We start from the raw sequence: 57,671 nt of genomic DNA on the forward strand, positions 1-57,671 counted from the left end.
ACCAGCGCATCGCTCGCAGCACTTATGGCATCGCCGGAAATCTATAAGGAATGGTCGCCGGTCATCCTGTCGCGCAAATACGATTTTTCGCAGAAACCCGCTTTTGCCAAGCAGGGCATTACGCTTGGCATGGGCATGACTGAAAAGCAGGGCGGAACCGATGTGCGCGCCAATACGACCCGCGCGACACACAATGACGATGGCACCTATGCCATAACCGGTCACAAGTGGTTCATGTCCGCACCAATGTCGGATGCTTTTCTGACGCTCGCGCAGGCGGAAGAAGGCCTTTCCTGTTTTCTGCTCCCGCGCCTCACTTCAGAGGGAAGCGGGAACGGGTTCTTTTTCCAGCGCCTGAAAGACAAGCTTGGCAACAAGTCCAACGCTTCGTCGGAGGTTGAATTCGATGGTGCCATCGGTCATCTGATCGGTAATCCCGGTGAAGGCGTCAAAACGATCATGGATATGGTCACGCTGACACGGCTCGATTGCGCTGTCGCGTCGGCCGGACTGATGCGTTCAGGCCTCGCCGAAGCCGTGCACCATAGCCGTTATCGTCAGGTATTCGGCAAGGCTCTTGTCGAGCAGCCATTGATGCAGCGCGTTCTTGCCGACATGGCGCTCGATGTTGCCGGTGCGACTGCACTTTCCATGCGGCTGGCACGCGCTTTCGATATGGCTGCCAGTGATCGTGCCGAGGCGGCTTTTGCCCGTTGCATGACGCCGGTGGTGAAATACTGGGTTTGCAAGATCGCACCTGCATTACTCTATGAAGCAATGGAGTGCCTCGGCGGCAACGGTTACATCGAAGAAGGCAATCTCGCACGCGCCTATCGCGAAGCGCCGGTCAATGCGATCTGGGAGGGTTCCGGCAATGTCATGGCACTGGACGTGGCACGTGTACTGTCGCGCGCACCGGGGCTTTTCGATGAAGTGCTGGAGTGGATCGGCGGGCAGCTTGGTCCGCGTGGGCAAGGGACACTTGATGTGCTGCGTGCTGCATTGCAGCTGACCGAAACCGATCCGGGTGTCGCACGCCTTCTAACCGAGCAACTGGCCTATGCTGCTGCAGCAGCAGAATTGCGTCAGATTGGGGCCGACGATGTGGCTGATGCGTTCATCGAGACCCGTCTTGGCGGCCAGTGGCGTTCGACCTATGGCATGCTGGATGCGCGCCACAATGCGGAACGGATTCTGGATCAGCTTTATCCGGCGTCGTAATCGTCGGATGCCGACCGCCTGATACTGTGCAGGCGGTCGAGTGCGCCTTGAAGAATGAAGGATGCCGCAGCCGAATCGATCCGTTCGGCCCGCTTGCCGCGTGAGACGTCCATACCGATCAGTGCCCGTTCGGCAGCGACGGTCGATAGGCGTTCATCCCAGAAAACGAAGGGCAGGTCGGTCAACGGCTGCATGGTGCGCACAAATGCCCGTGTGGCCTGAACGCGGGGACCGGATGTTCCGTCCATATTCATAGGCAAACCGATGACGATAACGCCGACCTTGTCGGCGTCGAGTGCCTTCAAAAGCACCTGTGCGTCGATGGAAAACTTCACCCGTTTGATAACGGGGCGCGGATGCGCGAAGGAAAGACCGAGATCAGACACCGCAAGGCCGATGGTCTTGGTTCCCAGATCCAGTCCGGCAATGGTCTGCCCGGACTGAAGCAGCGCCGGAATTTCCTCGATTTCAACGACAGCCATTGGTCCTCATCGGATTTTGAAGTGGTTTCATATTGCCTTCAACTTTATCGGCGTCATATCTGTTCGCAAACCGGAAATCGAGCCGGAAACAGAGATTGAGGAGAGACTTTATGAAACTAACATGGCTTGGCCACGCCGCTTTCCGCATTGAAACGGCAAAGGCTGTTATTCTCATCGATCCGTTTCTGAACGGAAATCCCGGTGCAAAGGGCATCGACTTCAAGGAGGCGACCAAGGGCGTAACCCATATAGCGCTGACCCATGGTCATGGCGACCATGTGGGCGATACGGTTGCCATCGCCAGGGAGCATGGCGCGATTGTGATTGCCAATGCCGATCTTGCAACCTGGCTTGGCAGCCAGGGCGTGGAAAAGCTCGATCCTGGCAATACGGGTGGCACGGTGGCGCATGACGGGTTTACCGTTACTTTCGTCAATGCACTCCACTCTTCGGCAATGCTGACGCAAAACGGTGTCTCGCAGGCGCTGGGGAATCCTAATGGTCTGGTATTCCATTTCGAAGATGCACCGACGCTCTATCATATGGGCGACACGGACATCTTCTCGGATATGGGGCTTATCAACGAGCTCCATCAGCCAGAAATCGGCATCGTTCCCATTGGCGACCGCTTCACGATGGGTGGCGCGGTCGCGGCTCTCGCCTGCCAGCGCTATTTCAACTTCAAAACCGTGCTGCCATGCCATTACGCCTCATTTCCGATCATCGACCAGACGGCGGATAAGTTCTTGGCCGGAATGGCAGATCATCGGGAAACGAAGGTTATTGCCGATCCAGCTGGCACCGTTCATTCGTTCTGACTTTGGATTTGAAGCGCAAGAAATGTTGCGCTTCAACAATCGCGCCGTTATAGCCGGTAGGAAAACTTTTCAGGGTGGCGGTTCGCCGCCCAATCTAGCATTTGCGGAGAACAGGATGTCCGTCGATATTTCTACCGTCAAGCGCGTCGCGCATCTGGCGCGCATTGCCGTCAATGACGACGATGCCGAACGCATGACTGGCGAACTCAATGCTATTCTGGGCTTTGTCGAGCAACTGAACGAAGTCAATGTCGATGGTATCGAGCCTATGACTTCTGTTACGCCGATGGACATGCGCATGCGCCAGGACAAGGTAACGGATGGCGGTATTGCTGCTGCGGTGGTGGCCAACGCACCGGTTACGGAAGACAATTTCTTCGTCGTACCAAAGGTCGTGGAGTAGGTTATGGCCATACGGGTTTCAGTCGAGACCCCCTTGCAGGATGATGTGCGCGCACTGGTCGAGGGCCTGAATGCGCATCTTCTGCCGCTGTCACCGCTGGAATTCCAGTTCAAGATGACAGTTGAGCAGATGGCGGGGCCAGATACGACGGTTTTTGTGGCGCGCGATGAAGACGGCAAGGCAGTCGGCTGCGGTGCCTTGAAGATGCACGAAGATGGCGTCGGTGAGGTGAAGCGTATGTTCACACTTCCGGAAGTGCGCGGAAAGCGCGTTGGTTCGGTTCTGGTGGATGCGATTGTCGATCAGGCGAGGGCCAAGGGCATTTCCCGCCTTGTACTCGAAACGGGCACGGGCCCCGGTTTTGCAGGTGCATGGCGGCTTTATGAGAATTCAGGTTTTACGCGCTGCGGTGTGGTTCTGGACTATCCGGATTCCGAATACAGCGCCTTTTTTGAAAAGCGTCTCGTTGAGGCGCACTGACAGGATTTGACGATGAGCGAACTGACCGCACTGACCATTGCCGAGGCGCGCGACAAGCTGAAGGCCAAAGCCATCACCGCGACCGAACTCACCGACGCCTATCTTTCCGCTATCGATTCCGCGAATGAAACCATCAACGCCTATGTGAAAGTAACTCACGATCAGGCGCGTTCGATGGCCAAAGCTTCGGATGAGCGTATTGCCAAGGGTGAAGCGGGCGCACTGGAAGGCATTCCGCTCGGCGTGAAGGACCTGTTTGCCACCAAGGGCGTGCATACGCAGGCCTGCTCTCACATTCTCGACGGTTTCAAGCCGGAATATGAGTCAACCGTAACAGCCAATCTGTGGGCTGATGGTGCGGTTATGCTCGGCAAGCTCAACATGGATGAGTTTGCAATGGGTTCGTCCAACGAAACCTCCTATTACGGTTCGGTCAAAAATCCATGGCGCGCCAACGGCTCCAACGCCGATCTGGTGCCGGGCGGTTCGTCGGGCGGTTCGGCTGCCGCTGTCGCCGCACAGCTTTGCGCTGGCGCTACCGCAACCGATACAGGCGGCTCGATCCGCCAGCCCGCAGCCTTCACCGGCACAGTTGGCATCAAGCCGACCTATGGCCGCGTTTCACGCTGGGGCACGGTTGCCTTCGCTTCGTCGCTCGATCAGGCTGGTCCGATCGCTCGCGACGTGCGTGACGCCGCTATTCTGTTGAAATCCATGGCTTCGCTTGATCTCAAGGATACGACATCGGTCGATCTGCCTATTCCGGATTATGAGGCTGCTATCGGCAAGTCACTCAAGGGCATGAAGATTGGTATTCCGAAGGAATATCGCGTTGACGGCATGCCGGACGAGATTGAGGAACTTTGGCAGAAGGGTATCCAGTATCTGAAGGATGCCGGTGCTGAGATCATCGATATTTCGCTGCCACACACGAAATATGCGCTGCCCGCTTATTACATCGTGGCACCGGCGGAAGCCTCTTCGAACCTCGCCCGTTATGACGGCGTGCGTTACGGTTTGCGTGTACCCGGCAAGGACATTGCCGATATGTACGAACAGACCCGCGCGGCTGGCTTCGGCAAGGAAGTAAAGCGCCGCATCATGATCGGCACCTATGTTCTGTCGGCTGGCTATTACGACGCCTATTATCTGCGTGCGCAGAAGGTGCGTACGTTGATCAAGAAGGATTTTGAAGATGTATTCGCCAAGGGCGTGCATGCGATCCTGACGCCAGCGACGCCATCGGCTGCCTTTGGTCTTGCCGATGAGGATCTCGCCAATGATCCGGTCAAGATGTATCTCAATGACATCTTCACGGTAACAGTCAACATGGCCGGTCTGCCGGGCATTGCCGTGCCGGCCGGTATCAATGACAAAGGCTTGCCGCTTGGCCTTCAGCTGATCGGACGTCCGTTCGAAGAAGAGACTTTGTTCCAGGCAGCGCATGCCATTGAGCAGGCTGCCGGACGGTTTACTCCGGCAAAGTGGTGGTAAAAACCGAACTTCTTATTCGCCGGGGTTTCCCCGGCGAATTTGTTTCTATGGCTGCATTAGCGGTCAGGGCCTGGCGGATAGCCGCGCGCGATATTGAACTGACCACTGAGCGGCAGAAACTGCTGGAAGCCAGGTTTCAACGCGATCTCCAAGAAATTGCGGACGGTGTTCTGGCTGCCGAAAAGGCAGGAATACTAGCAGGCTGGGGTGCCAGGGTGCCCCAAAGCAATTACATTTCCGATTTATGGGTCGATCCACCGCATCACGGGCAGGGGATTGGCAGACAGATTCTTGATGCCCTGATGGCGCAAATTCTGCTTGATGGTTTTGATGAAGCACTGATCGGCACCCATGCGGATAATCTTCCCGCGATCAATCTTTACAAAAAGGCTGGTTTCCGGATCGACCGGCAAGGAGATGAGTGGTCGGAAAGTTTCGAAAGAACCGTCGAGAAAGTCAGGATGCGCGCTGATCTTTGAAGGCCAGCTTACCGCAACCGTTGCCGAATGGTCTATCGCGCCTATTCTTCCTTGGAGTGGATAACATCAAGAGGAGGGCAAGCGATGTGGATCATGTTGACGGAAGTGAACGGCGAAAAGCTCGCCGTGAATTTTAATCACGTTCTCTCTTATAACGCTTATGGAACCGGCACACGTATTGTTACGCTGAGTACGGATCAGACGTTCTTCGTCAAAGAGTCGATTGAGGAGATTGAAGCCAAGCTAGGCATTGATGTGAAAGCCTGAAGCTTCTTTTTCTCAACGGCTTAAATAGTTTTATTGAAAAAGAAAATGAACGGCACCGTACTTGCGCATTGCCGTTCATCCTGTCTGCACTCTCGGGCACGTTTCGGGTCCGCTGAAATGCTCTATTTTTTACGCGCATCTCGTTCCGAAAACCAGTTCCCACTTTTCGGGACGCGCTCTAGATATCCAACTCTTCCACAAAAGCCGCACGGTCCTGAATGAAACGGAAACGGGCCTCTGGCTTGGTGCCCATCAGTTCATCCACGGTGTTGCGGGTTTCATCGACATAATCTTCGTCCACCTGAACACGCAGAAGCGTGCGCTTCTTTGGGTCCATGGTGGTTTCCTTGAGCTGTTCGGCACGCATTTCGCCAAGGCCTTTGAAGCGACCGATTTCCACTTTACCACGCCCGGTAAACATGGTGCGTAGAAGCTCATCCTTATGCGCTTCATCACGCGCATAAGCGACCTTTCCACCCTGGCTTAGGCGGAAAAGCGGAGGCACAGCCAGATAGAGATGACCATTGCGGATCAGGTCCGGCATTTCCTGATAAAAGAAGGTGATGAGCAGCGATGCGATATGTGCACCATCGACGTCAGCGTCGGTCATGACGATGACGCGATCATAGCGCAAGTCGTCTTCCCGATAATTTTTGCGCGTACCACTGCCGAGTGCCTGCACAAGATCACTTATCTGCTGGTTTGCCGTCAGTTTTTCGCGCCCGGCGCTGGCAACATTCAAAATCTTGCCGCGCAATGGCAGGATAGCCTGATTGGCGCGATTGCGCGCCTGCTTGGCTGAACCACCTGCCGAGTCACCCTCGACGATGAACAGTTCTGCACCGGCTGCGGCATTCTGCGTGCAATCGGCAAGTTTGCCGGGCAGGCGCAGCTTGCGCGTTGCGCTTTTGCGAACTGTTTCTTTTTCCTGACGGCGACGCAAGCGCTCGTCGGCGCGGTCGATCACCCATTCCAGCAGGCGAGATGCTTCCTGCGGAGAGGCCGTGAGCCAATGATCGAATGGATCACGGATCGCATTCTCCACGATGCGCTGTGCCTCGACCGTGGCAAGCTTGTCCTTGGTCTGACCGACAAATTCCGGCTCGCGAATGAAAACCGACAGCATCCCTGCAGCCGATACCATCACGTCATCGGTGGTTATGATCGAAGCGCGCTTGTTGTTGGTCAGTTCCGCATAGGCTTTCAGCCCTCGCGTCAAGGCAATACGCAAACCTGCTTCATGTGTGCCACCATCGCCGGTCGGGATAGTGTTACAATAGGAGTGGACGAAACCGTCCCCACCAAACCACGAAACGGCCCATTCGACGGCGCCGTGGCCACCTTGTTTCTCGGTCTTGCCCGCGAAAATCTCGCGCGTGACCTGATGTTCCTTGCCAAGCGAAGCCTCAAGATAGTCCTTCAGGCCACCAGGGAAGTGGAACACGGCCTTTTCAGGTGTTTCCTTCTTTGGGTCGAGCAGGGAAGGATCGCAGTTCCAGCGGATTTCAACCCCGCCAAACAGATAAGCTTTCGACCGCGCCATGCGATAAAGACGATGCGGATCGAACTGGGCTGTCTTGCCGAAAATATCAGGGTCTGGATGGAACCGGACGCGAGTACCGCGACGATTATGCACTTCGCCGAGCTCTTCCAGCCCGCCTTGCGGAATACCCCGCGAGAAACGCTGGCGATAAAGACGGCGATTGCGCGCGACTTCCACTTCCAGCATGTCAGAAAGGGCATTCACCACAGAAACACCGACGCCGTGCAGACCGCCTGACGTCTCATAGGCCTTGCCGTCGAACTTGCCGCCCGCGTGCAGTTTGGTCATGATGACTTCGAGCGTGGACTTCCCGGGAACCTGGGGATGTTCATCCACAGGAATGCCGCGTCCGTTGTCCGACACCGTGACAAACCCGTCGGCATCGAAGCTCACTTCGATGAAATTGGCATGTCCCGCGACAGCTTCATCCATTGAGTTGTCGATGACTTCGGCAAAGAGATGATGGAGCGCCTTTTCGTCCGTGCCGCCAATATACATGCCGGGACGCAGGCGCACCGGCTCCAGCCCTTCCAGAACGCGGATGGATGATGCGTTATAGTCGTCGCCTGCCGATGAAGCAGGCGGCGCCTTGGCCGTTACCGGCTTTGGAACAGAGAGCGAGGGCGCTGCCACTGGCTGCGCAACAGGCTGTGGTGCCACAGGCTTTGCGCTAGGCTTTTCCCCCTGGCGCCCCTGTTCTTGTTCCCGTTCTCGGGCCCGGGCATTGTTGACCACTCTCGAGAAGAGATCGTTGCTATCGTCCATCTGTTCCGAAAAGCTCTCTATCTGAATTTCAGGAGGTCTTTGCCGAGCCTGCTCGCCATCGACCGGAAAATACTGTTCGCGAATCAACTGAATGATGCCATGCGCGCTCACGAAAGGCGACTAAAGTTCGCCTTACGTTCCGTTTCCGCACGGCTTTTTCAAAGGGTTTTGTTCAGAACGGAACTGATTTGCACCAGAAAGAAGGCGAAAGTCAAACAAGCAGGACATTTCCGATCAAATTGGATGGAAACGCTACCACAGTTCGCATAGAGCGATAGCGGGGAATATTCAGAATACCGAGAGTTTGAAATGCAAAACAGCGCGACAAGCGGCATGGAAGCGCACGTTAAGGGCATGGCGATCATGGTGCTCTCGGTGCTTTTGCTGCCGCTGATGGACGCCATCGGCAAATGGCTCGCCATGGTGGATAATATGCCTCCTGCCACTGTCACCTTCATGCGTTTTTTCATTCAATGCTGGCTGATGTTCTTTATCCTGCTCATCGTTGGTGGTTTCGCTGCGCTGCGAACACAGTATCTGGCCGGTAATCTCATCCGCGGAGCCTTGATGGGGTTTGGTGGGCTCTGCTTCTTCACGGCGGTCAAATATATGCCGCTGGCTGATGCTATGGCCGTCTTCTTCGCCGAGCCGCTTATTCTGACGCTCTTTTCGGCAATTTTCCTGAAAGAAAAAGTGGGCTGGAGAAGGTTCAGCGCGGTCGGCATCGGTCTCATCGGCACGATGATCGTGATCCAGCCGAGTTTCGAGATATTTGGTGCTGTCTCGCTTCTGCCGTTGGCGACAGCCGTAACCTTTGCCATCTACCTGATCTTGAACCGAAAATATGGTGCGAAGGAAAGCCCGCTGGTCATGCAGTTCTATGCGGGTGTGGGCGGGTGGGTACTCGCTGGCGTTGCCGTGATTTTCGGAACTGCGGCGGGGCTTGGTGATCTGAGTTTAGGTCTGCCGCAAGGCATTCAGCCTTGGCTGCTTTTGCTGCTTTTGGGGACGATCGGAACCGTCAGCCATTTGATGGTTGTGCAGGCGTTCAAGCTGGCACCGGCATCCATGCTGGCACCGTTCCAATATCTGGAAATCGTCAATGCGGTTCTGGTCGGCCTGATCGTGTTCGGCGATTTCCCGACACCGTCGAAATGGTGCGGCATCGCGATCATCGTCGGATCGGGCTTCTATGTTTTCATGCGCGAGCGCCGTGTGAAAGTCGACGCCGTGGCCTGAGGCAGAGCTAGAGCGGTTCCAGTTAAAACGGAATCGTGGGACCGCTCTATTTCTTTATTTTACGCATTACCCAACGCAAAACCGCTTCGCACTTTTGCTGGAAATGCTCTATTTCAGCTGACGGGCTCCGAAGACCGTCTCGAACGCTCTTCCCAAAGCGACGTCCATGTCGCCCATTGTTACCGGCAATCCAAGGTCTACAAGGCTGGTAACGCCATGTTCCGAGATTCCGCAAGGAACGATGCCGGAATAATGGCTGAGATCGGGTTCGACATTGATGGCTATGCCGTGAAAGCTCACCCAGCGACGGAGGCGGATGCCGATAGCAGCAATCTTGTCTTCACACATGCCGCCATTGGCAAGGCGCGGCTTTTCAGGCCGTGTAACCCATACGCCGACACGATCCTCACGACGCTCGCCTTTGACGTTGAACTCGGCAAGGCTCTCGATGATCCACTGCTCAAGAGCTGTCACGAAGGCGCGCACGTCCTCGCGGCGGCGTTTCAGGTCGAGCATCACATAGACAACGCGCTGGCCAGGTCCGTGATAGGTATATTCTCCGCCGCGCCCCGTGTTGAAGACAGGGAGACTGTTCGGGGTCAGGAGATCGTCTGCATTGGCGCTCGTCCCTGCCGTGTAAAGCGAGGGATGCTCGACCAGCCACACCAGTTCATTGGCAGTGCCGTCCCGGATGGCCTGGACACGTGCTTCCATGAAAGTGAGTGCTTCTTCATAATCCGTCAGCCCTTCGGCAACGACCCAATCGACCGGAGCCGCATCAGCGGCGACAGGCCGGAAATGTGCCTCCAGCGCATCGCGTTCACGCGGCTTTTGTGAAGCTGTCTCGAAAATGGGGAAGGCGGAATTATTCGTCATGATGGCACCATATGGCGGTTTTGCAGCGCGACCGCCAGATGGCAAAATGCCTCCCCGATCAATGAATCGCGAGCGGTACTTCCTTTTCACAGCGATTGCGTCCTGCCTGCTTGGCCCGATAAAGCGCGCGGTCAGCGGCATTGACGAGATGGCTATAATCGGGATGACCGTTGAATGCTGCAACCCCGATGGACAGCGTTACAGACTGGCGTGCGCCATCGGGAAGGTTCAACGGTTGTTGTGCTATCTGTCTGCGAAGCTCTTCGGCGATTGTAAAAGCTTTGTTCTCGTCGGCTTCTACGAGAGCGACGAGAAACTCTTCGCCACCATAGCGGAACACGAAGTCGCTCGGGCGGCAAAGCGACAGGATCGCTTCGGCCACCTGCTGAAGGACTGCATCGCCACTGCTGTGTCCGTATGTGTCGTTAATGTTCTTGAAATGATCGATATCGATCATCAAAACGCTCAGATCCATGGCCTTTTGCGAGGCCATGCGCACTTCACGGGTCAGGATCGAAGGCATGAAACGCCGGTTTAGAGCACGTGTCAGTGGGTCACGACCTGTTTCCATCGCGGCGGCCGCCTGAAATAATTCGGATAGCAGGAATTTCACTTCACCGATCTTGGTTTGAAACTGTGCCAACGAAGCCGCAAGGCCGGCGGGGTTGTCCTTGCGTGCGCTGTTGATGGCAGGCAGGAGAACATTGTCGATATGTTCTACATTCCGGCGGATGTTTTCCAACGTACCGGAGTTGGAGAACATCAGATCAGCCTTGTGTTGCAACCACAATCCGAAATCCGAGCTTGCGAGCGAGTGAAGCGGACTATCGGCATTGCCGTAGAGGTTGAAGAGAAGCGACTGGCTCCATTCCATAAGCGCTGCACGTTGCGATTCGCGTTCAAGCGGAAAATCGTGACTTAGCGTGAAAGCCCGGTAGGCTTCGTCGGTCTGGGCACTTTCGCGCGCGTCCTTGACGAAGGCTTGGCTCATGATTTCGATAGCGATGTCGATGGCATTGCTGACATGCACGATCAGGCGCGCCAGAACCTCTCTTGAGGCAACTTCCACTTTCAGTTGACGGACGATTTCGTTTTTCAGCAGGCGCGCGCCTTGCATGACGACGTGGATCGGCACATCGATGCGGGCGTGAACCTCGCCAACCTTGCGCTGTTCACGAATGAATGCCTCAACATCGTCGGCTGTTCTCTGGAACATTTTCAACAGCCAGTCGCTCAGTGAATTGTGCAAACGTTCCTGCACCATTTTCTGGGACAGGAATGTCGCTGCATCACGATTGTTCATAAGGCGATTATAAAAAACACCGACAAACTGCTCGCGGTGACGGCCAATCAGATCACGGAGAAAGAGAGCATGTTCTTCGGGCAGGCCGCTGACCAGCTCGACCCATTCGGTCTGGGTTGCGCCCAGTCCAGTTTTCGATCCCCATGTCATGTCGATTTCAGAGGTCGAATAGTCCATGTTCCTGCTCCTTGCGATGACCGCAAAGCTCCGCCCGCTACCGGTGCTGGACCGGTGCCGGATCGGCCTCGCGGATTGGAGATTCTGCGGCTTTCCCTTTGCTTGGAAAGGGCTGCGTGCGAATTCAACAGGCACCTAATATCCCGACTTTCTTAAAAAGTCTCTCCGCAAAATGGCGGGTTAGTAATTGGGTTTAATTGGCAGCGCTTTTTGTAGAGTGCGGTCGAGATTGATAGAGCGTCGTAAGATTAAGTGACTTTACCAAATGGTTGTTTGGCCTACCTATCTGCGGGCAAGATTCCAATTCTGGCCATCTCTGGAAAGGACTCCGGAATGAGATTTACGTTAATTTCTGCGGCTCTCGCGCTCTTTGCGGTTACCGCTGTCGCTGAAGCAGGCACACCGGTTGCTCCGGCTCCGATTCCGGCTGTAGCCGCCAATAGCACTGGTTCGGCCATTCAGGTCGACTATCGCTGCCGTCGCGGCATGGTTCGCACGCCGAGCGGTCGCTGTGTTACGGATCGCCGCTGGCGGGATGATCGTCGCGGATGGGATCGTCACTCACCACGTTATTATCGCGAACGGGATCGTGATCGCCGCTGGCGCCATGATCGTGATCGTCATCGCGACAGAATCTATATCGAGCCACGTCGTCGCGGCCCGCACAACTAACAAAGAAAAAGAGCAGCGATTTCGCTGCTCTTTTTATACCGGCTCGGCTTGTGTGTCGGAAAGACTGTCAAGTTGCGGAAATACATCCGCTGTCATAGGGGCCAGGACGTCAATCACCAGTCCATCTGGCGCGAAGTTGATGTCGCATTTGGCCCTGAGTTCGCCCGTGAGAACGGAATAGAGCAGCCGCTGGCCGAAGCCACGACGGGTAGGGCGTTCGACTGCAGGTCCTCCGTCTTCAACCCAGCGCATATGAAATTTTCGCTCGCCCTGCCTTTCGAGCACATCCCAGCTGAATTGGACCGTGCCGTTTTCATTGGAGAGCGCGCCGTATTTCACGGCATTGGTCGCGAGTTCGTACAAACCAAGCGAAAGCGAAACCGTTACACGGTCGCTTACCACGAGTTCTGGACCACTGGTTCGGATTCGATGACCGAACGTGCTGTTGAAAGGGGCGAGGGCAGTTTCGCAGATCTGGCTGATCGTTGTGCCCGTCCAGTCCTCCCGAAGCAGCATGTCTTGAGCCTGACTAAGCGCTCGCAGCCGCTCGCTGAATAGTTCGTTCGCGGTTTGCGGATCGGTGGCATTGCGCAAGGTCTGGTTGGCGATTGATTGCACCATTGCCATTGAGTTTTTGAAACGGTGCGAAATTTCACGGGTCACAAGTGCCTTGTCAGCCTCGGCTTTTTTGCGTTCGGTGACGTCGATGACGATACCCAGAAGCGCAGGTGATTTGCCGAGGAGAGCTTTGGCTCGTGTTTCCACCCAGCGCACCTGTCCCAGCCTGTTGGTAATGCGATATTCGACCCGGAAAGATTTGCCTGTAGCAAAAGATTCCTCCGAACGCTGGATAAGCGTTATCCGGTCTTCAAGCATCACCATGTCGATGATCTTGTCGTAGTTGACTGGTTCGTCCGGCGTCAGTCCGAAAATGCGACGATATTCGGCCGAGCAGCTAATCTCCCCGGTCGTGTAATCCCGCGTCCAGAAACCGACATTCGCCACTTCAACGATATACTGGAGTTGATCGCTGCTACGCTGCTTTTCAATTGAGAGCGTTTCGCGTTCTTTTTCGAGCTCAACCAGTTTGCCGAGTTCCAGCGTCACATCAAGCTGCGACGAAACGAAGTGATGAAGTTCGCCATTCTCGGTTTTGACCGGGGAGATATGAAGTCGATTCCAGAACGGCTCGCCAGATTTCTTATAATTGAGAATATCGATCTCAACGGACTGTTCGGCTTCCAATGCCGAATGGATGATCTCGACATGTTTCGGGTCTGTGCCAGGGCCTTGAAGAAAGCGGCAGTTCTTCCCGATGATTTCGTCGGCCTCGTAACCAGTGAGGTTCTGGAAGGCCTCGTTTGCAAAGATGATCGGATTGTCCGGCAGACGCGGATTTGTGATGAGCATTGGCATGGGCGTCAGTTCAACCGCTGCCGTGAAGGGATTCGCTTCCTGGGAGAAAGATGCTCCCAAAACTTTCACGGACGGCTGTACTCTTGTTGCCAATGCAAACCCCACTCGCTGAAAACGCTTACAAGCTGTCCTAATTCACGCAAGTTATCTCATTGTCGCTTAATTTGCGAACAAAAATAATGGAGTAGCTCGAACGAAAATATTGGATCTTTCGTTAAATCATTGATGGAATGGCCATGCATTGCGACGTGAAAATAAGGCATGCACATAATTTACCGACAATATTCAGCGTGCATTCATAAACGGAAAGCAATGATGGCATCATTGAAATGGAGAAGCACAGGATGAACACCTTCAAAAAGATGATGGTTGGCCTCGTCGGTGCAAGCTTTCTGATCGGCGCAATGGTTCCGGTCTCGGCTGCACCTGTCATGCCAACTGCGCCTGCGGCGAGTAATGAGAATGTTCAGCAGGTCCGCGATGACCGCTGGCGCCGCGGGCCAGGACATGGAAACTGGGGTGGACACCGACCTGGGTATCGTCCGGGCTGGCATGGTCGTCCTCATCGTCCGGGACCTGGCTATTGGAATGGACACCGCGGTTATCGGCACTACCGTCATGGCTATCGTCGCAGCAATGATGGGTGGTGGTATCCGCTCGCAGCTTTCGGCGCTGGCGCAATCATTGGTGGTGCAATTGCAGCTCCGCCGCCCCCACCGGTCTATCGCGCGCCTGCTTATGGTTACAGCAACTCGCATGTCCAGTGGTGTTATAATCGTTATCGGTCCTATCGGGCTTCCGACAACACTTTCCAGCCGTATAACGGTCCCCGTCAGCAGTGTTATTCGCCATACTGACAGTGGAAATTTGTTAAACTCAATGAAGCCGCCCTTCATGGGCGGCTTTGTTTTTGTGGACTAAGTCTATCAACTGTATCCGTGAGTAATTGTCATCCATATCAGTGCATTCTAAAAGGCGGCGGGATAAGATTCCGGGGTGCATTTGTTGAATCGCTTTCGGTCTCCCCATTTCATAACGAAGCGCTAAAGGAGACGGGATGCGCCAGATTTTACCCAAGGCTTTGGCCGGTATAGTTATACTCGGCATACTGAGCGTAGTACTTGGTTCCTGGTACACGATTGACGAAGGTGAGCGCGGCGTTGTTTTGCGCTATGGGGCGGTTTCCGGCGTTGCACAACCGGGGCTGGGCTTCAAAATTCCGGTGATCGATTCGATTGTGCGAATATCGGTGCAATCCAAGGCTGCGATCTATAACAGCATGGAAGCCTATAGCCGCGATCAGCAACCAGCTACGATGAACCTGTCGGTCAATTATCGCATTCCGCCAGACCGTGTGGAGGAAGTCTACGCGACCTACGGCGGTGAAGACGGCCTCTTGTCCCGCCTTGTCGAGCGACGCGTTTTTGAGGAAAGCAAGACTGTTTTCGGCAAATTCAATGCTGTGGAAGCCATTCAGGAGCGTAGCCGTCTCAATCAGGAAATTGCTGAGGCAATTCAGAGCAGTGTACGCGGTCCGGTTATTATCGACACGGTGCAGATCGAGAATATCGATTTTTCGGACTCCTATGAGCAGTCCATCGAACAGCGTATGTTGGCCGAAGTTGAAGTGCAGCGTCTCCGCCAGAATGCAGAGCGCGAAAAGGTACAGGCTGAAATCACAGTGACGCAGGCAAAGGCGCAGGCAGACGCACGCCGTGCCGAAGCCCAGGCTCAGGCCGATGCGGTTCGTCTGCAGGCGGAAGCCGACGCAGAAGCGATAAGGATAAAGGGTGAGGCAGAAGCAACTGCCATCAAGGCGCGTGGCGATGCGCTTCGTGACAATCCGGGTCTTGTCGCACTGACGCAAGCAGAACGATGGGACGGTCAGCTGCCAAGCACGATGCTACCGAATGGAGCAATACCCATGCTGAACCTGAGCAATTCCCAGACGCAGCAGAAATCACCTGACTATTGATATAGTTGCAGAGAGACCAGCTGGGTCGTGACTGTCACGTTTGACGCACATCCCGAAAAGCGTTTCATCCTTTTCGGGATGTGTTCTACCCCCCACGCTGGTCATAACCTTCGACGTTTTCTCCATCCATTTTCTGGCGCAGGTGCTGCTTTAGCTTCATGATCTTGTCTGCGTCCCATCCGGTCACGTCGGTGACTTCCAGCCACGCATTGACATAGTGTTCCGGAGCATAGACATGCCCGTGTCCTATCGGTGTGGCGGTCCCAAAAGCCATATCTAGTGCCAATTGCAGCATGGTCACGACAGGATACCACCGCAGCTCTGGTGAAACATCCGGTCCGCGCGGTGCCTGCATCCAGTCAGGTTGACGATAGAACGATAGACTGTCGAAGAATGTCACCGGATCGCTGGCATATTGCAGATACACCACCCGCAACGGCCCCCAGCGGGTTCCATTTCCCGGCGCTTCACCATTCTGATTCATGAAACGGGCAAAGGAGCCGTCTCGGAACACTGGTAGCCATTCTGGAGTTCCAGGGTTTCTTCGTCTGGTCATGGCTTTCCAGTCCCTGCTCGGGAAAGGTGGCCCGCTCCACAAGGCACCGTTGATTGGATCGTCAAGCATTTCGAAAAGCTCGGCTGAGACTTCAGAATTCATCGCCCCAAGGCTCAAGCCATAGAGATACAGACGTGGGCGCTGATCGTGCGGAAGTCTTTTCCAGTAATTATAGACGGTTATGAACAGAGCTCGAGACGCTTCTGCTCCGTATTCCGGTTGAAACAACAACGACAAGGGACTGGAAAGATAGGAATATTGCATGGCAACGCTGGCCACATCGCCATTGTGCAGAAACTCCAGTCCGTCCATGGCTGCTGGATCTACCCACCCTGTACCGGTTGGAGTGATGACGACCAGCACAGAACGTTCAAAACCGTTCTGACGCTTCAGTTCCTCAAGTGCCAGTTCGGCTCTTTGTTCAGGCGTATCGGCTACTTGCAGACCTGCATAGACCCGTATCGGGTCTATAGCCTTTTCGCCAGTCAAGGCAGCAATATCGGCAGCTCCGGGACCTGAGGAAACGAACTCACGTCCAGCTCGCCCAAGCTCGTTCCAATGCAAAAGCGAAGCGGCGCTGCCAGTCTCGTTCGGTGATGTCGGTTGTGGGCGGTCCGGTTCGATCAGAGCGTCAAACTCGCGAAACGAACGATCCAGAACCTTGAAAGTGGACTGGATGAGCAGGCCGTTGGCGATGGTCCAGATGAGCACAACAGTGATCGTAATGCCCAGGACATTGGCTAACCGGAGAGGCATAACGAGTTGTATTTTGGCGGAGACGAATTTCCCTAGTAGAATGAGAAAGCGAACCAGAATTAGCAGAACCAGAAATGTCAGCACAGCTAACGCGGAGACACTCATTGGATAGGCGCTGGGCACCGGCTCCATATCCATGACTGCACGAACTGAATTCTGCCAGCCCGCGGCAAAATAGAGTGCCACGACGGCCACGGCGAGACAAACCAAACCCACCACAAGATTGGCCCGACTGCGCAGCCGATTCCGGGGTTCAGGCAATTCCAGATAATGCCATAGCCAGCGCCACAATACGCCGATGCCATAACCGGCTCCGAAGGCGACACCTCCGAGAATTCCCTGCATGACGTAGGTTCGCGGGATAAGGCTGGGGGTGAGGGCTGCGGCGAAAAACAGTGTTCCGAGCGCGATACCCACGCCGGACAAGGAACGTCGGAAATGAGAAAATGCCTTGGTGGCCAGAGACATGAAGCACCACGCAGATTAAGTCATTGGAATGAAACTAGCTGTAGCAAGAGCGGGCGGCAAGGCCCGGCACGGAGAAGCAGGAGCTGAATAGTCCTGGTTAGGCGCCTCGCGATTCAGAATCGCCCTTCTGCTCAGGGTGTTAAGTATCCAAATGAGCATGAAAAGCGCCTGTTTACCGGCATATGGAAGAGGCGGTCTGGCATGGAGTATCCCAGACCTGTGATTTTTTTGAATTTATGTTGAAGAAACCTGATTTTATGGTGTTGACCAATCCGTAAGCCACCCTTATGTTCCGCCGCACTTCCGGGGGCGATTTGCTCCTACAGGGAGCGCGTAGCTCAGCCGGTAGAGCAACTGACTTTTAATCAGTAGGTCCAGGGTTCGAATCCCTGCGCGCTCACCACTTTCTCTTCAAATTAGTTCATTTCACCTTTGTCGTAGTGACTTTGCATTGCAAGAGTGCCATGAGCGATCATGACCTTGCGTAGAAGAATTGTTGGCGATCGGTCGGATACCGCCCTTTGGGTTGTATCGCTGACGCTTGTTATTCTTCTGCAAGGGCTGGTAACGGCATACGCGCAGGCTTCCATGGCGGCGTGGAGCGCTGGTCCCTCGTCCGTGATCTGTTCAGTCCACACGACGCAGGCAGATGCAAACGCTCCCCTGAAAGATCTCGCCAGACATTGCTGCTCGACCCTATGTCAGGCCGCATGTGCCATTGGGACAGGATTGCCAGAACAGCCGGTCACCGTGTCTTTCGATTCGATTGTTGCGAAAGACACGGTCGCTTTTCCTCTCGCGGTTCGCGCACCTCCTGATCAGTTTGTTACGGCTGCTCAAGCCAGAGGGCCTCCCGCTTTGCACGATCTTTGAAAACGACGCCGCCGCCCCGCGACGGCAATTTCATATCGTTTGGAGATATCGATGCAAAATCATGATTTTATCGCGGCAGCCAATGCTGGCTGCCCACGCACTGTGCTGTGCTTCTACTGTTTTTCAAGGAGGGTTCCATGACGGATACGCTTCTTGAAGGAAAAACTGGGGTACAAGCACGACCGAATACCGCTAGTTCTGCGAACTCCGGCTTCCAGGCCTTCATCACACGGCTTCATTTCTATGTCGGCCTGTTTGTTGGTCCCTTTATCTTGATCGCAGCTGTGACGGGCACGCTTTATGTGCTGACGCCCCAGCTTGAAAACTACATCTACCGCGACCAGTTGCGTACCGCATCGCTTGGAACCTTGCAGCCATTGGCGGATCAGGTGAAGGCGGCCGAAACCTTTATAGGCGAGGGCCCAAAACTTTTTGCTGTGAGGCCTTCAATTGCTCCCGGCTGGAATACACGGGTCATGTTCACCCAACCTGGATTGGGAGAATCTGAAAGCCGGGCAATCTTCATCGATCCCGTCACGCTGGCCGTAAAGGGCGACCTCGTTGCCTATGGCACAAGCGGGACCTTGCCGTTTCGCGCGGCGATCGACTACCTACACCGCAATCTGATGCTCGGGGATTTTGGGCGTTACTACAGTGAACTCGCTGCATCCTGGTTGTGGATCGCGTCTCTAGGCGGCACTCTGCTTTGGTGGTGGAATCGGAATATCCGGCGAAAACAAAAACAAACGAAAAATCTCCACCTGAAGACCCGTCGCTTTCACAGTCAGGTCGGTATCTGGATAGCTGTCGGTCTTTTGTTCCTTTCGGCAACCGGCATGACCTGGTCGCAATTGGCGGGGGAAAGGATTGATCAGTTCAGAGCGGCGGTTGGCTGGATTACGCCTTCAGTCTCGACAGTTCTGAATAAGGCGACAGAATCTAGCCAAGAGAGTGCGCATCAGGACCATGGCGGCATGCCGATGCCGTCCGGAACAGGGGATGCGCAGGATCATGTCGGACAGCTGGATAGTGTTTATCTGGCTGTACAACAGGCAGGACTCGATTCCCCGATGCTTGAAATCCGACTGCCCCGTTCATCGGATCAAGGCTGGCTGGTGCGTGAATATGACCGTTCCTGGCCGACACAAGTGGATACGATTGCTCTCGATCCCCAAAATATGGAGGTTATCAGCCGTGCTGACTTCGAGAGTTTTCCGCTTATCGCAAAATTGATCCGCTGGGGTATCGATCTCCATATGGGTGTCCTGTTCGGGGTCACTAATCAGATCGTGATGGCTGCGCTCGGCCTCTCGCTGATTGTGATGATTGTCTATGGCTATCGCATCTGGTGGCAGCGTCGCCCGCCTGCCGGATCAATGCCCAGAACGTTGATTGCAAGCTGGAGACGTCTCACTGCCGCGCAACAGATTGGGATCGCAATCGCTGCTGTATTTGTAGGTTGGACGCTGCCATTGGTCGGTATCAGTCTGATTGCATTCTTGCTGGTTGATTCCGTGCGCTGGTGGTTTGGCGGTCAAAAACCAGTCGTGCGCTAAATCAACAGGCTGGCGCCCGTCTTCCGGGCGCCAGCTCTGGCTTAATTATCAACTGGCCGGTCGTGGCGGCAATCCGGCACGGACGCGCATCTTTTCCAGAAGACTGGCGGCAATTGGCTCATAATTTTCATCGAAATGATGACCTCCGGCCAGTTTCATGACTTCCATCCCTTTGAGCTCGGCAGCTGTGCAGGCGGTATCATCTTCTTCTTCGCCATAGACGCAAACAACCCGATCAAGCGGGATTGTCGAGATAGCAGGAACGACATCTTTGTCGCCATCCATTCCGAGCCAGCCTTCAATCGAAACCTGGAAGGTCGTCGTCGTCTCGACACCGAGAAGCCCGATCATTTTCGTCCGGTCCTGTATGGAAGGGTCGAGATATTTCCAGGCAAAGGGGAATGTATCGGCGCCGAATGAGTAGCCCAGAACTGCAACCGGCAATTTGTTCGTCGGGTCGGCCTTCTTGATCATGGCCGTCGTGTCATTGGCTATTTCTTCCGGCGTTCGTTCCGACCAGAAATAGCGAAGCGAATCCACACCGATCACGTGAACGCCATGAGCCTGCAGCCATTCACCAATGGATTTGTCGAGATCTCGCCAGCCACCATCACCCGAATAGAAAACGGCAACCATATCGGCTTTGCCGCCTTTGGCGGGAAGATCGACGATAGGCAGGGCCTCGTTCTTGGCATCCTGATCCGCCATGGCGACGACATTGTCGACAGCCATTTTCATGCGAGCAGGAAATTCCGGAGCGGATTGAAGCACGGCAACATTTTCCTGGCGGGCTGTAACCGGATTGTTGACCGGCGATCCGCTGGGACCGACCACAAGGGCAGGGGCGGGAATTACCGCGTTGAAGCCATAGGTGAAGCCGCCATCGGGCGCCTTGGTCGCTTCGGCTTTCTCGGTGCAGGAAGGCAGACGGGTCTTGGCTGGGACCGGATCAAGCGATACGGCGCCTGCAATCGTCGCATCCGGAGAATCCGAGGCTGCGGCATATGCGATGGTAGCGCCTTGTCCAACGCCTGTCAGAACGGGATGAAAATAGACGCCCAAATCAAGTCCACGCAGAGCCTCCTTGGCGATGGCTTCGAAATCAGAGTCGAGATAGTTGCAATCGCCATCTTCCTTATCGAGTGCGGCGCGCCACGGGCCAAGCTCGACCGGCAGAACGATCATGTTCCGGGCAAGCATGGCGTCCATGAAGCTTTTCTCCCGGTCGCTCATACCTCCTTCGTCGCTTAGTAAAATCGCAAGGCCGACGGGGTCGTTCTTCGGCATGTAGACCGGAATATTGGACAGTCTTTCAGCACTGGCGTGGATGACCGGTTCATCGGAATCGGTGATTTTCGTCCAGAGTCGGGCGATCTTGCCTGTATGCATTGCGCCATACGCGCCCACCGCAGCCACCAACGCCAGTCCAAGAAAAATGAAGAGAACGCGTCTTTTCGTCATTTGCGGATGAACTCCAGAGGACTGCCATTGATGAGGGTTGTGGCATCGAGAAGCGCGCGCGGCGTTTCCAGGCCACCCGGGCAAACCATATAATGCGGGGTCCAGACCGGATCGAACTTTTCCTTGAAAGCTTTCAGTCCGTCAAAATGATAGAGATCGGCTCCACGCTTGTAGATGAAGGAGCCGAAACGATTCCAGCGGGACGCCAGCCTGCTACCGCTCAGGCCGGAAAGCGGGGCGGCACCAAGATTGAACCACTTGTAACCTTCTTCCTTGCTGGCCATCAGCAGTTTTGCAAACAGTGCGTCCATCAGAAGCTTGTGTACATTGGGCATGTAGCGCATGAGGTCGACGGTGATTTCATACTTGTCCGCGCCACGCCACATATTGGCGAAAGCCACAATTTCTCCGTCACTTTTCAGCACTGCGACGTCGAAGCGTTTCATGTATTCGTCATCGAAGTACCCCAGCGAGAAGCCTTTCTCGCTGCCCGACTTGAAATCGAGCCACGCATCGGAAATCTCGCGCAGGCGTGGAATGAGTGGCGGTACGTCGGCCGCCGGAATGATTTCAAACGTAAGGCCGTCCTTGTCGATCTTGCGGTCGGCATAGCGGAATGGCTGGCGACGCGGACCATCGAGCGAGAAATTGGTGAGGTCAACGCGGGCGACTTCGCCGAGCTTCAGGGCAATCAATCCCATATCCAGAAACAGGGGCAGGCTTTGCGGGCCGACACCGTAGAATACGGTTCGCAGGGCAAGCTCGTCGGCCAGTGCGTGAAATGACCATGCAAGCTCCTTAGCCGTCTGTTCCTGGCCTATGGGTTCTCCGAGCGCAATCAGGCTGCCACCTGATTGCGCATACATGATGAAGGCGCTCTTGTCTGGCGCAAGGAGGAATTGCTTGTCACCAAGCATTGCCAAAGCGGCATCCGTATGTGGCCATTGGGCGACGAGATCCGGCACGGCATCAGGTATGGAATAATCTACCTTGCGTTTGCGGTGACCAGCCCGGTTGATAATCGAGTAAAGGCCCACTGCAGCGACCACTGCGAAGACAAGGACAGTCGCACGCAAGAACCGGGGCGCATTGCCGTTCCATGCGAAATCCCACCAGAGGTCATTGGAATATTCCACGTGGCGATAGACGAAGAAGCCGAGCCATGTGGAGACAAGCACCGTCGTGCCGACGGTCGCGATCCAGTTCCAGCTTAAATCGAACGGTCCGGAAATCGGGCGGCGATAGAACGAATCCCGGAAGCCCCAAAGTGTGAATGCAGAAATGCAAAGGATGGTCGCCTCTTCCCAGTCAAGGCCTTTGGCGAGGGAAAAGACAGCGCCGCTGAGGAGGAGGATTAGTGCTGCGACCCACGCACGTGCAAGCCGCTTCGACAGACCGCGTGCAACGATCAGCAGCGCTACACCTACCAGACTGGCGGCAAGATGCGACATTTCCATGAAAGATTCAGGAACTATGTCGGAGAGCAATTTCACGCGGTAGCGAAGGTCTGGTGTCGCACCGGACACCAGAAGAATGATGCCGCCGAGAAAGATGATGCTGGCAGAAAGGCTCGGGATGAGTGGCTCGACCAGACGTTTGGCGAAGCGCGCCTGCTTGCCGAGCATATGGCGCCGCCGCATGATCTCCCATATGAGAATGCCTGCGGTCGCTACAACGAGCGGCATAACCGTATAGATAAGACGGTAGGCGAGAAGCCCCGCAATCGCATCCGGCTTCCCGCCTAGGCCGAGTCCAGCAATGATTGTCGCTTCAAATGCGCCTAGACCGCCCGGAGCATGACTGGCAATGCCCAGCACGATGGCGATGACATAGACCAGCGCGAAAACCGCAAAGCTTGGCACGGCGTCTGCAGGCATGAGCACATAGAGCGTAGCGGCAGCTGCGCCCACATCCACAAGCCCGGCAAAGATCTGGGTCAGAGCGCCTTTTGAGTTCGGCAGGCGCAGACTGAACGAACCCACCGTAAAACTACGCTGTCCATGCGACAGCCAGTAGATCAGCCAGCCGATGCCACCCAGAATGGCGATACCGGCGACGATATCGATTCGGGAATCGATGGCGGAAAGCCAGGGAACATCCTGCGGGTCGATGAGAAGCGCTGCACCGACCATGATGATCAGTGCGAACCAGATCGCGAACCATGATGTCCCGACAATCTTGCCGATATCGGCAAGGCTAACACCCTCCGCAGCATAGATGCGATAACGCAATGCGCCGCCGGTCAGCAGGGAAAACCCAAGCGCGTTGGAGATTGCGTAGCCGGCAGCACCTGCGACGGCAGCGATGCGGCGCGGTATCTGGTTGGGCGCAATCGTATCGACAGCCACCACATCGTAGAGTGCGACGGCTGCATAGCTCAGAACTGTGAAGAACACAGCTAAACCAAGTGTCGTCCACGAAATGTTGTGGAAGGCAGCGAGTGTTTCCGTGCGAGACGTATTCTGGAGCAGATTCTCCAGCACATAGATCGCCAGCAGCGCAATGGCGATGCCCGCTATCGGAAACAGAAAATGTTGGTATCGCTTGAGCCAGCCAGAATGTCTTGTCGACGTTGCAGGTGGTGTTGAAGGCACTTCATCATCAATAAGGCTCATAGGAACGTCGTCCGGTTGGAGCAATATATTATAAATCGCGCAATGATCTCGATTTAGGGCGAACTTGTGTTCGAGCGAGATGCCGCATTGAAAATATTCTAAGTAGAGCAGAATCTAGTCTATATAAGCCTGTGGTTTGGCCAGACCGCAAGCGATTTGATGAACTGAAAGAGGTATTGGTGCTCGATATTTCATATATGACCGCAGCCGGAGCCGGTGCACTGTCGTTCCTGTCGCCCTGTGTTCTCCCGCTCGTGCCGCCTTATCTGTGTTATATGGCGGGCGTGAGCGTAGAAGATTTTCGCGCAGATAAGGCGACAGCCGTTGCCGCCGCGCCTTCAGCGCGCCGCTCGTTGGCATTTGCGGCAATCTGTTTTGTTCTCGGTTTCACAACTGTTTTTGTGGCGCTCGGCGCTGGAGCTTCGTCCATCGGCGCCTTCCTGCGCGCGTGGCAGCAGGAGATCGCAATCGTTGCGGGCGTCGTCATCATATTGATGGGACTGAATTTTCTTGGCATCTTGCGTTTCTCGTTCCTGTCCCGCGAAGCTCGTTTTCAGGCACGCAACGCTCCGGCATCGCCGCTTGGAGCCTATGTCATGGGACTGGCATTCGCCTTCGGCTGGACGCCGTGCATCGGGCCAGTTCTTGGGCCGATTCTGACGCTTGCAGGCGGCAGCAGCACGGTTGGTGAGGGCGCGTTATTGCTGGCGACCTATTCGCTTGGCCTTGGCATTCCGTTTTTGATCGCCGCCCTTTTTTCCGGCGCATTCATGCGGTTTCTTTCACGTTTCCGCGTGCATCTCGGCAAGGTGGAGAAAGCAATGGGCGCGCTTCTGGTCGCTGCAGGTGTCCTGTTCCTGACCGGAGGCATGCAATCCTTCTCGTTCTGGCTGCTTGAGAATTTCCCCGCGCTGGGGCGGTTGGGTTAAAGGTTTGGCAGCAGCCCGTAAGTTTTCATAGACGCTTTGATGTTAAGAGCGAAAATCATCTCAATTTTCTGGACGATACCATGACAGACCGTACCTGCCTTTCCATCGTACTTGCTGCTGGCGAAGGCACACGCATGAAATCCAACTTGCCCAAAGTACTGCATCAGGTGGCAGGCTTGCCGCTGGTCTCTCACGTGGTCACGGCGGTTCAGGGGACCGGAAAGAGCGACATTGCGCTGGTGGTCGGGCGTGGCGCCGACGATGTGCGGGCGGCAGTGGAAAAGAACGCAGGCCCGGTGTCGGCCTTCGAACAGAAGGAGCGTCTCGGCACGGCGCATGCCGTCCTGGCAGCGCGCGAAGCGATCGAACGCGGCTATGACGATTTGCTCATCGTTTTTGGCGACACGCCACTGATCGAGGCGCAATCTCTGCAGAAAGCTCGCGAACGACTGGCCGAGAGTGCAGACGTTGTCGTTATCGGTTTTCGCCCAGACGATCCACATGGCTACGGTCGCCTCATCGAGAAGGACGACAAACTTGTCGCCATCATTGAGGAAAAGGAAGCAACCGAAGAGCAGAAACAGATCGGATTCTGCAACGGCGGACTGATGGCAGTTCGCGGTCAACACGCCCTGACGCTTTTGGATGCGGTGGGCAATGACAACGCCAAGGGCGAATATTACCTGACCGATATCGTCGCCATCGCCCATGGCAAGGGCATGAACGTGACGGCCATCGAAGTGCCGGTCGATAATGTCATCGGCATCAACAATCGTGTTGAACTGGCCGAAGCCGAAGCCATCTGGCAGCAGCGCAAACGTCGCGAGATGATGCTTGCAGGTGTAACGCTTATTGCACCTGAAACTGTTTTCTTTTCGCATGATACGCTGATCGAAGCCGACGTCATTGTTGAGCCGAACGTGTTTTTTGGTCCTCGCGTGCATGTCGCGACGGGAGCTCTGATCCATTCCTTCTCGCATATGGAAGGTGCTGACGTTGGGCCGAAGGCCGAAATCGGGCCGTTTGCGCGGCTGCGCCCGGGTGCAAATCTCGGTGAGAAAACCAAGGTCGGCAATTTTTGCGAAGTGAAAAATGCCACCGTGCACAAAGGCGCGAAGATCAATCACCTAACCTATATCGGCGATGCGACTGTGGGAGCCTCCAGCAATATCGGTGCTGGCACGATCACCTGCAATTACGACGGCTACAACAAATACAAGACGGTGATCGGCGAAAACGCGTTTATCGGGTCGAACAGCTCACTGGTCGCGCCGGTGGAAATCGGCGACAATGCTTATATTGCCTCAGGCAGCACGATTACCGACAATGTCCCTGCCGATGCGCTGGCTTTCGGTCGTGCCCGGCAGGAAACAAAAGAGGGGCGGGCGAAGATCCTGCGAGAGAAGTACGCTGCCATCAAAGCGGCTAAAACTGCGACCAAATAAGTCGTCCAATTGTTTAACCGAACGGCAATCCTCTGGGTTGCCGTTCTGCGTTAGAATCTTTAAACCGCAAAGCAACACGCTTGAACGTCGGATTTGGAGCAGCCTATGTGTGGAATTATCGGCATCATCGGAAATAACGAAGTCGCTCCGCTTCTTGTGGATGCACTGAAGCGGCTTGAATATCGCGGCTATGATTCTGCCGGTATTGCCACACTACAGAACGGCAAGCTCGACCGTCGCCGTGCCGAAGGCAAGCTGGTGAATTTGGAAAAGCGCCTGGCCGGAGAGCCGCTTCCCGGCGTTATTGGTATCGGCCATACCCGTTGGGCTACGCACGGCAAGCCAGTGGAGCGCAACGCCCATCCGCACATTACCGAGCGCCTCGCGGTCGTCCATAACGGGATCATCGAGAACTTCGCCGAGCTTCGCACCATGCTTGAGGCCGAAGGCTACAAGTTCCAGACGGAAACCGATACCGAAGCTGTTGCCCATCTGGTCACCCGTGAACTGGCAAAAGGCAAGTCTCCGGTTGAAGCTGTGCGCGACAGCCTGCCGATGCTGCATGGTGCCTTCGCACTCGCTTTCCTGTTTGAGGGTGACGAAGAACTCTTGATCGGAGCGCGCCAGGGGCCGCCACTCGCCGTTGGTTACGGTGAGGGCGAAATGTTCCTCGGTTCCGACGCTATCGCACTTTCGCCTTTCACGGATACCATCGCCTATCTCGAAGATGGCGACTGGGCCGTGCTGACGCGCAAGGGTGTGACCGTTTACGACGAAAACAACAACGAAGTTGAGCGTCCGATTCAGAAGACTCAGACGGCGAATATGCTCGTCTCCAAGGGCAATCATCGTCACTTCATGCAGAAAGAGATGTTCGAGCAGCCGGAAGTCATTTCCCATACGCTCGCCAATTATCTCGACTTCACGACGGGCAAGGTTCGTCAGGAAGCCATTGATATCGATTTCAGCAAGATCGATCGCCTGACGATTTCTGCCTGCGGTACGGCCTACTACGCGGCTTCGGTTGGCAAATACTGGTTCGAGCAGATCGCGCGACTGCCAGTCGACAGCGATATCGCTTCCGAATTCCGCTATCGCGAAATGCCTCTCTCGAAGGATTCGCTGGCGATGTTCGTGTCGCAGTCGGGCGAAACAGCTGATACGCTGGCGTCGCTACGCTACTGCAAGTCGCAAGGATTGAAGATCGCAGCTGTCGTGAATGTCACCGGCTCGACCATTGCGCGTGAATCTGATGCTGTTTTCCCGACGCTTGCGGGCCCAGAAATTGGCGTTGCTTCTACCAAGGCCTTTACCTGCCAGCTTTCGGCCATGGCATCGCTGGTAATTGCGGCTGCAAAATCGCGTGGCGCAATCGATGACAAGCGGGAACAGGAACTCGTACGCCAGCTTTCCGAGGCGCCGCGTTTCATCAACCAGGTTCTGAAGCTTGAAGACCAGATCGCTGCGGTCTGCCATGAACTGGCCAAGGTCAATCATGTGCTTTATCTCGGTCGTGGCACGTCTTTCCCACTGGCCATGGAAGGCGCGCTGAAGCTCAAGGAAATTTCTTATATCCACGCTGAAGGCTATGCCGCCGGCGAGTTGAAGCACGGCCCGATTGCGCTGATCGATGAAACCATGCCGGTTATCGTCATCGCGCCGTCTGATCGGCTCTATGAGAAGACCGTTTCCAACATGCAGGAAGTTGCAGCACGTGGCGGTCGCATCATTCTCATCACCGACAAGAAGGGTGCCGAGGCAGCAAGCATCGACACGATGGCAACCATCATTCTGCCGGATGTGCCGGAATTTATCACGCCGCTCGTCTATGCGCTGCCGATCCAGATGCTGGCTTATCATACAGCCGTTCTGATGGGGACGGATGTCGATCAGCCACGCAATCTCGCAAAGTCGGTAACTGTCGAGTAAAATCAGCTTATTATAGCAAAATCTTGATAAGTTAATAGAAATGGCGGCTGATGGCCGCCATTTTGCTATCCTGCTCTCAGGAGCCTGATCGCTTCGTCGCGCCCGAAAAGATATAGCAACACGCGCAGTGCTTGTCCGCGTTCGGCTTCCAGATCTGGATCGCTTGTCAGAATATAGCGCGCATCCTTGCGGGCTATTTCCAGAAGATCACCATGCGCTTCGATGGAGGCCAAGCGGAAGCCTGGGGTGCCGGATTGCCGCGTGCCGAGCAATTCGCCTTCGCCACGCAGTTTCAAATCTTCTTCCGCGATACGAAAACCGTCTTCGGTCTCGCGCATGACCTTCAGTCGGGCTTGTGCGATTTCGCCCAGCGGGCCTTTGTAAAGCAGCAAGCACGTTGACGGTTTGTCGCCGCGCCCCACGCGACCGCGCAACTGGTGCAGTTGCGACAGGCCGAAACGTTCGGCATGTTCGATAACAATGATCGTCGCATCGGGGACATCTACGCCGACTTCGATCACAGTGGTCGCGACCAGTACCCGCGTTTCGCTCTGCTTGAATGCCCGCATGGCTTCGTCTTTTTCAGCCCCGTTCATGCGGCCATGGATGAGACCGATGCGATCCCCAAAGACGGGTTTGAGGCTCTCGAAACGTTCCTCTGCCGAAGTCAGTTCAACGACTTCGGATTCCTCAACGAGCGGGCAAATCCAGTAGATTTTCTGTCCTTCTGCCACAGCTTTTCGGATGCGCTCGACAAGTTCACTCATACGCTCCATTGGCACGATGGCGGTCGTAATGGGCTGGCGTCCGGCAGGCTTCTCGGTCAGTTTCGACACGTCCATATCGCCAAAGGCGGTGAGGACGAGGGTGCGCGGAATAGGTGTAGCCGTCATGACCAGCATATCCGGTGCAGAACCCTTTGCGGTCAGCATCAGGCGTTGGTGCACGCCAAAACGATGCTGTTCATCGATGATGACCAGAACGAGGTCGTGATACTCGACCTTTTCCTGAAACAGCGCGTGTGTACCGATGACGATATCGATTTCACCAGTTTTCAATCCTTCGAGAACTGCATTCCTGTCACGGCCCTTTTCGCGACCGGTCAGAAGGGCGGCTTTCAGTCCCGCTTTCTCCGCAAGCGGCGCGATGGTTGCAAAATGCTGACGGGCGAGAACTTCCGTCGGCGCCATGAGTGCTGACTGTCCACCAGATTCTGCGGCGTGGGCCATGGAAAGCAATCCAACGACCGTCTTGCCGGAGCCGACATCGCCCTGCAAAAGCCGCAACATGCGCTCCGGCGACTTAAGATCTGTGATGATTTCGCGAGCAGCCTGATCCTGCCCCTTGGTCAAGCGATAGGGCAGGTGGCGCATGATTTCGGCGACGATGCGCCCTGTACCTTCCAGAGGACGACCGGAAAGCCGCCGTGTTTTCGCGCGAACAAGGGCGAGTGCCAATTGTCCGGCCAGAAACTCGTCATATGCAAGCCTGCGCCGCGAAATGCTTTCAAGCGCGATATCCGACGGGTCTTCAGGCAGGTGAAGCGTGTTCAGCGATTGCTGGAAACTGATGAAGCGCTCCCGCGCCAGCAACGGGCCGTCGATCCATTCCGGCAGCGGAGGCACGCGGGTCAGTGCTTCCTTGACGGCGCGCGCCAATGTCTTTGGCGACAGACCCGCGGTCAGCGGATAGACCGGTTCGACCATCGGCAGATTGGCTGCATCTTCCAGGCTCGCAATATAGTCCGGGTGGACCATGGAGGCGCGACCGTTGAACCATTCCACCTTGCCCGAGACGATGACAGTCTCACCTTCAGGCAGCATTTTTTGCAGCCAAGGCAATTGCGCATGGAAGAAGGTCAGCGCGATTTCGCCGGTGTCGTCATGAGCGAAGACGCGATGCGGAACATTGCCACGCCCGGGTGGTGCAGGCTGATGCTGGTCTACGATGACTTCCAGCGTCACGATTGCGCCTTCCTGAGCAAGCGCGATACCAGGCCGATTGCGTCGGTCGATCACGCTGTGCGGTGCCAGAAACAGGAGCTGACCGACCTTGGGCTCCGCGCCCGGTATGTCGGTGCCAAGCAGTTTGCCAAGCAGGGCGGCAACCTTCGGGCCAATGCCGGAAAGCGAACGAACGGAAGCAAAAAATGGATCGAGCATGGATGGGCGCATGGGCTTGAGCATTAACTGCTTCGTCCTGCGGTGCAAGGGCGGTGCGCAATCTTTCTGTGCTCTTTTTGTTCTTGTTGGATAAACGGGTTCCCGTTTGCGGCGCAGATGCTATATACCAGCAGCAATTTGAATGATTGGAGCTTACCGAGGATGACTGGCAGCACATTGGCGACGGAAAATCTGGATGTACGGCGCCGCAAGCTTCTGTTTCGGGCGTGGCATCGCGGTATGCGCGAGATGGATTTGATCCTCGGGCAATATGCGGATGAATATATTATCGGCTTCACCGATCCGCAGCTCGAGGAGTTCGAGCATATTCTTGAAGTGCTTGACCGCGATCTTCTGAAATGGGTGACGGGTGAAAGCCCGATCCCGATCGATTACGACACGCCTCTGTTCCGCGATATTGTCGCGTTTCGCGACCGCATAGAATTCTGAGTTCAAGGTTCCCATGCCCGTTTTCAGCAAACTAGGTCTCAAGTCCTCCAGCGCGCTCGGGGCAAATCGTCATATCGTGATCGACGGCGTTGCCGACGGTTACGAGGCGTTCTGTCTTATTCGTCTGGCGGAAGAGATCGGCGAACGCGGGCCGATTATGTATATCGTGCGCGACGGGCAGCGCATTGCCGATCTGGAGCAGGTCTTGAGTTTCGTGGCGCCGGATATGCCGGTTCTGCATCTGCCTGCATGGGATTGTTTGCCTTATGACCGCGTATCGCCCGGCGCAGACGCATCGGCACGTCGGCTCGCCGCACTCAGTGCGCTGTCCCAGCTTAAAAAGGCACCGCATCCTGCCATCATTCTCACCACAGCCAATGCCGTTCTGCAAAAGCTGCCGCCGGAAGCGGCGATAGCCGAACAGGTGATTTCGGCGCGTCCCGGCAACCAGCTGGATATGAACGATCTGGCATCCCGGCTGGAGCGCAACGGTTTCGAACGTGTTTCCACCGTGCGCGACATCGGCGAGTTTGCCGTTCGTGGTGGTATTCTCGATCTTTATGCACCCGGCGCGGAAGAGCCGTTGCGGCTTGATTTCTTCGGCGACACACTGGAATCGATCCGCGCTTTCGATCCGGCTTCGCAGCGTACCACGGGCACACGCAAGGAATTCGTGCTCCAGCCGATGAGCGAAATCACGCTTTCGCCGGACATGATCAGCCGTTTCCGCAAGAATTACGTCGCGATGTTCGGTGCGCCGCAGCGCGATGACGCGCTTTATCAGGCGATCAGTGAAGGTCGTCGCTTTGCGGGCATGGAACATTGGCTGCCGCTTTTCTACGACAAGCTTGATACCGTCTTCGACCATGCGGGCAATATGCCGGTGGTTTTCGATCATCTGGTGCATGAAGCGCTGACCGAGCGCCACACAATGGTTGTCGATCACTACGAAGCGCGGCTGAGACAGGCGGAGGGCAAGGAGCCGGGCAGTGATGCCGTGCCTTACAAGCCGGTCAAGCCGGAAGCGCTTTATTTAACCCCGTCAGAGGTCGAGAAGCACGCTGAGGCCGGAGGTATGCGCATCGACCTGACGCCATTCGGTGCGCCGGAGGTTACGGGGCGGACGATTATTCATGCCGATGTGCACAAGGGCCGCAGCTTTGCCGAGGAGCGCGCGGCCACCGACGTGAACCTGTTCGAAGCGGTGGTGAAGCATATTGCCGAACTGCGTGCAGCGGGCAAGAAAGTGCTGGTTGCTGCCTGGACTGAAGGTTCTCTCGACCGTCTTTTGCAGGTCCTGGATGAACATGGGCTGGAAAAGATCGAGTCGGTTGACCGGCTTTCTACCGTCAAGGCGCTGTCACGCGACAAGGTGACGGCGGCGGTGCTGGCCGTCGAGAGCGGATTCGACGCGGGCGATCTCGTCATCGTGGCTGAGCAGGATATTCTGGGCGACCGTCTTATCCGCCGTTCCAAGCGCCGCAAGCGCGATCAGGATTTCATCTCGGAAGTTGCCTCGCTAAACGCTGGCGATATCGTCGTCCATGTCGATCACGGTATCGGTCGCTTCATTGGCCTCAAGACCATTACCGCCGCTGGCGCTCCGCATGACTGTCTTGAAATCCATTATGCGGGTGATGACCGGCTGTTTCTGCCGGTTGAAAATATCGAACTGCTCTCGCGTTATGGTTCGGAGGGCTCCGATGCGGTTCTCGACAAGCTTGGCGGTGGCGCGTGGCAGATGCGCAAGGCCAAGCTCAAGAAACGCCTGCTTGAGATTGCCGGGCATCTGATCCAGATCGCTGCCGAACGGCAGATGCGCGGTGCGCCGGTGATGACGCCGCCAGATGGTCTCTATGCCGAATTTTCTGCTCGCTTCCCCTATGATGAAACCGACGACCAGCTGACGGCAATCGAGTCCGTGGCGGACGATCTGGCTGCTGGCAAGCCGATGGATCGCCTGATCTGTGGTGATGTCGGCTTCGGCAAGACGGAAGTAGCCCTGCGTGCTGCCTTCATTGCGGCGATGAGTGGCGTTCAAGTGGCGATAGTCGTGCCGACAACGCTCCTGTCGCGCCAGCATTTCAAGACCTTCTCGAAGCGCTTCCATGGCCTGCCGATCAATCTTGCCCATGCCTCGCGTCTTGTCGGCACGAAGGAGCTTGCTGCTGCCAAGAAAGGGCTGGAAGAAGGAACTGTCGATATTGTCGTCGGCACGCATGCGCTGCTCGGCAACTCGATCAAGTTCAAGAATCTCGGTCTGCTCATCATCGATGAAGAGCAGCATTTCGGCGTCAAGCACAAGGAGCGGCTGAAGGAACTGAAGTCGGACGTGCATGTGCTGACATTGTCCGCCACGCCGATCCCGCGCACTTTGCAGCTTGCGCTGACCGGTGTGCGAGAACTCTCGCTCATTACTACGCCTCCCGTCGATCGTATGGCGGTGCGCACCTTCGTCTCACCGTTCGATCCGCTCGTCATTCGCGAGACGCTTTTGCGCGAACGCTATCGTGGCGGCCAGAGTTTCTACGTCTGCCCGCGCATTTCCGATCTTGGCGAGATAGAGGAGTTCCTGAAAACGCACGTGCCCGAACTGAAAGTGGCCGTGGCCCACGGTCAGATGGCGCCGGGCGTACTCGATGACATCATGAACGCTTTCTATGACGGCCAGTATGATGTGCTTCTGTCCACGACCATTGTGGAATCCGGTCTCGATATTCCGACGGCTAACACGATGATCGTGCACCGTGCCGATATGTTCGGTCTGGCACAGCTCTACCAGCTGCGCGGTCGTGTTGGTCGCTCGAAGCAGCGCGCTTTCGCGCTGTTCACACTTCCGGCAGGTAAGATGCTGACGCAGATGGCGGAACGTCGCCTTAAGGTTCTGCAGTCGCTCGACACGCTGGGCGCAGGCTTCCAGCTTGCCAGCCACGATATGGATATTCGCGGGGCAGGCAATCTGCTCGGCGAGGAGCAATCGGGCCATATCAAGGAAGTTGGCTTCGAACTTTACCAGCAGATGCTGGAAGAGGCGGTGGCCACGCTCAAGGGTGTGGGCGAAGTCGAAGATAGCCAGTGGTCGCCACAGATTGCCATCGGCACGGCTGTGATGATCCCCGAAGCCTATGTGCCTGACTTGCAACTGCGTCTTGGCCTTTATCGCCGTCTGGCCGATCTGGAAGAGCCGCAGGATATAGATGCTTTCGGTGCGGAACTCATTGACCGTTTTGGTCCGATGCCGGATGAAGTGCAGCATCTGCTCAAGATCGTTTACATCAAGGCGCTCTGCCGCCGCGCGAATGTCGAGAAACTCGATGCCGGTCCGAAGGGCGTGGTCATCCAGTTCCGTCATGCGACGTTCAACAACCCGGTCGGTCTGGTGAAAATGATCGGCGAGCAAGGGTCCATGGCCAAGATCAGGCCGGATCAGAGCATCGTTTTCATCCGCGACTGGCCGACACCCGAGAAACGCCTCAACGGTTCTGCCGTCATCATGACCCAACTGGCGAAGATCGCGGCGGGTTAACCCGCCGCTTCGCGTCTTTTAGCGATCTTCAGAAATCCCCGGCTCAAAGCCTTCAGCCGTCTGGCGAATAGCGTCAGCAAGGACATCTGCCGTCTGAGCGCCCATGACGGCATATTTCTGATCGATGATGAAGCATGGTACGCCGCGCACGCCGATGCGGCTGGCGGTATCGATCTCCTCACGAATCGTTGCCTTGTCTGCCTCACTTTGCAGGAGCCGGGCGACCACTTCGGCATCCATGCCGACGCTTGCCGCAGCATCAACCAGCACTTCGTGGTCGCCGATATCCTGTCCCTGCTCGAAATAGAGCGAGAACAACATGCCGACCATCCGGTCCTGCGTATCGGGTGCAGCCTGTGCTGCCCAATGGATGACGCGATGTGCGTCCAGAGTATTTGGCGCTCGGGCGATGGCATCGAAATCGAAGACAATGCCGTTTTCCTCACCAAGCTGGGTCAGCTGCTTGTGGATGTCATCAATCTTTCCGCCGGTGCCGAATTTCTCGCGCATGTAGGTCTGGCGATCCTTTCCCTGCGGAGGCAGGGTAGGGTCGAGCTGAAAGGGACGCCAGCGCACTTCCGCCTCCACATCCGGCACCATGGCAAGTGCCGCCTCAAGGCGCTTGCGCCCCAGAAAGCACCAAGGGCAGACGACGTCGGACACGACATCGATAGTTATCTTTCTGGTGGCCATGGCAATGTCTCCATACGAGAACCAGAGGCGTGGCCTCCGGTTGAATACTCATCATATATTGGGTGCATGTAGGGCGAATTACATCAACGTTAAAGCCCGATCATGGCTTTGAGCGCCACCAAGTCGGTAGTTGATAGCCATAGAGCGAAGTCTTCTTCGGATGCTCGATGCGATCCCAGCGCGCTACCCACTGATAGGGCAGGTGGTAAAGCGGAATGTAGTAATCCCCGGAGATAAGCACACGATCGAGCGCGCGGACCGCACTCACGAAATCGGCGCGGCTTCTTGCAGCCAGCAGTGCTTCAATCATCGCATCTACTGCCGGATCGGCAACACCCGGATAGTTGAAACTTCCCTGAACGTCACGTGAGGCTGCGCCCCAGCGCATCCATTGTTCGTTGCCGGGCGAAAGCGATCCGGTCAGCGCCCCGAGAATCATGTCGTAGTCGAATGTCTGGAGGCGTTGCTGATACTGGGCATCGTCCACCGTGCGTATTTCGATTGTGATGCCCAGTCGTGCGAGATTGCGCTTGTAAGCCAACGCGACTTTTTCCTCGTCGGGCGAGCGCGTCATGATCTCAAATTTAAGCGGCTTGCCAGAGGGATCAACGGCGAGGCCGTGTTCAAACTGAAAACCCGCGTCAGTCAGGAGATCATAGGCTTTCTTTGCAGGCGTGCGGTCATGACCGCTACCGTCTGTTACCGGCGGATGCCATGTACCATTCATGACATCGTCGCGAACGGCTTCGGGGAATGGTTTCAGCAACTGCTTCTCGCGGTCATCGGCAGGCTTGCCGACGGAGGAAAGCTCCGATCCTTCCCAAAAACTCTGCGTGCGGCGGTACTGATCGGCGAAAAGGTTGCGGTTAGCCCATTCGAAGTCGAAGAGCAGTCCCAGAGCCTGCCGGACACGACGGTCGGCGAAAATCAGACGGCGCGTGTTGAACACGAAGCCGAACATGTTGGCTGGCGTGCCTTTCTCAAAGCTGTCCTTGATGACACGGCCCTGTTTTACAGCCGGGAAATCATAAAGCTTCTCCCATCGAGTCGGGTTTGCCTCGATGAAAACATCCAGCAGCCCCTTCTTGAAAGACTCAAACAGGGACGTCTCGTTTCGGTAATATTCAATCGTCAACGTATCGAAGTTGTTGAGACCGCGCTGCGACGGCAGATCCTTGCCCCAATAGTCAGGGTTGCGCTTGTAGATAATACGCTGGCCGGGCTGCACGCCGGAAACGAGATACGGGCCGCTGCCGACAGGCGGTTTCAGGGATGAATTGCCAAAGGTTTCGCGATCAATGGCGTGCTTTGGCAGCACCGGCATCGATGAGGCAATCAGCATCGGAAATTCGCGATCCGACTTGTCGTTGAAGGTGAAGCGAACAGAGCGCTCCCCCGTCTTTTCGATCTTCTCGACCCGACTCATCCGGTTGTTGTAGGGAGGGCGTCCCTTTTCCGTCAGGATATCGTAGGTGAAGAGAACGTCATCTACCGTCACCGGCTGGTCGTCCGACCATTTCGCTTTCGGGTTCAGGGTGAATTCGACCCATTTGCGGTCCGGGTCAACCGCAACCTTTTCAGCAAGCAGGCCGTAAAGGGTAAAGGGTTCGTCCCGCGAGCGCTGCATGAGCGTTTCGTAAACCAGATTTCCGAGGTCGACATCCCCGAACAGGCCGCGCGCTGTCGTACGCATGCTTTTCAGAACAAATGGGTTGAGACTGTCGAAAGTGCCGACAACGCCCATTGTGATGGCGCCGCCCTTCGGGGCGTCGGCATTTGCATAGGGGAAATGGGTGAAGTCAGCCGGCAGCGCCACATCTCCATGCATGGAGAGCGCATAGTCCGGCTGTGCTTCGGCTATCGCCTGCGCCGGCAGCACGCCGACGACAGCTCCGGTAAGGCTCGCAAGAACCACTTTGCGGAGAAAGGCAATCAATCCGTTCAACTTCAATCGTCCATTGTAAATAAGTTTGATGGTCGGCGCCGGGAGGCGTCGATTCGGAACCGAAAACTAGCATGATCGTACATTAAGTGCGGAATTAGGGCGTGTCCGTCACGCGACAGTAGGGGCTAAAATAAAGATTTTGGCGGATTCCGGGCATGGAATGTCGAAACTCATCTGGATTCATACCCCTAGTCGTTGTAACACGGCTCCGGATTGGGGCCCGCAAGGGTCCGGATGGGGGCTAAAATCCCCAAGGTCACGCTGTTGCCGCATTTTAAAACCAGTGACGGTCTATCGCTGACTTATAATACAGAACGGGAACTATAGATCAGAGCGTTGAAAGGAACCTGTTGATCATGTCCAGCACTAAGACAATCGCTGCCGCATCTGCCATTGCTGGCGCGTTCGCCCTGCTTGCCTCCGCGACGATGCCTGCATCGGCACAGCAGCCGCCACAGGGCTGGTTCAAGGTTTGCTCGAAGCAGGAAGACAATGACATCTGCAACACGCAGAACATCGTCACCGCGGATTCTGGCCAGCTCCTGACTGCCGTCAACCTCATCGAGATCAAAGGCAAGATCAACCGCAAGATCTTTCAGGTGACCGTTCCTATTGGTCGTCTGATTCCTGCCGGCGTCGGCCTCCAGATCGACAACAACAAGCCGGTCAAGCTTGAATACGGCATCTGCTTCCCGGATCGCTGCATCGCAGAAGCTCCGCTGACCGACGATCTCATTAATGCGCTCAAGAAGGGCGGCAAGCTAACCCTGACTTCGGTCAACTATCAGAACAAGCCGAACCCGATTCCGGTTGCACTCACCGGCTTCTCTGGCGCTCTGACCGGCCCGGCTCTCAAGCAGTCGGAACTGGAAGAACGCCAGAAGGAACTTCAGGACGCCGTCCAGAAGCGCCAGAAGGATTTCGAAGCCAAGATGAAGGCTGAACAGGACAAGGCAAAAGGCGCAGCGAACTAAATTGCTGTCTGTCCAGTGTGTTATGAAAAAGGGGCGCTTTGAGCGCCCCTTTTTTGAACCATCACTTTAGAAGATAGTGCTATATTAGTTAGAATGTTGCGACTTTACGCGATAGGAACCATTGTCCTGTCGATCAAACATCTCCTCGATCTGAGGATGGCGCAAAGGCTCGCCGCTTAAATCCGGCACCAGGTTCTGCTCCGATACATAGGCGACATATTCGGATTCCGCGTTTTCCGCGAGCAGATGGTAAAACGGCTGGTCGCGATGCGGGCGCGCTTCTTCCGGAATGGACTCATACCATTCCTCCGTATTTGCAAATTCGGGGTCTACGTCAAAGATAACCCCGCGGAAGGGGAATAGCCGGTGCTTGACGACCTGACCGATCTGAAATTTCGCGTGCTTTATCTGTGTCATACCCATGCAACACTATGTAGTTCACCGCGTGACAAATTAAAGTCGGCGGCAACCGGCAATTCTGTCTGTTCGATGTCTCGGATGGTCCGAAAATCAAGTTAGCTGGAACGTTTGCCGTCGCTTCGGTGTGGAAGGCTTGGCAGTTTCGGTAGCAGATGCGAGAAACCGCTGCCAGGACGAAGCCCCTCACGCATGAAGAATGCGCGTAGCGGTGCGAATGAGCGAAGCATTTCCAATCCCACTCCACGCGCGATCTGCGCCGGAAGCATGCCGGAGAGAAGCGAACGATTGAGCGCATCGACAGAGCCGGTGCGGGCTAGAATATCCGGACGTCTTGCGCGGTCATAGGCGCGAATGACCCGATCTGAGCCCGGGTCGACAGGATCGCTTTCGATAGCCTTGACCAGCGTTTCGACATCGCGGGAACCCAGATTGAGGCCTTGTGCGCCAATCGGTGGAAACACATGCGCGGCTTCACCAATCAGGATCGTGCGCTTGGCTGCAAAGACATGGGGCACGAGGCCGGAAAGGGGCCAGGCTTGCGGCTTGATCTCGAGGTTAATCTTGCCCAGCATGGACTGCATCATGTCTTCGATGCGCTGAGCGAGCGTGGCTTCGTCAAGCGCAAGCAGTGCTTCGGCGCGACCGGGATTGACCACCCAGACGAGGCTTGAGCGTTTGCCTTTCAACGGCACTTGAGTGAAAGGGCCTTCTTCGGTGTGGAACTCCGACGAAATATTCTCGTGGTCGACGCTATGCGAGAAGGAAAGCACGACGGCTGTTTGCGGATAGCTCCAGCGGCGTGTGCGGATGCCTGCCGCTTCGCGGGCCATCGAATTGCGCCCGTCGGCAGCCACGACCAGCCGCGTATGCAATGTGTCGCCACCCGAAAGCGTGATGGTTACGTGGTCACCATTGTGGCGGTACTCGATGACGGAGGCATTGATGCGCTGGATATTCGGATTGCGGGAAACGGCTTCAGCCAGCTTCTCGTTCAAAACGGCATTGGGGATATTGTAGCCGAACGCAGTCTCATCGATTTCGCCCGCACGGAAGGTGACGACAGGGCTTCTCACGAGGCGCCGCGTTGCGTCGACAATGCGCATGGAAGCGAGGGGGGCTGCTTCCGGCTCGATATCCGACCAGACGCCCAGTCCCTCCAGTAGTCTGATGGCGGGCATCATGAGTGCGGTGGTGCGGCGGTCACCCTTATCGGTCTCCGGTCCAAGCAACACGGTGCGATAGCCTTTTGCGCCAAGCGCCAGCGCTGCCATCATCCCGGCAGGCCCGCTGCCGCTGATGACAATGTCAGTGAGAGGCTTGTTCACAACAAGATCGTTCATCGTGTTTCATCCCTGGTCCGACAGTGCAGACCTCGTGACCGTTCGCTATGCATATCGCATTGTCTGATGATTCCAGACGGATGCGTTTGAGCTGCACTTAAACCGAATTGCAGGCAAAAGACCATTCTTCCGTGGGATTATGGCGGATTTGCCTCACGCCTTACTTGCTCTTTTGTGCTTATTCAGGGAAAGCTGCTTGCAGGATCATGGCTTTTCCTGGGGGAGAAGCTATTCAACGATCTTGAGGGTTGGGGACGTCAGTTTGTTTGGTGTACGCGTTCCCCGTTTGATGAAATTTACTCGCTGCCTTAGAGCGCCGTGCGTCCTTGCGGACGCACAAAGGACGCTCTAACTTGTTGAATCTACGCATCGTGCTTTTCAAAAAGCGATTCCGATTTTTGAGCCGATGCGGGGAATGTCTTGGGCGGGATATGCGCGGCGACAAACTGAAATGGCGGACGGCGTGAAAACCAAACTGACCGGAAAACTCAAAGCCAAAAAAGTCACCGCGCCGCAAGCCAAGGCGTTTTCGGTTCATCTTCTGACGGCATCGGGTTCGTTTCTGGCGTTCCTTTCCATCGTGGCGGCCAGTGATGGGCGCTATACGGCGATGTGGTGGTGGCTGGGGCTGGCGCTTTTCGTCGACGGCATCGATGGCCCCATCGCGCGCAAGCTTGAAGTCAAATATGTTCTGCCGAACTGGTCTGGCGAGCTTCTCGACAACATCATCGACTATGTCACCTATGTTCTGATACCGGCTTTCGCGCTTTATCAAAGCGGGTTTATGGGGACTTATCTGTCCTTCATATCCGGCGCGATCATCGTGGTTTCGAGCGCGATCTATTATGCCGATACCGGCATGAAGACGAAGGAGAACTTCTTCAAGGGGTTCCCGGTCGTCTGGAACATGGTGGTCTTTACGCTTTTCATCGTCAAACCGGGCGAGTGGGTCGCTTTCGCAACCGTTGTCGTATCGGCAATCCTGTCGTTCCTGCCGATCAATTTCCTGCATCCAGTGCGCGTTGTGCGCCTGCGACCGCTTAATCTGACGGTTTTCCTGCTCTGGTGTGCCTTTGGCGCGGCTGCGCTCTATTATACTCTGGACGCGCCGCTGTGGGTTCGCGTCGGTATTTCCGTGACGGGCCTCTACATCTACTTCATCGGCGCTGTCATGCAGTTTTTCCCAGGATTGGGACGGACTGCGACCGTCATCGCGGCTGAGAAAGCCGCTGCCGCAAAGAAGAGTGGAGAAGCATGATGATCAATGCCATTCGCGTCCATCAGACCGGTGGGCCGGAAGTCATGAAGTATGAACAGATCGAGATAGGCGAACCCGGTCCGGGCGAGGCAAAAGTGCGCCATGAAGCCGTCGGTCTGAACTTCATCGACGTTTATTTCCGCACCGGGCTTTACAAGGCAGCCCAGATGCCTTTCACGCCCGGCAATGAAGGCGCGGGCACAGTCATTGCTGTCGGTCCGGGTGTTAAGGGTGTTCGTGTCGGTGACCGTGTTGCCTATGTGGCGACACCGGGCTCCTATGCAGACGAGCGCATTCTGCCAGCGGACCGGCTGGTCAAGGTTCCGGATAATGTCGATCTGAAAACCGCCGCCTCCATGATGCTGAAAGGCATGACGGCGCAATATCTTCTGCGGCGTACATTCAAGGTGGAGCCGGGGCAGACGATCCTGTTTCATGCCGCTGCTGGCGGTGTAGGCTTGATTGCCGGACAATGGGCGAAGCATCTTGGCGCCACCGTCATCGGTACGGCGGGATCGGAAGAAAAGATCGCGCTGGCCAGAAAGCATGGCTACGACCATGTCATCAATTACCGCACCGAGAACTTTGCCGAAAAGGTGAAGGAACTGACGGGCGGAGCGGGTGTCGACGTTGTCTATGATTCTGTTGGGCGCGATACCTATATGGGCTCGCTCGACGTGTTGAAGCCGCTTGGCATGTTTGCCTGCTTTGGCCAGTCATCGGGTGTCATTCCGCCGTTTGATCTCGGCATTCTGGCGCAGAAGGGTTCGCTCTTTGCCACGCGTCCTACGCTGTTCAATTATATCGCCAAGCGGGCGGACCTCGAAAAGACGGCAGCAGAGCTTTTCGACGTGGTCGGAAGCAGAGCCGTCAAGATCGAGATCAACCAGACCTATGCGCTCAAGGATGCGGGCAAGGCGCATGAGGATCTGGAAGCCCGCAAGACGACGGGAACCACCATTCTGCTTCCATGATCGGGCTGATGATTGCAGCAGTGTGTATATGTCCACCGCTGCTTGCTTTTGGGCTTTTCAAGAGCAGAGTTGCTGGATAAGGTCGCTCAAAAATATAATTTTGGGGAACAATGACAGCGCCTTTAACCGACCGGCCTCTTCTGGATGTCCGCCGGCTCACGAAAGTATTTGGTCAGCTGCGGGCCTGCGATGGTGTCGATCTCACCATCGGGGAAGGCGAAATTCACGCGCTTCTGGGTGAAAACGGTGCCGGAAAATCCACCTTTGTGAAAATGTTGTTCGGCGCGTTGCAGCCACTTGAAGGCGAAATCGTCTGGAAGGGGCAACCTGTCACGATAGACGAACCGGCCACCGCAAGAAAACTTGGTATAGGCATGGTTTTTCAGCATTTTTCGCTGTTCGACTCGCTTACTGCCGCTGAGAACATTGCCTTGTCGCTCGACCGTTCGCTGCCGCTTTCAGACGTTGCGAAGCGTGCGCGTGAGGTTGGCAAGACGTACGGTCTTCCGGTCGACCCGCAGGCCCATGTTGGTGATCTGTCCGTCGGCGAACGTCAGCGTATCGAGATCGTGCGCTGTCTTCTTCAGGAGCCGGATCTTATCATCCTCGATGAACCGACTTCGGTGCTGACGCCGCAAGAAGCCGACAAGTTGTTTGAAACGCTGGAGCGCCTGAAAGCCGAAGGCAAGTCGATCCTCTACATCAGCCACCGTCTTGAGGAAGTGAAGCGGCTTTGTGATCGCGCGACCGTGTTGCGGCATGGCAAGGTCGTTGCGCATTGCGATCCGCGCAAGGAAACCGCCGCGTCGCTCGCCCGTATGATGGTCGGTAATGATATCAATGTCGTGGCACGCAGTCCCATCGCGGCGGCGGTAGATGTCGGTAAGGACGCGCTTTTTGAAATCAAGTCACTGTCGCAACCGCCGCGTGGGCCATTTTCGACGGCATTGAAAGATATTTCTCTCTCGGTCGCCGCAGGCGAAGTCGTTGGCATTGCCGGTGTTGCAGGCAACGGGCAAGGTGAATTCTTCGAAGCTGTTTCGGGCGAAGTGCTGCAGTCAAATCCATCGAATGTGCGCATTCGCGGGAAGGATGCAGGCAAGGCCGGCATCAGCGACCGCCGCATGATGGGGGCAGCCTTCGTTCCGGAGGAGCGGCTTGGTCACGGTGCTGTTCCGACCATGACGCTGACCGACAATCTGTTCTTGTCGCGATACAAGACCGACGCAAAGATGTTCCTGCGTGGTGGCAAGATGAAGCTGATCGCAGAGAGCGCGCTTCGATCGGCTGCCAAACGCATCATTGAACGGATGGATGTGCGCAAGAGTGCTGAAAATCCGCCCGCATCTGCACTTTCTGGCGGAAACCTGCAGAAATTCATCATCGGGCGCGAGCTTGATCGCTCACCATCGGTCATGGTTGTGAACCAGCCGACATGGGGCGTGGATGCCGGTGCCGCAGCACATATCCGGCAGGCACTTGTCGATCTTGCGCGCTCCGGTTCCGCAGTTCTCGTCATCAGTCAGGACCTTGATGAGCTTCTTGAAATCAGTGACCGCATTGCCGTGATGAATCATGGCCAGCTCTCCGATCCTCTGCCGATTGCCGATGTAACGCTGGAAAAGATCGGTCTTTTGATGGGCGGTATCTCAGGAGAGGCGGGAGCTGCATGATGCGGATTGAACTCGTCAAACGCCCGCAGCCGTCGAGACTTTTCAGCGCCTTGTCACCATTGCTGGCACTGTCGTTGACGCTGATTTTCGGCGGACTTGCTTTTGCGCTGATGGGCAAGGATCCGTTACATGCGCTTTATGTCTTCTTTGTCGAGCCTTTGTTCGACATCTGGTCTTGGCATGAATTGCTCGTGAAGGCTGCGCCGCTGATCCTGATCGCAGTCGGCCTCTGCGTCTGCTTTCTGTCCAACAACTGGAACATCGGTGCCGAGGGGCAGTTCATCGCCGGTGCCATAGCGGGATCGATCCTGCCCGTCATGTTCCCTGATCTGCAGTCTTGGGTGGTTCTGCCCCTGATGATGCTGATGGGGATGGCAGGCGGCGCGGCCTATGCATCCATTCCCGCTTTGCTGAAAGTGCGCTTCAATACCAATGAAATCCTGACCAGCCTTATGCTTGTCTATGTCGCGCAGCTGTTCCTCGACTGGCTGGTGCGCGGGCCATGGCGCAACCCGGAAGGATATAATTTCCCGGAAACCCGTCAGTTCAACGATAGCGCCATTCTGCCGGAAATCTGGAGCGCATCGGGCCGCGCGCATTGGGGCTTCATCTTTGCGCTCGTTGCAGCGGTTGTCGTCTGGCTCCTGCTCAAGCACGCGCTGAAGGGTTTTGAGGTCAAGGTGATCGGCCAAAGTCCAAGAGCCGGGCGTTTCGCGGGTTTCAGCGCGGGCAAGATGGTGTTCTTCGTCTTTGCGGTTTCCGGTGCCCTTGCCGGTCTCGCAGGCATCGCGGAAACCTCCGGTGCCATCGGCCAGCTTCGTCCGGTCATATCTCCGGGCTACGGTTTTACGGCGATCATCGTCGCGTTTCTGGGACGCCTCAATCCGCTGGGAGCAATAGCAGCCGGTCTGGTGTTGGCGCTTTCCTATCTTGGAGGCGAAGCTGCACAGGTTGCTATCGGCATCTCCGAAAAATCTGCGCGCGTGTTTCAGGGCATGATCCTGTTCTTCGTTCTCGCTTGCGATACACTCATCCTTTATCGCATTCGCTTCATATCCGGTCGCCAAGCGGGAAAGGCCTGATCCCATGGATTTGACGCAGGCTATTCTTCTCACAATTGCAACAGCAGCGACGCCGCTCCTGATCGCTGCCATCGGCGAACTGGTTGTTGAACGTTCCGGCGTGCTCAATCTTGGTGTCGAGGGCATGATGCTGATGGGGGCCGTGTCCGGCTTCGCCATTGCACAAATGACCGGTTCGGCCTGGTTGGGCTTGTTTGCCGCCGTTCTGGTCGGTGCGCTTTTCTCCGCTATTTTTGGCTTTCTGACGCTCATACTCGTCACCAATCAGGTCGCAACCGGGCTGGCGCTGACGATCCTTGGCGTTGGAGCATCGGCCTTGCTCGGTGAAAGCTTTGTCGGGCTTCCCGGTGTCCGGCTTGAAGCCATCCATATTCCCTATCTGACCGATCTGCCGCTTGTCGGGCGGTTCTTCTTCGGGCAGGATCCGATCTTCTATCTTTCGATCCTGCTGGTCGTCGGCGTGGCATGGTTTCTGTTCCGCACGCGGGTAGGGCTTACATTGCGCGCCATCGGTGACAGCCATGGCTCGGCCCATGCGCTCGGCGTGCATGTGGTGCGCACGCGCTTTCTGGCGGTTTTGTTCGGCGGTGCTTGTGCTGGTCTTGCAGGCGCGCAATTGTCACTCGTCTACGTGCCGCAATGGGTGGAAAACATGACGGCTGGTCGTGGCTGGATCGCACTTGCGCTTGTCGTGTTCGCATCGTGGCGGCCATGGCGCGTATTGATCGGCGCTTACTTGTTCGGTGCGGTGACCATTGGTCAGCTTCACGCGCAGGCGCTGGGCTTTGGCCTGCCATCGCAGTTTCTGTCTGCGCTGCCTTATCTCGCGACGATTGTGGTGCTGGTCATCATATCGCGCAACAAGCGCCTGACGATGATGAATACGCCGGCTTCGCTCGGCAAACCGTTCGTGCCAGACCGGTAGAACGAACGGCTGAGGGGTAGACGTAAACCGTCCCAAGGGTTTTCGTTTTGGTTAGAGGGTAAAAACAAGGAGTGCAGGGAACATGAAAAAGACGCTTATGGCGATTGCCACTGCGGCGAGCTTTATGCTCGGCGGCGCGGCGCATGCAGAAGAAAAACTGAAGATCGGTTTCATTTATATCGGACCTCCGGGCGATTTTGGCTGGACCTATCAGCACGATCAGGCCCGCAAGGAGCTGGTCGAGGCACTCGGCGACAAGATCGAAACCACCTTTCTGGAAAGCGTTCCGGAAGGTGCCGATGCTGAACGTTCCATCGAACGTCTGGCGCGTGCTGGCAACAAGCTGATCTTCACGACGTCGTTCGGATATATGGATCCGACCCTCAAGGTTGCCAAGAAATTCCCGGACGTGAAGTTCGAACATGCGACCGGCTACAAGACTGCCGACAACATGTCTGCCTATAATGCGCGCTTCTATGAAGGCCGTTATGTGCAGGGCGTGATCGCCGCCAAGATGTCGACCAAGGGTGTTGCCGGTTACATCGCCTCCGTACCGGTGCCGGAAGTCGTGCAAGGCATCAATGCGTTCATGCTCGGCGCGCAGTCGGTTAATCCCGACTTCAAGGTCAAGGTGATCTGGGTCAATTCGTGGTTCGATCCGGGCAAGGAAGCTGATGCAGCCAAGGCACTGATCGACCAGGGTGTAGACATCATCACCCAGCACACCGATTCCACCGCTGCCATTCAGGTGGCGCATGATCGCGGCATCAAGGCTTTCGGTCAGGCTTCGGACATGATCAAGTTTGCGCCTGACACGCAGCTTACCGCTGTCGTGGACGAGTGGGGCCCTTACTACATTGATCGCGCCAAGGCTGCTCTCGACGGTTCATGGAAGAGCCAAAACATCTGGTGGGGCATGAAGGAAGGCCTCGTGAAGATGGCGCCTTATACCAACATGCCGGACGATGTGAAGAAATTGGCCGAAGAAACCGAAGCCAAGATCAAGTCGGGCGAACTGAAGCCTTTCACCGGTCCGATCACGAAGCAGGACGGTTCCGTCTGGCTGAAAGAAGGCGAGCAGGCTGACGACAAGACCTTGCTTGGCCTCAATTTCTACGTCGCTGGCGTGGACGACAAGCTGCCGCAGTAAGCGGTTCCATACAGAAACAAAGAAGGGCGCTCAAAGCGCCCTTTTCATTTTCTTACAAAATATTGAAGCTATTTGTTAAAGCGATAGCTTAAGTCCTTCATGACTATCGGTGAAGCCGAGCGACTGATAAAAACGCAGCGCGTCGGAACGCGACTTATCGGTCGTCAGTTGCACAAGGCCGCAGCCGCGTTCACGGCATTGCTCGATTGCCCAAACGATCATCTGACGGCCTACTCCGCCGCCACGAATATGGCTCGCAATCCGCACGCTTTCGATCTGTCCGCGCCACATGCCCATCCGCGACAGGCCGGGTATAAAGCTGATTTGCATGCAACCAATGATCTCGCCATCATGTTCAACGACAGCCAGGAGCTGATTGGGATCGGCATCGATTGCCGCAAAGGCGCTGCGATAGGAATCCCGCAAGGGGAGGCTCGCATCTTCGCGCTGTGCGCCGAGCGCATCATCGGCGAGCATGGCGATAATTGCCGCCACGTCAGCCGCGGCGGCTTTTCTGATCGCTATGGCAGCTTCCGCCGCCATCAGACCGCGATACCATGCAGATCGTAAGCGTCGCTCGCCTCGATCTTCACCGTTACGATGTCGCCGACGCGTAGCGGGCGGCGCGACTGGATGTGAACGCTGCCGTCGATTTCCGGAGCGTCGTAGCGCGTACGGCCTTTGCCGATTGTGCCGTTTGCTTCATCAATGATGACCGGCAGGCGCTTACCAACTTTCTTCTTGAGGAGATTGGTCGAAATCTGCTGCTGCTTGGCCATGAAACGATGCCAGCGGGCTTCCTTGATTTCTTCCGGCACCTGCTCGAGACCAAGATCATTGGCCTTTGCACCCTTGACCGGTTCATATTTGAAGCAGCCGGCGCGTTCGATCTTGGCTTCATCGAGCCAGTCGAGAAGTATTTCGAAATCTTCTTCCGTTTCGCCGGGATAGCCGACGATAAAGGTGGAACGCACGGCCAGGTCCGGGCAGGTCTCACGCCAGGCCTGAATGCGGCGCGAGGTCTTTTCCTGATGTGCCGGACGGCGCATATTCTTCAGAACCGCCGGGGAGGCGTGCTGGAAAGGAATATCCAGATAAGGCAGAATCTTGCCTTCAGCCATCAGCGGAATGACTTCATCGACATGCGGGTAAGGGTATACGTAGTGCATACGCACCCACACGCCCATATCGCCCAGTTCACGCGAGAGGTCGAGGAACTTGGTGCGAACCGTGCGGTCCTGCCACATGGCTTCCTGATACTTGATGTCGAGGCCATAGGCGCTCGTATCCTGCGAGATGACGAGGATTTCCTTCACGCCAGCAGTCACCAGCTTCTCGGCCTCGCGCAGCACCTGATCAATCGGGCGCGAGACGAGATCGCCGCGCAGCGCCGGAATGATGCAGAAGGAGCAGCGGTTCGAACAGCCTTCGGAGATTTTGAGGTAGGCGTAGTGGCGCGGGGTCAGCTTCACGCCCTGCGGCGGCACCAGGTCCACAAATGGATCGTGCGCGGGAGGGACGGCTTCATGCACCGCGCTCATTACGCTTTCATAAGCCTGCGGGCCGGTGATGGCCAGTACGTTCGGATGACGCTCACGGATGACATCGGGTTCTGCGCCAAGGCAGCCGGTTACGATGACTTTGCCGTTCTCGTTGAGAGCAAGGCCGATGGCATCCAGCGATTCATCGCGGGCGGAATCAAGAAAGCCGCAGGTATTGACGATCACCAGATCGGCACCGTCATGCTTGCGGGAGATTTCATAGCCCTCGGAGCGAAGGCTGGTGATGATGCGTTCGGAATCGACAAGCGCCTTCGGGCAGCCAAGAGAAACGAAACTGACGCGCGGTGCGCTCATTGGGAGAACCTTGCAAAATATCGGAAATTGCGCGCGCAATATCACGATAAAGGGGCAACGGTAAAGTTGAGATGATAAAAAAAGCCGGAGCGCAAAGCCCCGGCTTCCATTCGCAAAGCGGATTTGGCTTACTCAGCCTGATCGGCTGGAGCCGCATTGAGCTGGCCATAACGCTCTTCGCCGATCTTGGCGAGGAGGTCGAGCTGGGTTTCGAGGAAGTCGATATGACCTTCCTCATCCGCCAGAAGCTCATCGAAAAGCTGCTTGGAAACATAGTCGCCGAGTTCGTCGCAGATTTCGCGGGACTTCTTGTAGGAAGCGCGTGCGTCGTACTCACCTGCAAGGTCGGCTTCGAGAACTTCCTTGACGTTCTGGCCGATGCGCAGCGGAGCTACGGTCTGCAGGTTCGGGTGACCTTCGAGGAAGATAATGCGGTCAATCAGCTTGTCTGCGTGATGCATTTCTTCGATGGATTCTTCACGTTCCTTCTTGGCAAGACGCGTGAAGCCCCAGTCGTTGAGGAGGCGGTAGTGAAGCCAGTACTGGTTTACAGCGCCAAGCTCGAGGAACAATGCCTCGTTAAGCCGCTCGATGACCTTTGGTTCGCCTTTCATTCCATGAACTCCCGAATTTGTCGCGTAGAGAACGTACACGATCCATGAACTGGACCACGTTTTCGTCCATTTGGTTATGACGAAGATGATACTCTTCAGTCACCCTTATGATCGTTTCCACGACGTTTGGGAAGCAGCCACAGCAACGGCCGCGTTTGGACATGACATTATAGACGGTGCCAGGAACGATAAGTTGCCAGCAATCCTGATCGAGAAGCTCAATAACAACGGCTTCAATGTCTTTATCGGTAATAACGTTACAGCTGCAGACTAGCATGAGGAAGTATCTCCCATACCCGCAAAGCAGAAATCAGACGCAAAAAGCGTCGACTGGAGAGACTTTACCGGCTCACTCTTTACTTCAACTGGGTTGCTGACCTGAAAAACTGGCAGCTTTATTTCACTCGTGGCGCAAGGCCGAACTGAACCGGTCAATGGTTCCTCCAACTGCAAGGGTTAAAGGCCCGAACATTAAAGGCATTACTTAAGTGGCGTTTATAAAACCCACCAAATTAAGTCAGGTTATGGCCGGTAGGGCTCCGTTCTGTCAATTTTTATGTTTTTGAAATGTTCTAAAAATCAATAAGTTAGAATCATTCTAAATATGAGTTAACTACCCATCTTTAAAAGATAATTGGTGCTTTACTATCGTCATAGCGGCCTCCGAATGATGCCGCTATGACATTATGCGCTATTTCGCCGCACCTTGTGGATAGGCGTTTCTACCGTACGTCAGGAGCCGAGAACGGCGCTGAAGCCTTCAAACTGCGGAGGTCCCAGATAGAGCGGCTTGTTGTCTCCGGCATTGCGATGCGCATCGCGAAACTGTTCGGACTTCGTCCAGGCGACGAAATCATCGCGGTTGCGCCAGACCGTGTGCGAAGCATAAAGCGTGTAGCCTTCCTCTTCATTGGTCGCACCGCGGAGAAGGTGAAAACTCTCGAAACCGGGAAGTTCGGACAGTTTCGAGTCGCGGTTTTTCCATACGGTCTCGAAGTCGGCTTCGCTGCCGACGCGAACCTTGAAGCGATTCATGGCTATGAACATTGCTGATCCTTTTCCATCAGGTTTGGGATTGGCTACTTTATATAACTTTTGGCGAGTGCAGCGGTAGGGGCCGCACCCGCCGCGTCACATCTCGGGATCAGAAGGCCGCCGCGGTCAGGTTGGTCGGTCTTCGAAGATGTGACGATCATGAACGGGAGGCGAGAACGCCTCCCAAAGTTTTAGAACTGGAACTGTGTCGAGACGAGGAATGTACGTCCGCGACCAGAACCATAGGTGCTGAGGGCAGGGGTATATTCCTTGTCGGCGATGTTCAGCACCTGAAGCGAAAGATCGACCGTGTCGGTGAACTTGTATTTCGCGAAGACGTCGACCAGCGTGTAGGGATCGGTATCGTTTCCGCTGATGCTTTTGCCGCTCGAAACGTGCTGAACGCGCAGACCGCTTTCGAGCTTGCGCTCGAAGAAACGCGCACCGGCGGTAACCGTTACGACATCTTCCGGCAAATACTGGTTTGCGCCCATGCCAGCTGTCTGCTCAGGCAGTTCAGAGGTGGAATGCGTATAAGCAATGCCACCGAACGCGAAGCCCGCATCATAACGCGCGTCGAGTTCGAAGCCCTTCACTGTCGAAGTGCCGTCGACATTGATGAACTGGCTGTAGTCGGATGCAGCCGTGATGTAATCCTCAACGCGCATCGTATAGTAATTAGCCTTAAGACGCAGGCCGTCTTCAGCAGTCAGGATGCCATCGCGAGCGATATTGACGCCGAATTCCCAGCCGCGCTGCTTTTCAGGACGAAGGTTGGGATTGCCGTGCATCATGCCGGTTCCGGTATGCGCCACACCACCGAGGAATGTTTCCTGCAGGCTCGGCGAACGCATGGAATGCGCATAGGTAATGTAGGGCTGAAGCCAGTCGGTCAGGTTATAGGCAACGGTGACTTTGGGGCTGAACTCGCTGTCGCTGTTCGAAATCGAGCTGTCGTCGCTCTCGAGTTTGAAATAGTCATAGCGGAGGCCGGTGACGACCTGCAGGGCCTGATAATTCCATGTCGCTTCCGAGAAGACCGCGCCGCGATTGGATGTGGCATCTGTCGGGTTGACGCCCGTTTTGGTGCCGCCAGCGGTGTCGCGGTTGATTTCAAAGCCGTTCTTCCACGCGACCGCCACTTCGCCGAAGGTGAAGCGCGACGTGTTCGAGGCCGTCATGCCGGTGGTTTCGGTCGAAACCTGCCGTCCTACGAAGCTGCCATTGCCGTCTTCCCAGTTCTGCAATGTGCTGTTGTGGTAGAGGTTGACGTCGAGGCCGATGAGATCGTTGTCGGACGGATTGTAGTTATATTGTGCGAAGAACGTGCGGTTCTGCAGGAACATATCGTAGATCGTATAGGTTCCCGGACGGTAGCCGTTCGCATATGTTCCGTAGTGGTTGTTGTAGAGCACGCCACCAAGCGTCAGCTTCTGGTCTTCGCCAAGGCCGAACTCAGCTTTGAACAGGCCGGAAGTCAGTTCTTCGCCGGTTTTCTCGACGGTCACGCCGTCGCCGTTCTTGTAATCGTTGGAATCGTGACGGCTGATGGCCGCAACAATCCCGATGGAATTGACGCGGGCGGCACCGGCCAGCATTTCGGAGAAGCCGGTTCCATTGCTACCCCAGGAAGCGCGGCCGAGAACACCCTTGTCCTTGCCATCCAGAATGACATCATCGACGCCGAGGGTGCGGAAATTGACGCTGCCTGCAAGGCCAGTGCCGCCTTCGGTCGTCACAGCGCCGCGCGCCACGTCGATTTCAGATAACAGGTTCGGGTCGATGTAGGCATAGCCCTGCGCATCGTGCGCGGTGTTGCGGTAGCTCTGCGGTACGCCGTCGATCATCATGTTGACGCGGCCGGAGCCTTCAAAACCACGAATATTGACCGCAACGCCGGGATTGGAAGCATTCTGCAAGGTAAACACGCCAGCGGTGCCGCGCAACACGTCGTCGAGCTTCGCGCCGCCGAAACGATTGATCTCTTCGCGGTCAACCCTGCCAACCGGTGCCGCAACGGAAGTCGGCGCCTGTGCGTCGTTCGCTCTGCGAATGGTGATCGTCTTCAACGCGACGCCAGCTTCTTCTTCAGAAGCTTTCTGTTCCTGCGCAAAGGCTTGTGACGTCATCGCCACAAGAATGACAGCAAGCCCCGTGCTCGCCAGAATTGACCGTTTGTGAACCCCACCAGTCGCCCGCATTTCCAATGTTTCCTTCATGACCCAGACGCGCTTCGCCGACCCGATGGGTGACGAAGAAATTAAAAAATTCAATTGTTTATGACTTCCCCCTCGGGAGAAGGCGCGTGCTGGCTGGGAAGAGGATTTCTTCCGGGCTTGCGCGGAAAAAGCGAGATTTAAACTTGACTCGATTATTCCAGTAATGCAGTGATTAATAAACATGACTGTTGATGTCAACAAAACAAATTTGCTGTCATCACCGTGTGGAAAGTCGATGCTGAGGCGAGAAAATGAACAGGCGAATCCATATCGACATGCAGGTGCGGTTACCACGCGGACCCGTTTCCGAACGAGCCGCAAATCGCATTCCTGAAAGCCAGCTCCGCAGCGATTCAACCGGGTCTGTCCCAGCTCAGGCGAAACCTCGCTTCGGCGAAGGCGGTCTTGAGCCGCAATTGAAAACCTATGGCAGCCGCGAACTCTTCGACGGCTCCCGGGAAGTGGGCATAGAGCACGGCGGTTCGCTCTATCGTCTCAAGATCACCCGCCAAGGCAAGCTCATCCTAAACAAGTAGGCAACCATCAGATGACGACCCATTCCAAGCCCTCCCCAGAGCAGATTCTCAAGGCACGGGCTGATAATCCGAAAATGCGCGAACGTGATTTTGCGCAGAGCCTCGGTGTATCAGAAGCCGATTTTGTAGCAGCACATTGCGGACAGGATATAGCAGCCCCCATTTCGGCGCGGCGTATTCGCGCCGATGTCGAAACGCTGTTGAACCGCATTGCTGCTGTCGGCGAAATCATGGTGCTGACGCGTAATGAGAGCGTCGTTCATGAAAAGATCGGGCCTTTTGAAAAGACGATCTGGGGCCAACATGCTTCGCTGGCGCTCGGCAAGGAAATCGACCTTCGTATTTTCCCGAAGCATTGGGTTCACGGTTTTGCCGTTGCCAAGCAGGATGGCGAAGCAACGCGTCGCAGCCTGCAATTTTTCGATGCCACGGGCGAGGCGGTTTTCAAGATTCATCTGCGCCCAGCTTCGAACATTGAAGCCTATGAGGCTCTTGTCGCCGATTTGCTGCTGGACGATCAGTCGCCAGCTGTTGAGACCAGCGCGCTTGCAACAAAGGGACCGAAGGCAGACGTATCGCTTCTCGATATCGACGCATTCCGCGAACGCTGGGGCGCACTCACCGATGTGCACCAGTTCGTTGGCCTGTTGAAGGATTTCGGTGTGGACCGCCATCAGGCCGTGCATCTTGCCGGTCATGATTTCGCCTGGCGTGTCGATACGTCATCGGTCGAGGCCATGATGAACCATGCGGTGCAGGAAAAGCTGCCCATCATGTGCTTTGTCGGAAGCCGTGGCTGCATCCAGATTCACACTGGCCCAATCCATGAAATCAAGATGATGGGCCCGTGGCTGAACGTGCTGGACCCGACGTTCCATATGCATCTGCGCATCGATCACATCGCTGACGTCTGGGTTGTGCGCAAGCCGACGAAGGACGGGCATGTGACGTCGCTGGAGGCCTATGATGCCAATGGCGAACTGATTGTTCAGTTCTTTGGTGAGCGTCATGAAGGCGAAGCCGAACTGGCCGACTGGCGCATGATCGCGGAAAATCTTCCGCGTCTGCCACAGTCTTCCGCTGCATAAGGTGACGGCAATGTCGTTCATTTCCTTGCGCTTCAGGCGCGGAGCTGCTCTGGCTGCCATCGCTTTGTCGCTGGCAGCTGGTGGTGCTGCACGCGCAGAAGCCGTCGACCATTTCGGCGATACGTCGCGCATCGTTTCCGTCGGCGGCTCGCTGACGGAAATCGTCTACGCTCTTGGCGCAGAAAAGATGCTCGCCGCGCGCGACCAGACAAGCGCCTATCCCGACGCGGTAAAGAAGCTGCCGGATATCGGATATATGCGTCAGCTTGCACCAGAAGGTGTGCTCTCGGTCAATCCGACCGGCATTTTGCTCCTTGAAGGCAGCGGCCCACAGGATACGCTCGATGTTTTGAAGAAAGCGTCTGTGCCAATGATCGTTGTGCCGGAAACCTATACCGGCGAAAGCGTCGTCAGGAAAATCGAGATCGTGGGCGAGGCTCTCGGTCTGGAGGAGAAGGCCAGGGCGCTTGCGAGCGAAGTCTCACGCGATATCTCAGCGGCTGAGAAGGCCGCAGCTGGCCACAGTTTGCGCAAGCGTGTACTTTTCGTTCTGTCGGCGCCCGGCGGGCGCATGATGGCTTCGGGCACAGGCACTGCGGCCGACGGCATGATTGAGCTTGCCGGTGGTGAAAACGTCATCACCGAATTTCACGGATATAAGCAGCTGACCGACGAAGCCGTCGAGAAGGCCGCGCCCGATATGATCCTGATGATGGATACGGGAGCGGACGGGATGACGCCGGAATCGCTGTTGAAGAATCCCATTATTGCTGCAACACCGGCAGGGCGTAACAAGAATGTCGTTTCGATGGAAGCGTCGTATCTGTTGGGATTTGGGCCTCGAACTGGTTCTGCCATTCGGGACCTGTCAGCAAAACTCTATGGCGCCTCTGCAGCGCAATAACATAATCAGACTTGCGGGATTGAAGAGCACGCAAGTCTGATTGTAAGGATTATTCGAAATGACCAGCCAAGGTCGCGTAGCGCGCGAACAGCGCTTTGCAGCGCGTCAATCAGAAAATGAAGTCACCACCTCAGAAGGTGACATCACGGGAGACCGTGCCGCACGTGCACGGTTCACCATCATATTGCTCGCCGTTGCTTTATGCATCGCGGCGTTGTTCAGCCTGACAGCAGGCGCTTCGGATGCGTCCGTGCTTTCGGTTCTGCGCGCTCTGACCTCCTCCGGCGCAGCCGAAGGCGCGGATGCATTCCGTCGCGATCACCTGATCATCATGGAGATTCGCCTGCCGCGTATTGTCATGGGTATGCTGATAGGGGCGGGGTTGGCGGTTTCCGGTGCCGTGATGCAGGGCCTTTTCCGCAATCCGCTGGCCGATCCGGGTCTCGTCGGGGTGTCTGCCGGGGCAGGACTTGGCGCGGTATCGATGATTGTTCTGGGCGGCACTTTTCTTGCTCCCGTTATTGCGATCCTTGGCGTTTATGCCTTGCCTCTGGCTGCATTTCTGGGCGGGCTTGCCAGTACCTTGCTGCTCTATCGTGTCGCGACGCGTCGGGGCCGCACGTCTGTTGCAACCATGCTGCTCGCAGGTATTGCACTTGGCGCCCTGGCGGGCGCTGCAACCGGCGCGCTCATCTATCTGGCTGATGATCGACAGTTGCGCGACCTGACATTCTGGGGGCTTGGTTCGCTTGCAGGTTCCACCTGGGCCAAGATTGGCGCTGCGGGACCAATCATCGCCATCATTCTAGTGGTTTCACCTTTGCTTGCGCGTGGTCTCAACGCACTGGCGTTGGGCGAGGCTGCAGCCGGTCATCTCGGCATTCAGGTGCAACGCATCAAAAACATCGCTATCGTTACCGTAGCGGCAGCTACCGGCGCGACTGTCGCCGTTGCTGGCGGGATCGGCTTTGTCGGCATTGTGGTGCCGCATATGCTGCGCCTCAGCATTGGTCCGGACCATCGCTATCTCCTGCCAGCGTCAGCGCTGCTCGGCGCTACGCTTCTGCTTCTGGCGGATGCGGTAAGTCGGACGATTGTGGCCCCGGCAGAATTGCCGATTGGCATCATCACCGCACTTTTTGGCGCGCCGTTCTTCCTCTGGATATTGCTGCGCCAGCGCGGCCTGCTCGATCTGTGAGGGTATCATGATTGAAACAAAAGCATTGGGCGTAAGCCTGTCAGGCAAGACCATCATCAGCGACATTGCCTTCTCCGCTAATCCGGGCGAGGTGACCGCAATCGTCGGGCCGAACGGCTCAGGCAAAACTACGCTGTTGCGTGCGCTTGCCGGTGACGTCGCTTACACGGGAACAGCCTATCTGGACGGTCGCTCCTTCGCTGAAATCAAGCCGTGGCAGATGGCGGCGCGGCGGGCGGTACTTCCACAGGCAAGCGCCTTGTCGTTTCCCTTCACGGTCCGCGAGATCGTGAAGATCGGGCTCACCGGCGGCTATAGTGGCGTTTCTCGCGAAGAAGAAAAGCGCTTGCCCGATCTCGCTTTGCAAAGGGTTGATCTCGCTGGCTTCGGCGGTCGGCTTTATCAGGAACTTTCCGGCGGAGAACAGCAGCGCGTGCAGCTTGCCCGTGTTCTTTGTCAGGTCTGGAAACCGGTTGTGGATGGTGAGGCGCGCTATCTTTTTCTGGATGAGCCGATTTCAAGTCTCGATATACGTCACCAGATTGTGGTGATGGAGATTGCAAGAGATTTCGCGGCAGCGGGCGGCGGGGTGATTGCTATCCTGCATGATCTCAACCTGACTGCCATGTTCGCCGACCGTATTGCGGTCATGAACAGAGGCAAGCTTGATGTGATGGGCACACCGCGCGAAGCACTGACCGACGAGCGGCTCGAACGTGTTTATGAATGCACGTTGCGGGTGGGTGTCCCGCCGGAAAAGGGGGTGCCTTTTGTATTGCCCCAGTCTGCCTATCGCGCAGCCGCAGAATAAAAAAGGTCCGGCGTAAAGCCGGACCTTTTCATTTCAAACTTCGCGCTGAATTATCAGCTCGCTACGCGCTCTTCTTCCATTTCATCGAGACCAAGCAGGTGTCGCACGTTCGGGCGCGCCTTGACGAGGTCTGCGATGCTGTACTTCATCAGCACGGCGAAGAATGCATTGAGTGCCTCGCGCAGCGCTGAATTGAGTGCGCAACTGTCGACCAGTGGGCATTCGGTGGCATCGTTCTCGAAGCACTCCGCCATGGCGAAGTTTTCTTCGGTCACACGCACAACATCGAACAGCGAAATGTCCTGTGCTGCACGTCCGAGGCGCACGCCGCCATTGCGGCCACGCACAGTTTCCACCAGCCCATGTTCAACGAGCGGCTGAAGAATCTTGAACAAAAACAGCTCAGAAACGCCGTAGGCGCGTGCGATTTCCGGAATGCGGCTGAGCTTGCCGTCATTGGCAGCACAATACATGAGCATACGAACGGCATAATTCGTCTGGCGGGTAAGACGCATCACTGTTCCTTTCAACACGTCTCGGAACAACTGCAACCTCGATGCCGAGGACGCGATGCTCCAATCCTTGAGTTCGCAATTCCAAACCGAAAGCGGTTTATCCCTGTTTCGGAACTGCTCCAAAA

The 57,671-nt window shown here is 56.0% G+C and carries 49 protein-coding genes and 1 tRNA gene (1 of these 50 running past the window's edge); 30 read left to right on the forward strand and 20 right to left on the reverse strand.

Annotated elements, in window-relative coordinates:
• Window positions 1-1,221, forward strand: the 3' portion of a protein-coding gene (locus AC1RHM_RS13185) for an acyl-CoA dehydrogenase family protein (RefSeq protein WP_029375966.1). Its footprint begins 408 nt before the window's first position; the window shows 1,221 of its 1,629 coding nt (coding positions 409-1,629); its start codon lies beyond the left edge, outside the window; it ends in the stop codon at window positions 1,219-1,221.
• On the opposite strand, the gene ruvX is transcribed toward AC1RHM_RS13185, so the two are convergent.
• Entirely contained in the window at window positions 1,206-1,703 is a 498-nt protein-coding gene (gene ruvX, locus AC1RHM_RS13190; RefSeq protein ID WP_029927310.1) for a Holliday junction resolvase RuvX, read from the reverse strand. The two genes, AC1RHM_RS13185 and ruvX, sit on opposite strands and share 16 nt — an antisense overlap.
• A 110-nt stretch (window positions 1,704-1,813) precedes the next feature.
• Between ruvX and AC1RHM_RS13195 the strand changes: the two genes are divergently transcribed.
• From AC1RHM_RS13195 to AC1RHM_RS13220, 6 genes are all read left to right on the forward strand, one after another.
• Window positions 1,814-2,521, forward strand: coding sequence for a metal-dependent hydrolase (locus AC1RHM_RS13195; protein WP_010658862.1), 708 nt, complete (start codon window positions 1,814-1,816; stop codon window positions 2,519-2,521).
• A gap of 115 nt (window positions 2,522-2,636) precedes the next feature.
• Window positions 2,637-2,924: an Asp-tRNA(Asn)/Glu-tRNA(Gln) amidotransferase subunit GatC gene (gene gatC / locus AC1RHM_RS13200; protein WP_010658861.1), complete on the forward strand. Its 288-nt coding sequence runs from the start codon at window positions 2,637-2,639 to the stop codon at window positions 2,922-2,924.
• A 3-nt stretch (window positions 2,925-2,927) separates the two neighbouring features.
• Window positions 2,928-3,404: a GNAT family N-acetyltransferase gene (locus tag AC1RHM_RS13205; protein WP_010658860.1), complete on the forward strand. Its 477-nt coding sequence runs from the start codon at window positions 2,928-2,930 to the stop codon at window positions 3,402-3,404.
• A 12-nt stretch (window positions 3,405-3,416) separates the two neighbouring features.
• Entirely contained in the window at window positions 3,417-4,898 is a 1,482-nt protein-coding gene (gene gatA, locus AC1RHM_RS13210) for an Asp-tRNA(Asn)/Glu-tRNA(Gln) amidotransferase subunit GatA (RefSeq protein ID WP_010658859.1), read from the forward strand.
• On the forward strand, window positions 4,892-5,377 hold the full coding sequence (locus tag AC1RHM_RS13215; RefSeq protein ID WP_010658858.1) for a GNAT family N-acetyltransferase: 486 nt from the start codon (window positions 4,892-4,894) through the stop codon (window positions 5,375-5,377). The genes gatA and AC1RHM_RS13215 overlap by 7 nt, the downstream gene beginning before the upstream one ends.
• 84 nt (window positions 5,378-5,461) lie before the next feature.
• A complete protein-coding gene (locus AC1RHM_RS13220; protein ID WP_010658857.1) occupies window positions 5,462-5,644 on the forward strand; it encodes a flagellar FlbD family protein in 183 nt (60 codons plus the stop codon).
• Window positions 5,645-5,822: 178 nt separating this feature from the next.
• Here the strand turns inward: AC1RHM_RS13220 and parE are convergent, their stop codons facing one another.
• A complete protein-coding gene (gene parE, locus AC1RHM_RS13225) occupies window positions 5,823-7,952 on the reverse strand; it encodes a DNA topoisomerase IV subunit B (protein WP_010658856.1) in 2,130 nt (709 codons plus the stop codon).
• Between the two features lie 309 nt (window positions 7,953-8,261).
• On the opposite strand from parE, the gene AC1RHM_RS13230 reads away from it, so the two are divergent.
• Complete coding sequence (locus AC1RHM_RS13230) at window positions 8,262-9,191, forward strand: DMT family transporter (RefSeq protein ID WP_029375964.1); 930 nt, start codon at window positions 8,262-8,264, stop codon at window positions 9,189-9,191.
• A 108-nt stretch (window positions 9,192-9,299) separates the two neighbouring features.
• On the opposite strand, the gene lipB is transcribed toward AC1RHM_RS13230, so the two are convergent.
• The gene (gene lipB, locus AC1RHM_RS13235) at window positions 9,300-10,067 is read right to left on the reverse strand and encodes a lipoyl(octanoyl) transferase LipB (protein ID WP_029375963.1); all 768 of its coding nucleotides are present in this window, start codon (window positions 10,065-10,067) and stop codon (window positions 9,300-9,302) included.
• A 58-nt stretch (window positions 10,068-10,125) separates the two neighbouring features.
• Window positions 10,126-11,547 carry a GGDEF domain-containing protein gene (locus AC1RHM_RS13240; RefSeq protein ID WP_010658853.1) on the reverse strand — a complete coding sequence of 474 codons (1,422 nt, stop codon included), beginning with the start codon at window positions 11,545-11,547 and terminating at the stop codon, window positions 10,126-10,128.
• A gap of 333 nt (window positions 11,548-11,880) precedes the next feature.
• Here AC1RHM_RS13240 and AC1RHM_RS13245 point away from each other — a divergent pair, with 333 nt between their 5' ends.
• Window positions 11,881-12,219 (forward strand): hypothetical protein, encoded by a 339-nt coding sequence (locus tag AC1RHM_RS13245; RefSeq protein ID WP_010658852.1) that lies wholly within the window; start codon window positions 11,881-11,883, stop codon window positions 12,217-12,219.
• Window positions 12,220-12,252: 33 nt separating this feature from the next.
• Here the strand turns inward: AC1RHM_RS13245 and AC1RHM_RS13250 are convergent, their stop codons facing one another.
• Window positions 12,253-13,695: an HWE histidine kinase domain-containing protein gene (locus AC1RHM_RS13250; protein ID WP_010658851.1), complete on the reverse strand. Its 1,443-nt coding sequence runs from the start codon at window positions 13,693-13,695 to the stop codon at window positions 12,253-12,255.
• Between the two features lie 284 nt (window positions 13,696-13,979).
• Here AC1RHM_RS13250 and AC1RHM_RS13255 point away from each other — a divergent pair, with 284 nt between their 5' ends.
• A complete protein-coding gene (locus AC1RHM_RS13255; protein ID WP_010658849.1) occupies window positions 13,980-14,492 on the forward strand; it encodes a BA14K family protein in 513 nt (170 codons plus the stop codon).
• A 200-nt stretch (window positions 14,493-14,692) separates the two neighbouring features.
• Entirely contained in the window at window positions 14,693-15,610 is a 918-nt protein-coding gene (locus tag AC1RHM_RS13260) for a prohibitin family protein (RefSeq protein WP_010658848.1), read from the forward strand.
• A gap of 85 nt (window positions 15,611-15,695) precedes the next feature.
• On the opposite strand, the gene AC1RHM_RS13265 is transcribed toward AC1RHM_RS13260, so the two are convergent.
• A complete protein-coding gene (locus AC1RHM_RS13265; RefSeq protein WP_010658847.1) occupies window positions 15,696-17,390 on the reverse strand; it encodes an alpha/beta hydrolase in 1,695 nt (564 codons plus the stop codon).
• Window positions 17,391-17,717: 327 nt separating this feature from the next.
• Here AC1RHM_RS13265 and AC1RHM_RS13270 point away from each other — a divergent pair.
• Both AC1RHM_RS13270 and AC1RHM_RS13275 read left to right on the forward strand, forming a co-directional pair.
• Window positions 17,718-17,793, forward strand: a tRNA-Lys gene (locus AC1RHM_RS13270).
• Between the two features lie 607 nt (window positions 17,794-18,400).
• Complete coding sequence (locus tag AC1RHM_RS13275) at window positions 18,401-19,819, forward strand: PepSY-associated TM helix domain-containing protein (RefSeq protein WP_010658846.1); 1,419 nt, start codon at window positions 18,401-18,403, stop codon at window positions 19,817-19,819.
• Between the two features lie 48 nt (window positions 19,820-19,867).
• Here AC1RHM_RS13275 and AC1RHM_RS13280 read toward each other — a convergent pair whose 3' ends face one another.
• Entirely contained in the window at window positions 19,868-21,280 is a 1,413-nt protein-coding gene (locus tag AC1RHM_RS13280; RefSeq protein WP_012093032.1) for a virulence factor family protein, read from the reverse strand.
• On the reverse strand, window positions 21,277-23,895 hold the full coding sequence (mprF, locus tag AC1RHM_RS13285) for a bifunctional lysylphosphatidylglycerol flippase/synthetase MprF (protein WP_029375960.1): 2,619 nt from the start codon (window positions 23,893-23,895) through the stop codon (window positions 21,277-21,279). Before mprF ends, AC1RHM_RS13280 begins: the two co-directional genes overlap by 4 nt.
• 179 nt (window positions 23,896-24,074) lie before the next feature.
• Here mprF and AC1RHM_RS13290 point away from each other — a divergent pair, with 179 nt between their 5' ends.
• From AC1RHM_RS13290 to glmS, 3 genes are all read left to right on the forward strand, one after another.
• The gene (locus AC1RHM_RS13290) at window positions 24,075-24,824 is read left to right on the forward strand and encodes a cytochrome c biogenesis CcdA family protein (protein ID WP_012093029.1); all 750 of its coding nucleotides are present in this window, start codon (window positions 24,075-24,077) and stop codon (window positions 24,822-24,824) included.
• An 80-nt stretch (window positions 24,825-24,904) separates the two neighbouring features.
• Window positions 24,905-26,269 (forward strand): bifunctional UDP-N-acetylglucosamine diphosphorylase/glucosamine-1-phosphate N-acetyltransferase GlmU, encoded by a 1,365-nt coding sequence (gene glmU / locus AC1RHM_RS13295; protein ID WP_010658842.1) that lies wholly within the window; start codon window positions 24,905-24,907, stop codon window positions 26,267-26,269.
• Window positions 26,270-26,374: 105 nt separating this feature from the next.
• Complete coding sequence (gene glmS / locus AC1RHM_RS13300) at window positions 26,375-28,198, forward strand: glutamine--fructose-6-phosphate transaminase (isomerizing) (protein WP_010658841.1); 1,824 nt, start codon at window positions 26,375-26,377, stop codon at window positions 28,196-28,198.
• Between the two features lie 65 nt (window positions 28,199-28,263).
• Here the strand turns inward: glmS and recG are convergent, their stop codons facing one another.
• Window positions 28,264-30,384, reverse strand: coding sequence for an ATP-dependent DNA helicase RecG (gene recG / locus AC1RHM_RS13305; protein WP_029375959.1), 2,121 nt, complete (start codon window positions 30,382-30,384; stop codon window positions 28,264-28,266).
• Window positions 30,385-30,522: 138 nt separating this feature from the next.
• On the opposite strand from recG, the gene AC1RHM_RS13310 reads away from it, so the two are divergent.
• Together AC1RHM_RS13310 and mfd are read left to right on the forward strand one after the other, a co-directional pair.
• Complete coding sequence (locus tag AC1RHM_RS13310) at window positions 30,523-30,810, forward strand: FAD assembly factor SdhE (protein ID WP_010658839.1); 288 nt, start codon at window positions 30,523-30,525, stop codon at window positions 30,808-30,810.
• Window positions 30,811-30,823: 13 nt separating this feature from the next.
• A complete protein-coding gene (gene mfd, locus AC1RHM_RS13315) occupies window positions 30,824-34,336 on the forward strand; it encodes a transcription-repair coupling factor (RefSeq protein WP_036581048.1) in 3,513 nt (1,170 codons plus the stop codon).
• Window positions 34,337-34,354: 18 nt separating this feature from the next.
• Here the strand turns inward: mfd and AC1RHM_RS13320 are convergent, their stop codons facing one another.
• Both AC1RHM_RS13320 and AC1RHM_RS13325 read right to left on the reverse strand, forming a co-directional pair.
• Window positions 34,355-35,029: a DsbA family oxidoreductase gene (locus AC1RHM_RS13320; RefSeq protein WP_029927370.1), complete on the reverse strand. Its 675-nt coding sequence runs from the start codon at window positions 35,027-35,029 to the stop codon at window positions 34,355-34,357.
• 100 nt (window positions 35,030-35,129) lie between these two features.
• Window positions 35,130-36,857: an extracellular solute-binding protein gene (locus AC1RHM_RS13325; RefSeq protein WP_226622803.1), complete on the reverse strand. Its 1,728-nt coding sequence runs from the start codon at window positions 36,855-36,857 to the stop codon at window positions 35,130-35,132.
• Between the two features lie 473 nt (window positions 36,858-37,330).
• Here AC1RHM_RS13325 and AC1RHM_RS13330 point away from each other — a divergent pair, with 473 nt between their 5' ends.
• Window positions 37,331-37,948, forward strand: a complete 618-nt coding sequence (locus tag AC1RHM_RS13330) for an invasion associated locus B family protein (RefSeq protein ID WP_010658835.1) — start codon at window positions 37,331-37,333, stop codon at window positions 37,946-37,948.
• Window positions 37,949-38,032: 84 nt separating this feature from the next.
• On the opposite strand, the gene hspQ is transcribed toward AC1RHM_RS13330, so the two are convergent.
• Together hspQ and AC1RHM_RS13340 are read right to left on the reverse strand one after the other, a co-directional pair.
• The gene (gene hspQ / locus AC1RHM_RS13335) at window positions 38,033-38,371 is read right to left on the reverse strand and encodes a heat shock protein HspQ (RefSeq protein WP_010658834.1); all 339 of its coding nucleotides are present in this window, start codon (window positions 38,369-38,371) and stop codon (window positions 38,033-38,035) included.
• Between the two features lie 92 nt (window positions 38,372-38,463).
• Window positions 38,464-39,708 (reverse strand): UbiH/UbiF family hydroxylase, encoded by a 1,245-nt coding sequence (locus tag AC1RHM_RS13340; protein ID WP_010658833.1) that lies wholly within the window; start codon window positions 39,706-39,708, stop codon window positions 38,464-38,466.
• A 451-nt stretch (window positions 39,709-40,159) separates the two neighbouring features.
• Between AC1RHM_RS13340 and pcsA the strand changes: the two genes are divergently transcribed.
• From pcsA to AC1RHM_RS13370, 6 genes are all read left to right on the forward strand, one after another.
• A complete protein-coding gene (pcsA, locus tag AC1RHM_RS13345) occupies window positions 40,160-40,966 on the forward strand; it encodes a phosphatidylcholine synthase (protein WP_029375958.1) in 807 nt (268 codons plus the stop codon).
• The gene (locus AC1RHM_RS13350) at window positions 40,966-41,940 is read left to right on the forward strand and encodes a quinone oxidoreductase family protein (protein WP_010658831.1); all 975 of its coding nucleotides are present in this window, start codon (window positions 40,966-40,968) and stop codon (window positions 41,938-41,940) included. Before pcsA ends, AC1RHM_RS13350 begins: the two co-directional genes overlap by 1 nt.
• A gap of 110 nt (window positions 41,941-42,050) precedes the next feature.
• A complete protein-coding gene (locus AC1RHM_RS13355) occupies window positions 42,051-43,613 on the forward strand; it encodes an ABC transporter ATP-binding protein (RefSeq protein WP_010658830.1) in 1,563 nt (520 codons plus the stop codon).
• Window positions 43,613-44,695 carry an ABC transporter permease gene (locus tag AC1RHM_RS13360; RefSeq protein ID WP_151576604.1) on the forward strand — a complete coding sequence of 361 codons (1,083 nt, stop codon included), beginning with the start codon at window positions 43,613-43,615 and terminating at the stop codon, window positions 44,693-44,695. The genes AC1RHM_RS13355 and AC1RHM_RS13360 overlap by 1 nt, the downstream gene beginning before the upstream one ends.
• A 4-nt stretch (window positions 44,696-44,699) precedes the next feature.
• Window positions 44,700-45,620, forward strand: a complete 921-nt coding sequence (locus tag AC1RHM_RS13365; protein ID WP_010658828.1) for an ABC transporter permease — start codon at window positions 44,700-44,702, stop codon at window positions 45,618-45,620.
• An 82-nt stretch (window positions 45,621-45,702) separates the two neighbouring features.
• Window positions 45,703-46,770, forward strand: coding sequence for a BMP family ABC transporter substrate-binding protein (locus AC1RHM_RS13370; RefSeq protein WP_010658827.1), 1,068 nt, complete (start codon window positions 45,703-45,705; stop codon window positions 46,768-46,770).
• 75 nt (window positions 46,771-46,845) lie between these two features.
• Here the strand turns inward: AC1RHM_RS13370 and AC1RHM_RS13375 are convergent, their stop codons facing one another.
• The 6 genes from AC1RHM_RS13375 to AC1RHM_RS13400 all read right to left on the reverse strand — a co-directional run bounded on the left by AC1RHM_RS13375 (window position 46,846) and on the right by AC1RHM_RS13400 (window position 52,548).
• A complete protein-coding gene (locus AC1RHM_RS13375) occupies window positions 46,846-47,313 on the reverse strand; it encodes a GNAT family N-acetyltransferase (RefSeq protein WP_010658826.1) in 468 nt (155 codons plus the stop codon).
• Window positions 47,313-48,626, reverse strand: a complete 1,314-nt coding sequence (gene rimO / locus AC1RHM_RS13380; protein WP_010658825.1) for a 30S ribosomal protein S12 methylthiotransferase RimO — start codon at window positions 48,624-48,626, stop codon at window positions 47,313-47,315. Before rimO ends, AC1RHM_RS13375 begins: the two co-directional genes overlap by 1 nt.
• 128 nt (window positions 48,627-48,754) lie before the next feature.
• Window positions 48,755-49,240, reverse strand: coding sequence for a bacterioferritin (bfr, locus tag AC1RHM_RS13385; RefSeq protein ID WP_010658824.1), 486 nt, complete (start codon window positions 49,238-49,240; stop codon window positions 48,755-48,757).
• Window positions 49,206-49,517 carry a (2Fe-2S)-binding protein gene (locus tag AC1RHM_RS13390; protein WP_012093011.1) on the reverse strand — a complete coding sequence of 104 codons (312 nt, stop codon included), beginning with the start codon at window positions 49,515-49,517 and terminating at the stop codon, window positions 49,206-49,208. Before AC1RHM_RS13390 ends, bfr begins: the two co-directional genes overlap by 35 nt.
• A gap of 455 nt (window positions 49,518-49,972) precedes the next feature.
• On the reverse strand, window positions 49,973-50,287 hold the full coding sequence (gene hmuQ, locus AC1RHM_RS13395) for a heme-degrading protein HmuQ (protein WP_010658822.1): 315 nt from the start codon (window positions 50,285-50,287) through the stop codon (window positions 49,973-49,975).
• A 179-nt stretch (window positions 50,288-50,466) separates the two neighbouring features.
• Window positions 50,467-52,548 (reverse strand): TonB-dependent receptor domain-containing protein, encoded by a 2,082-nt coding sequence (locus tag AC1RHM_RS13400; RefSeq protein ID WP_226622796.1) that lies wholly within the window; start codon window positions 52,546-52,548, stop codon window positions 50,467-50,469.
• Between the two features lie 272 nt (window positions 52,549-52,820).
• Between AC1RHM_RS13400 and hemP the strand changes: the two genes are divergently transcribed.
• The 5 genes from hemP to AC1RHM_RS13425 are packed head-to-tail and all read left to right on the forward strand — an operon-like array spanning window position 52,821 to window position 57,031.
• Complete coding sequence (hemP, locus tag AC1RHM_RS13405; RefSeq protein WP_371264656.1) at window positions 52,821-53,030, forward strand: hemin uptake protein HemP; 210 nt, start codon at window positions 52,821-52,823, stop codon at window positions 53,028-53,030.
• 11 nt (window positions 53,031-53,041) lie between these two features.
• Window positions 53,042-54,118, forward strand: coding sequence for a hemin-degrading factor (locus AC1RHM_RS13410; RefSeq protein ID WP_029375955.1), 1,077 nt, complete (start codon window positions 53,042-53,044; stop codon window positions 54,116-54,118).
• 10 nt (window positions 54,119-54,128) lie between these two features.
• Window positions 54,129-55,022, forward strand: a complete 894-nt coding sequence (locus AC1RHM_RS13415; protein ID WP_010658818.1) for a heme/hemin ABC transporter substrate-binding protein — start codon at window positions 54,129-54,131, stop codon at window positions 55,020-55,022.
• 58 nt (window positions 55,023-55,080) lie between these two features.
• Entirely contained in the window at window positions 55,081-56,220 is a 1,140-nt protein-coding gene (locus tag AC1RHM_RS13420; RefSeq protein WP_010658817.1) for a FecCD family ABC transporter permease, read from the forward strand.
• Window positions 56,221-56,227: 7 nt separating this feature from the next.
• Window positions 56,228-57,031 carry a heme ABC transporter ATP-binding protein gene (locus AC1RHM_RS13425; RefSeq protein ID WP_010658816.1) on the forward strand — a complete coding sequence of 268 codons (804 nt, stop codon included), beginning with the start codon at window positions 56,228-56,230 and terminating at the stop codon, window positions 57,029-57,031.
• Between the two features lie 53 nt (window positions 57,032-57,084).
• Here the strand turns inward: AC1RHM_RS13425 and rirA are convergent, their stop codons facing one another.
• On the reverse strand, window positions 57,085-57,546 hold the full coding sequence (gene rirA / locus AC1RHM_RS13430) for an iron-responsive transcriptional regulator RirA (RefSeq protein ID WP_010658815.1): 462 nt from the start codon (window positions 57,544-57,546) through the stop codon (window positions 57,085-57,087).
• Window positions 57,547-57,671 lie beyond the last annotated feature (125 nt).

The sequence above is a fragment of the Brucella sp. GW823-FHT04E01 genome (assembly GCF_058796175.1).

Coding starts and splice junctions, on each gene's coding strand:
- glmS (WP_010658841.1), top strand. CDS start 26,375: ATGTGTGGAATTATCGGCATCATCGGAAATAACGAAGTCGCTCCGCTT.
- AC1RHM_RS13420 (WP_010658817.1), top strand. CDS start 55,081: ATGACCAGCCAAGGTCGCGTAGCGCGCGAACAGCGCTTTGCAGCGCGT.
- AC1RHM_RS13340 (WP_010658833.1), bottom strand. CDS start 39,708: ATGAACGATCTTGTTGTGAACAAGCCTCTCACTGACATTGTCATCAGC.
- recG (WP_029375959.1), bottom strand. CDS start 30,384: ATGCTCAAGCCCATGCGCCCATCCATGCTCGATCCATTTTTTGCTTCC.
- AC1RHM_RS13280 (WP_012093032.1), bottom strand. CDS start 21,280: ATGACGAAAAGACGCGTTCTCTTCATTTTTCTTGGACTGGCGTTGGTG.
- AC1RHM_RS13320 (WP_029927370.1), bottom strand. CDS start 35,029: ATGGCCACCAGAAAGATAACTATCGATGTCGTGTCCGACGTCGTCTGC.
- ruvX (WP_029927310.1), bottom strand. CDS start 1,703: ATGGCTGTCGTTGAAATCGAGGAAATTCCGGCGCTGCTTCAGTCCGGG.
- hspQ (WP_010658834.1), bottom strand. CDS start 38,371: ATGGGTATGACACAGATAAAGCACGCGAAATTTCAGATCGGTCAGGTC.
- AC1RHM_RS13365 (WP_010658828.1), top strand. CDS start 44,700: ATGGATTTGACGCAGGCTATTCTTCTCACAATTGCAACAGCAGCGACG.
- lipB (WP_029375963.1), bottom strand. CDS start 10,067: ATGACGAATAATTCCGCCTTCCCCATTTTCGAGACAGCTTCACAAAAG.
- rirA (WP_010658815.1), bottom strand. CDS start 57,546: ATGCGTCTTACCCGCCAGACGAATTATGCCGTTCGTATGCTCATGTAT.
- AC1RHM_RS13425 (WP_010658816.1), top strand. CDS start 56,228: ATGATTGAAACAAAAGCATTGGGCGTAAGCCTGTCAGGCAAGACCATC.
- pcsA (WP_029375958.1), top strand. CDS start 40,160: ATGGCGGACGGCGTGAAAACCAAACTGACCGGAAAACTCAAAGCCAAA.
- AC1RHM_RS13275 (WP_010658846.1), top strand. CDS start 18,401: ATGACGGATACGCTTCTTGAAGGAAAAACTGGGGTACAAGCACGACCG.
- bfr (WP_010658824.1), bottom strand. CDS start 49,240: ATGAAAGGCGAACCAAAGGTCATCGAGCGGCTTAACGAGGCATTGTTC.
- AC1RHM_RS13390 (WP_012093011.1), bottom strand. CDS start 49,517: ATGCTAGTCTGCAGCTGTAACGTTATTACCGATAAAGACATTGAAGCC.
- AC1RHM_RS13410 (WP_029375955.1), top strand. CDS start 53,042: ATGACGACCCATTCCAAGCCCTCCCCAGAGCAGATTCTCAAGGCACGG.
- AC1RHM_RS13325 (WP_226622803.1), bottom strand. CDS start 36,857: ATGCATGGAGATGTGGCGCTGCCGGCTGACTTCACCCATTTCCCCTAT.
- hmuQ (WP_010658822.1), bottom strand. CDS start 50,287: ATGTTCATAGCCATGAATCGCTTCAAGGTTCGCGTCGGCAGCGAAGCC.
- AC1RHM_RS13415 (WP_010658818.1), top strand. CDS start 54,129: ATGTCGTTCATTTCCTTGCGCTTCAGGCGCGGAGCTGCTCTGGCTGCC.
- AC1RHM_RS13375 (WP_010658826.1), bottom strand. CDS start 47,313: ATGGCGGCGGAAGCTGCCATAGCGATCAGAAAAGCCGCCGCGGCTGAC.
- AC1RHM_RS13265 (WP_010658847.1), bottom strand. CDS start 17,390: ATGTCTCTGGCCACCAAGGCATTTTCTCATTTCCGACGTTCCTTGTCC.
- gatA (WP_010658859.1), top strand. CDS start 3,417: ATGAGCGAACTGACCGCACTGACCATTGCCGAGGCGCGCGACAAGCTG.
- parE (WP_010658856.1), bottom strand. CDS start 7,952: ATGGACGATAGCAACGATCTCTTCTCGAGAGTGGTCAACAATGCCCGG.
- AC1RHM_RS13230 (WP_029375964.1), top strand. CDS start 8,262: ATGCAAAACAGCGCGACAAGCGGCATGGAAGCGCACGTTAAGGGCATG.
- AC1RHM_RS13220 (WP_010658857.1), top strand. CDS start 5,462: ATGTGGATCATGTTGACGGAAGTGAACGGCGAAAAGCTCGCCGTGAAT.
- AC1RHM_RS13360 (WP_151576604.1), top strand. CDS start 43,613: ATGCGGATTGAACTCGTCAAACGCCCGCAGCCGTCGAGACTTTTCAGC.
- AC1RHM_RS13195 (WP_010658862.1), top strand. CDS start 1,814: ATGAAACTAACATGGCTTGGCCACGCCGCTTTCCGCATTGAAACGGCA.
- AC1RHM_RS13255 (WP_010658849.1), top strand. CDS start 13,980: ATGAACACCTTCAAAAAGATGATGGTTGGCCTCGTCGGTGCAAGCTTT.
- AC1RHM_RS13350 (WP_010658831.1), top strand. CDS start 40,966: ATGATCAATGCCATTCGCGTCCATCAGACCGGTGGGCCGGAAGTCATG.
- rimO (WP_010658825.1), bottom strand. CDS start 48,626: ATGAGCGCACCGCGCGTCAGTTTCGTTTCTCTTGGCTGCCCGAAGGCG.
- AC1RHM_RS13205 (WP_010658860.1), top strand. CDS start 2,928: ATGGCCATACGGGTTTCAGTCGAGACCCCCTTGCAGGATGATGTGCGC.
- AC1RHM_RS13330 (WP_010658835.1), top strand. CDS start 37,331: ATGTCCAGCACTAAGACAATCGCTGCCGCATCTGCCATTGCTGGCGCG.
- AC1RHM_RS13370 (WP_010658827.1), top strand. CDS start 45,703: ATGAAAAAGACGCTTATGGCGATTGCCACTGCGGCGAGCTTTATGCTC.
- gatC (WP_010658861.1), top strand. CDS start 2,637: ATGTCCGTCGATATTTCTACCGTCAAGCGCGTCGCGCATCTGGCGCGC.
- AC1RHM_RS13310 (WP_010658839.1), top strand. CDS start 30,523: ATGACTGGCAGCACATTGGCGACGGAAAATCTGGATGTACGGCGCCGC.
- glmU (WP_010658842.1), top strand. CDS start 24,905: ATGACAGACCGTACCTGCCTTTCCATCGTACTTGCTGCTGGCGAAGGC.
- AC1RHM_RS13245 (WP_010658852.1), top strand. CDS start 11,881: ATGAGATTTACGTTAATTTCTGCGGCTCTCGCGCTCTTTGCGGTTACC.
- AC1RHM_RS13355 (WP_010658830.1), top strand. CDS start 42,051: ATGACAGCGCCTTTAACCGACCGGCCTCTTCTGGATGTCCGCCGGCTC.
- AC1RHM_RS13260 (WP_010658848.1), top strand. CDS start 14,693: ATGCGCCAGATTTTACCCAAGGCTTTGGCCGGTATAGTTATACTCGGC.
- mfd (WP_036581048.1), top strand. CDS start 30,824: ATGCCCGTTTTCAGCAAACTAGGTCTCAAGTCCTCCAGCGCGCTCGGG.
- mprF (WP_029375960.1), bottom strand. CDS start 23,895: ATGAGCCTTATTGATGATGAAGTGCCTTCAACACCACCTGCAACGTCG.
- AC1RHM_RS13240 (WP_010658853.1), bottom strand. CDS start 11,547: ATGGACTATTCGACCTCTGAAATCGACATGACATGGGGATCGAAAACT.